We start from the raw sequence: 55,905 nt of genomic DNA, 5'->3' as shown, positions 1-55,905 counted from the left end.
ACGAGATCGAGGCCAGGACCGGCGTACGCGTCGCGACCATCTTCGATATCGAAGGCGAGTTGCGCTTCCGCGACCGGGAAACCTCGGTCATCGCCGACCTCGCCCGCCTGGACAACATCGTGCTGGCCACCGGCGGCGGCGCCATCATCCGTCCGCAAAACCGCGCCTGCCTGGCGGCGCACGGCACCGTCATCTATCTGCGCGCCACGATAGACGATTTGCTGGCCCGCACTCTGCACGACAAGAACCGTCCCCTGCTGCAGATCGCCGACCCCAGGGCCAAGCTGGAAAGCCTGTTCCAGGAGCGAGACCCCTTATATCGCGAGGTGGCCGACATCGTCGTCGACACCACGCAGCAGAATGTCAGCCTGCTGGTTGCCCGCCTGATGGAGCAATTGGCCGGCCTCCCCCCCAAACACCGTCCCGAACAAGGAAGCTGATTGTGATTACCCTCGACCTGATCCTGCCCGACACCCGTTACCCGATTCACATTGGCCGGGACTTGCTGGAACAGGTCGAGTTGCTGCTTCCCCATCTGCCCCTGCCCAAGGTCGCCATCGTCAGCAACGAGACCGTGGCGCCGCTGTATCTGGCCGGGCTGCAACAGGCGCTGGCCAAACACCGGATTGACTCCTTCAGCGTCGTCTTGCCGGATGGCGAGCGGCACAAGGACTGGAACACACTCAACCTGATTTTCGACGCGCTGCTGTCGCGCAACGCCGAACGCAAGACCACCTTGATCGCGCTGGGCGGCGGCGTCATCGGCGACATGACCGGCTTCGCCGCCGCCTGCTATCAACGCGGCGCGCCCTTCATCCAGATCCCCACCACCTTGCTGGCGCAGGTCGACTCCTCGGTCGGCGGCAAGACCGCGATCAACCATCCGCAGGGCAAGAACATGATAGGCGCGTTCTACCAGCCCAAGGCGGTGATCGCCGATATGTCGCTGCTGGATACGCTGCCGGAACGCGAGCTGTCCGCCGGCCTCGCCGAGGTGATCAAGTACGGCCTGCTGGGCGACGCCGCCTTCCTCGGCTGGCTGGAGGACAATATGCCGCGCCTGCGCGCGCGCGATCCCGACGCGCTGCAGCACGCGGTCAAGCGCAGCTGCGAGATGAAGGCGGACATCGTCGGCCAGGATGAAAAAGAGCACGGCGTGCGCGCGCTGCTCAACCTGGGCCACACCTTCGGCCACGCCATCGAGGCCGGCCTGGGCTACGGCGTCTGGTTGCATGGCGAAGCCATAGGCGCCGGCATGGTGCTGGCCGCCGCCGCGTCCGCCGAACTGGGCTGGCTGTCCGCCGCCGACGTCGAACGCGTGCGCAGCCTGGTGGCCGCCGCCGGCCTGCCGGTCAAGAGCCCGCAGATGCCGCTGGCGCGCTGGCTGGAGCTGATGAGCCACGACAAGAAGGTGGAAGCCGGCACCATCCGGTTCGTGCTATTGCAACAACTGGGCCAAGCCGCTATTCAGGCCGGCCTGCCCTCTGCGATACTCGAGAAAATACTGAACAATAATAGTTAGCGCTCAAACGGCATCGGTACAGATTCAATAAGGATTTCTACGGATTGCCGCTTGCGCCGCTTCATCAGAATAATGAATCTACTGGAGATGGAGAAGGCCGGCAGGGACACCCCGCGCAAAGCTTGAAGCCAGAGCGCACAATGTCGGGGAGCCGCCGGCGAGGCCAAGTCGTTGCAAAGCGGAAGGGGAGAAGCCACATGGTAGCGTTGAGCGCGTTTGCCGCCAGTTTTGGACTGATGGCGGGATATTACGCCCTGCGATTCTTATGGAAGAAAATACGTTACACCAAGCCGTGCCAACGCGGCATCGATCCGGTGGGCGAGGCGGAGGTTTTTCTCGCCTACGGCCGCACCCGCGACGCGGTGCGGGTGCTGAAAGATTCGCTGCGAGACAATCCGGACGATCTGCCGGCCAAGGTCACCTTGTTGCGGGCCTATTCCAGCGAATGCAATCGCGAAGCCTATTGCTCGCTGGCGCGCGACGTTCAATCCCAAGTGCAAGGCCAGCCGGTCTGGCACACCATTCAGGAAAACGGTCGTCGGCTGGCGCCGCAAGATCCGCTGTTCGAAATCAAACTCTGACGTCTTAGCTTGCGAGTCGTAAACGCGTTCTGAGTCCTCGATGCAGTCAAGCCGGCCATGGCTCCCGCCCTGGCCGGCTTGATTTCGTCGCAGCGCCCGTTCAATCCGCGGCGGCGTCCTCGTCCTTGAACTGCAGGCTGTGCAGCTTGGCGTAGAGCCCGTCACGCGCGAGCAACTGCGCGTGCGAGCCCTCTTCGGCGATCTCGCCCTGATGCATCACCACGATGCGGTCGGCGTTCTCTATCGTCGACAGCCGATGGGCGATCACAATGGTGGTGCGGTTCTTCATCAGGTTTTCCAGCGCGCTCTGCACCAGCCGTTCGGACTGGGTGTCCAGCGCCGAAGTCGCCTCGTCCAGAATCAGCAAGGGCGCGTTCTTCAACAAAGCGCGGGCAATCGCCAGCCGCTGACGCTGTCCGCCGGACAGACGCACGCCGTTTTCGCCGATCAGGGTGTCGAAACCTTCCGGCATCGCCTCGATGAACTCCAGCGCATTGGCCGCGCGCGCGGCCTCCTCCACCGCCTCGCGACTGAACGAGGCTTCGCCGTAAGCGATATTGGCCGCCACGCTGTCGTTGAACAGCACCACGTCCTGGCTGACCATGGCGATATGCCGGCGTAGATCGCTCAAGGGCATGTCCTGCAGGCGCACATCGTCCAGACGGATCTCGCCGCCGTCCGGATCATAAAACCGCGGAATCAAGCTGACCAAGGTGGTTTTGCCGCTGCCGGACGAGCCCACCAGGGCGACGGTCTCGCCGGGATGGACCTGCAAATTGATGTCGCGCAGCACCTGCCGCTCCGCCGTCGGATAGCGGAAGTTAACCCCTGAGAGCTGCAGCTTGCCGCGCGTGCGCGGCAAGGCGGTGCGGCCGTGATCGGGCTCTTCCGGCAGATCGAGAAAATCGAAGACCGATTCCGCCGCCGCCAAGCCACGTTGCATCGCCTGGGCAATGCCGGTGATGCGCTTGACCGGCGCGAACAACAACATCATCGCGGTCAGAAAGGACATGAAATCGCCGGCGGTGAAAGCGCCGCCTTGGGCACGCAGCGTGGCGAAATACAGGATGGCGGCCAGCGCGCAGGCAATCATCAACTGCGTGATGCCGGTGTTGGCGGACGTGGCCGCGCTCTGCTTAACCGCGTTGCGGCGGATGGCCGCCGCCGCCTGCTGAAAACGCTCGCTCTCGCGCGCTTCGCCGCCATAGACCTTGATCACGCGCTGGCAGCTGATGCCCTCGCCCAGCACCTGGGTCAACATGGCCATATTCTGCTGGTTCTCGCGCGATAGATTGCGCAGGCGCTTGCCCACCACCCGCATGCACAGGGAGACAATCGGCAGCACCAGCAAGCAGATCAAGGTCAGCTGCCAGTCTATATACAGCAGCCAGGCCAGCAGGCTGACCGCGGTGACGCCGTCCTTGACCGTGACCGTGATCACGCTGAAGCCGGCTTCGGTCACCTGGTTGACGTCGTAGGAAATCCGCGACACCAGACGGCCGGACTGGTTGTCGGCATAGTATTGCACCGGCAGACGCAGCATCTTGGCGAACATCTGTTCGCGCAGCGTTTGCACCAAGTGGCCGGTCAGCCAGCTGGAGGTGTATTCATTGATGAAGCTGGTGACGCCGCGCACCGCGAACACGCCGATGATGGCCAAGGGCACCCAGGCGATCGCATGCGGATCGCGGTTGACGAAACCGCTGTCGATCAAGGGCTTCATCAGGCGGGCGAAGGCCGGCTCGGTCAAGGCCGCCACCGTCATCGACACCAGCGAGATCAGGAAGACCTTCCAGTAACGGCCCAAATATCCCAGCAAACGGCGATAAATCGCCCAGTTGCTTTGCAAAGAATTCTTCATTCGTTCCTATCATCCAACGCCCGCGTCCGCGGGCGGTCATCAAGCCAGTCGTCAAATCCCCGGCGCATCCAGGCCGCTGAGTTCCAGGATCCGCCGCACGTTCCGCTCCGGCGCGAAGCGGGCGCGCACATCGACGCGCCCGGCTTGCGCCCAGGCTTTCATCATCTCCGGCCGGCTCAGCGCCTGGTCGATCGCCGCGGCCCAGGCGGCGCTATCCTCCGGCGGCGCCAACACGCCGGTTTCGCCATTGCGCATGGTCTCGGGAATGCCGCCGGTGTCGCTGGCGATCACCGGCACGCCCAGGCCCAGCGCCTCGATCTGCGACATGCCCAGCGGCTCGTAGCTGGACGGCATCAACACCAGGTCGGCGCGCGCCAACAAGGCGGCCACCGGGCTCACCACCCCGGCCAACAACACTCTATCCTGCAAACCCAACTGCCGCGCCAGCCCGGCGATCGCCTGCTGCTCCGGCCCTTCTCCGGCAATCAGATAACGCGCATCCGGCCACTTGTCTCTCAGCAAGTCCAAGGCCGCCAACACCGTCCTGTGCCCCTTCTCGCCGCGCAACATCGCCGCCTGCACCAGCAGAGGGCCGGAAGAACGGGACAGCCATTGCTCCAGCTCCGCCGGCAAGGGCTGCGCGGCGGCCTGATCCAAGGCGGAGAAATCAATGCCGGGATAGACCACATGCAGCTTTTCAGGGCGGATGGCCGGGTTCTCCAGCAAACAACGCTTCAGATAGGCGCTGGGCAACATGGTCGCGTCCATCAGCTGGTTATAGCTCCAGGCCGACGCCTGACCCGGCTGATAAGTGCGCGAGCGCAGCAGAAAGGGCCGGCCGCACCCCATTAGCCGCGCGGCAATGGCCAGATTATTGCTGTCGTGGCCGCTGTGGCAAATGGCCAGCCGCGGACGATGACGGCGCATCCAAGCGCTCAAGGCCAAGATGGACGGCATGTGGAGGCTGTTGCGAAAGCGCAGCGGCAGCACCTCCAGCCCGCGTTGACAAGCCACCTCCATCACTCGCGTCTGCGGCCGGCAGGCCAGCACCGTACGAAAACCGCGCTCTCCCAGCAGGCGCATCTGCTGCATCAACTGCAACTCCTGCCCGCCGACATTGGGGGAAGACTCGGTGAACAGCACCCAATCACGCATGCGCGGCGCCTTTCTCCCGCTGTCTCAACTCCGCCAGCAAGGCGGCGGCGGTGAACAAGAAGAGATGCAGCATATGATCCTTGTTCACGCTTTCCAGCAACATGCGTCCGAGAAAGCCGCAGGTCACCAACATCAAGACCAGACCCAAGGTGTCGCGGCGCAGACGGAAGGCCCGATAGCCGGTCCAGATCAGCACGCCGCAAAACGCCAGCCACAGCGCGACGCCGATCACGCCCAGGCCCACGCCAAGGTCGATGAAACCGCTGTGGCTGTGGCCCACCTGATTGGGGTGCCCCGTCGCCGTCAGCGCATTGGTGAAGGCGTTGCGGCTATAGCCATAACCCATGGGCTTGGCCGCGATGAGGTCCAGGCCGCTGTGAATCCAGGCCACTCGCTCATAAGCAGAATCATCTACCGGCATGCCATTTGACAACTTAGGATAGGGCTCCATCCGCAGCCAGGCCTTGGTGTCGGCATAGTGCCATCCGGCAGTCGCCGACTCCACAAACACCTGATTCCGGCTATCCTGCTTGATCGTATACGCGGCGATGCTGCCCGCCGCGGCCAGGACCACGCCGGCAATGAGCAAAGTCTTGCCCCAGCCTATCTTCAGCCCTTCAAACACGGAATACACCAGCAGCATGGACAGCATCAGGTAGACAAGACCGATCATGCCGTTGCGCGCGCCCGCCTTGAGGCTGACAAACAGAATCAAAGCCGCAGCCAAGCATAGCGACCAGCGGGGAAAGCGCGTGAGCGGATGGGTCCCGCGTTGTCCAAAGCAAAACGCGGCCACGACGAAGGCCAATACAAAGTTCATGAAGAAGGTGAATTCCAGCTTGGTGGCGGTGGTGTACACCTCGTTATACGGCCACAAGCCCGTAGTCAGATAGACATAAGCGCCATGGCTAAACTCGGTCAAGGCCAAGACGCAACCGGCGAGGATGACCAAGTCCGAAATCGTCCAGCGCCGAGGGGGGCGGAACAAAGCCAGGCCCGCCACAAACCACAAGCCTCCCATCAATAGCTGGCTGCGGAACTCGCCGGCGGAGGCTTCCGGCCACATCGAGAGCGACACGCTATGCAGCCAGGCGAACAACAGGAACGCGCCGATGGCCGCGACAGGCCCGCGCTGCTCGCGCCAGTGGCGTTTGAGTTCGGGATAGTCTTTCGCCACCAGAACCAGCATCAACAACAGGATCACATAACGCAGCGCAATCGTATGAGACACGCTGGCCAAGGTCAGAAACAACAAGGACAGGCCGATGGCCAAACGGCTATGCCAGCGCGGCTCTAAGCTCAGATGATCATTCATGCAGAAGTTTTTCCAAAGTTTCGGCCACCTGCCCGGCAGGCAGCGCCGCCATACACTGCGCCTGGCGGCATTCGCCGGCCTGATCGCCAAATTTTCTGAAACAACGCAAGGCCCAATCGACATCGCGATAATGCACGCTGCGCTGATTGCGGCAGGGAAACCATGCCGGGCCGACGCCGACGCAGGTGAAGCCGGAGAAAAACCGGCTCGCGCCGAACAAGGTCTCGCTGCCCGGCCCGAACAACATCAGCAAGGGCGCGCCCGCCACTTTGGCCAGATGCGCGATGCCGGTGTCCGGACACACGCAGGCGCGGGCGCGGCTCAAGACGGAGCGCAATTGCGCCAGGCTCAGCGTGCCGGCCATGACGATATCGTCCGGCCCCAGCTCGACGGCCGATAGCAGATGCTGCTCCCCCGGCCCGCACGACCACAACACCACGCAACGGCAAGCCCGAGCCGTGGCCGCGACCCGGTTCCAACTGGCCGCGGGCCAGAAGCGGGTCGCCGAACTCGCGCCCACGTGCAGTACGACGAAACGCGGCGGCAAGGGCGGCAGCCCTTCAGCCGCTACCGGCCAATCCCGCAAACGAAACGGCTGGGGCTCGGGTCCGTCGATCAAGCGCGCGGCGGTATCGGTCCAGGCTTCCGGCTGCCCGGCGTACGCCACCGCCTCGTCCAGCAGCCAGTTTTTATAGCGCGGCGTTTCGCCGGCAAAGCCCACGATCCAGCGGGCGCCTATCGCGCGGGCGAGAAAGCTGAGCCGGTTTTCGCCCATCAGGTAGGCGATATCGAAGCGCGCTTCGGCGAACAAGCGCCGAATCGAGGCAAAATCGCGCGGCTGCCAGGGCAGCGCCCGAATGCCGTACGGCCGCGACGCATACAACGGCGCTTGTCCCGGCGGACAGGCCAGCACGATCTCCGCCTTGGGAAAACGCTCGCGCGCCTTGGCCAACAGACTGGTCGCCATCAAGGCGTCGCCCAGCAGAAACTGATGCAGGATCAATACCCGGCGCGTGCGCTCGAGATCCGGCTTGCGGCGCAGCCATTGCCAGGGCAGCCTCAGCAACAGCGCCGTGAAAATCAGCAAACGCCCGGGAAAACGTCCCGGCCTCATTCTCCGGCCCCGCCTTCGCCGTCGCCAAGCGACAGCTCCCGGTACAAGGCCAGCATCTGCGCCACCATAGCGCCCTCGCTCAAACCCGCCACCCGCGCGCGCGCAAGCTCGCCGCTGCGCGGCCAGTCCGCGCGCGCGGCCAGCCAGGCCGCCACATTGTCTTGCCAGGCGGCGGCGTCTCCCGCCGCGGCCAACCAGCCGGTGACGCCCGGCTCCAGCAGCTCCGCGCCACCGCAACGCGTGCTGGTCAGCACCGGCAAACCGCAGGCCATCGCCTCGATCACCACCGACCCAAACGGCTCGTACAGCGTCGGCAGGATGAAGCCGTCCGCCAGCCCGTAATGGCTGCGCACATCGCGCTGCGGACCGGTGAAGTGTACGCGCTCGGACAAACCCAGCCGGGCCGCCAGCCGCTGATAGCGCGCCAGCTTCTTGTCTCCGCCCACCACCACCAGATGCACGGCGGCGTGCGGCGCGACGGCGCGCAGCGCCTGCTCCACGCCCTTGCGCTCGAAACCGGAGCCCACGTAGACCAGCGTCGGCGCCTCCGGCGGAATGCCGTAATGCTCGCGCAGCGCCACCCTCTGCTCGCGCGCCGCCGCCGGATTGAAAAACCCGCTGTCCACGCCGTTGTGGATCACCGCGCAGCGCTTCGGATCCACGCCGAAACGGCCGACCACGTCGTCGCGCACCAAGGCCGAATTGCAAATCACCGCACGCAAGGCCGGATGCCGGAACATCGCGCGCTCGGTGCGCAGCATGAAATGGTGGTAAGGATTGCAAAAGGTGCTCAGCCGCCGCCACCAGGGCCGGCCTTCCAGCCGCGCGTCCAACCAGGCCGCGTGCACGCCGTCGCCGGCGCGGAACACATGGCAGCCGGGAATGCGCTCGTGCGATTGCACCAGATCGGCGCCGGCCTGCGTCCACGCGGCGCGCGCGGCGCGGGCGAAGCTCCAGTCGCGCCAGACGCTGCCCAGATAAAATGGCTTGACCCGCAGCGTTTCCACGCCCGGCAGGCTCTCCCAATTGCGGCTGATCAATAGCGGGCTGAACTCGCCGCCGGTCTGCAATTGCTTGACGATGGCGCTGACGATGCGCTCCGCGCCGCCCGCCGGATTGTACTTCTGCCGGATAATCGCCAGCCGCTTCATGCGCTTTCCTTCAAGACCGCATCCACCGCCGCCAACACCGTGTCCACATCGATGCGTTGCAGGCATTCGCTTTGCCAGCCTCCGCCGCAACCGGCGTTGCCGCAGGGGCGACAGGGCATGGGCTCGGACACCACGCGGTGCGGCACCTGCCACGGCCCCCATTCGATATCGCCAGATGGCCCGAACAAGGCCACGCACGGCGTTTTCATCGCCGAGGCGATATGCATGGGCACCGAATCCACGCCGATGTACAAACGCGCCTGGTCTATCGCCGCCGCCAACTCCTTCAAGCTCAGCGCGCCGGCCAGGCTGGCCACCGGCCGTTCCAGCCGCGCTTCGATGTCGGCGATCATCGCCATTTCTTCCGCGCCCGGCGCGGCCGACAAGACCAGTTGTTCGCCGCGCGCGCTCAAGGCGTCGATCAAGGCGCTCATTTTCTCCGCCGGCCAGCTCTTGAACGACCAGCGCGAGGTCGGATGCACCAGGATGTAAGCGCCGGGCCGCAGACCGCGCTCGGCCAGCTTGGCCGCCAGCGTGGCCTCGGCGTTGTGCCCCGGCACCAAAACCAGCTCGCGCTGGCTTGCGTCCGGATACACGCCGATGCGCCGCAAGGCGTCCAGATGAATTTCAATCGTGTGGCGGCGATTGCCCGGCACCTGCAAATAACGGTGGGTGAAGCTCTTTTTGAAGAAGCGGCCGTAAGGGCCCTGCGGGCCCACAGACCAGCGCGGCGCAAGCAGACGCGCCAGCCAGGCGCCTCGATTATGCTCGGTCAGCGTGATCACCAGATCGTAGCCGCGGGCGCGCAACTGGCTCAGCAGGGCCAGTTCGGCCCGGGCCTGGCCCAGCGGCCCCCGTTTTTTCCAGCCGCGATCTATGGTGTGCAGTTGCGCGATAGCCGGATGCAGACTCAGCATTTCCCGGGTGTCGTGGTAAACCAGCGCGTCGATCTCCAGATGCGGCGCCTGCTGTTGCAGCGCGGAAAACAGCGGAGAAGTCAGCAGCACGTCGCCGTGGTGGCGCAGCTTGATGACCAACACCCGCCGCACGGCGTTCAGGTCGATGGGATCGTTCAGCATAAGAAAGGAAAAAGCCGGATCAGACACCCGGCTCGGCATTCAATTGTTGCAAAAGATCGGCGATTTTATCAGGGTCTTCGCTTCTAAGCATGCGCGCCGTAATCGGCGCGATCTGATCCAGGTGGGTATTGAGCACCTGTTGCTTGACCGCCAGCAAGTTGGCCGGATGCATGGAGAACTTGCGCAGGCCCATGCCCAGCAGCAAACGCGTCAGCCGGGCGTCGCCGGCCATCTCGCCGCACACCGACACCGGCACCCCGCCCTTGATGCCGGCCTTGATGGTGTGCAGGATCAGTTTCAGCACCGCCGGATGGATGGGGTCGTACAAATGGCTGACAGAGTCGTCGTTGCGGTCGATCGCCAGCGTGTACTGGATCAAATCGTTGGTGCCCACCGAGAGAAAATCGATATGCTTGAGAAAGCTGCCCACCACCAGCGCCGCCGACGGGATTTCAATCATCGCGCCCACTTCGATGTCCTCGGCGTAGGCGATGTTTTCCTCGCGCAGCTCCTGCTTCGCGTATTCGAACTGCGCCAGCGCCTGCTTCAGCTCCGGCAAGGAATTGACCATGGGGAACAGAACCTTGATCTTGCCGTGCACCGAGGCGCGCAGCAGCGCCCGCAGCTGCGCGCGGAACATCAGCGGCTCGGCCAGGCATAGACGGATGCCGGTCAGGCCCAGCGCCGGATTGTCCGCCACCGCGTGGTTCAGCCATTTCGGATTCTTGTCCGCGCCCAGATCCATGGTGCGTATGGTCACCGGCAAACCCTTCAGGGTTTCCGCCACGTGCCGGTAGGCCTCGTACTGCTCGTCCTCGTCCGGCAAGGTGTCGCGCCCCAGAAACAGGAATTCGCTGCGGAACAGGCCCACGCCCACCGCGCCGGACTTGCGCACGTCTTCCACGTCCTGCGGCAGCTCGATATTGGCCAGCAGTTCGATCGCGGTGCCGTCCTGGGTCTTGGCGTTGGATTTGCGGATGGACGACAGCTTGCGCCTTGCGTCGCGCCAGGCGCGCAGCCGGCGTCGATACTCCGCCAGCACCAAATCGTCCGGATTGATGATCACCACGCCTTGCAAGCCGTCGACGACGATCAGCTCGTCTTCGCGGATCAGTTCGCGCGAATGATGCAGGGCGATCACCGACGGCAGGTCCAGGCTGCGCCCCAAAATCGCGGTATGCGAGGTGGCGCCGCCCACGTCGGTGATGAAGGCGGCGAAGTTGGAATCCTTGAAATAGACCATGTCGGCCGGCGACAGATCGTGCGCCACCAGAATGTGGTCGTCGACCAGATCCTCCGGCGCCGGCAGCTGCGGTACGTCGCCGTCCAGGTTCTTGAAAATGCGCTCCACCACTTGCAGCACATCGTTCTTGCGTTCGCGCAGATAGTCTTCCTCGATCGCGTCGAATTGCTCGACCAAGGACTCGCATTGCAGCTTCAACGCCCACTCGGCGTTGCAGCGCTGTTTCTCTATGATTTCGCGCGGCTCGCGCGAGATGGTGACGTCGCCCAACAGCATGATGTGCAAAGACAGGAAGGCACCCAGCTCCGCCGGCGCGTTCTCAGGAATGCTGCCCCACAGCATTTCCAGCTCTTTGCGGGTGTCGCGAATCGCTTCGTCGAAACGCGCCAATTCCGCCGGGACTTCCTCGTCGTCCAGCAGATAATGCGCGACATCGTCCATGCTGCGCGAAATCAAATGGGCGCGGCCAATGGCAATGCCGCCGCCTATGGCCACCCCGTGCAGGATGATGCTCATCGTCCCATCCTCAGACTCCGGCTTATTCGGCCTCGTCGAACCGGTTGTTGATCAGGGCCACCAGGGCGTCCAGCGCCACTTGCTCATCCTCCCCGCTCACTTCCAGTTCCACGGTCGCGCCCTTGGCCGCCGCCAGCATCATCACGCCCATGATGCTCTTGCCGTTGACCCGGCGATTGTTGCGCGCGATGAAGATATCGCTTTTATAGCGGCTGGCCAATTGGGTGAACTTGCTGGAAGCGCGTGCATGCAGGCCGAGCTTGTTGATGATTTCGACTTCAATTCGCAGCATTGCCTTCCCCCGGAATAATATAAAGCACGCCCTCCAGGCCGCCCGTGATCGCCTTGCTGACGACGATCTCCAACGGCTGGCTGCTATAGCACAAGGCTCGGACCACCATGGGCAGGCTCGCCCCGGCCACCGCCTCCACCCGCCCCGGCCGGATCAGCCGGCTGGCGATATTGGACGGCGTGCCGCCATACATATCGGTCAGGATCACCACCCCGTCGCCCGCGTCCAGCCTGTCCACCAACAACTGGGCTTCGGCTTGCTTGCTTTCCGGGTCATCGGTCTTGTCGACCGCCATCACCGCCAGATTTTCCGGCTCTCGGCCCAGGATATGCCTGGCGCAATCCGCCAGACTGCGCCCCAGGTCGCCATGCGCGATTATCAATACACCTACCATGCCTGATTCTTCATGTTGGCAGCGTCGTCGGCGCAGAGCCGGGACGCTGAAGCAAAAAGGTTGATCAACACGTCAGTCCGCCATTGTATCAGCAGTATTCCGCCAGAGGCGGCCGGCGTCAGCTTTAAACCGCGGCCCTCCGCCTTGTATAGCGCGCTTTTCTCGGCCAGCGCAACGGCAAAAAAACGTCAGCACACCCGGCTCCGGTACCAGCCCAGCTTATCCGCCAAGCCCACCACCTCGCCGACGATGATCAGGGCGGGCGACGCGATATGATGTTTGGACATCAGTTCCGGCAGGTCTTCCAGCGTGCCCGCCACCGTGCGCTGACGCTCGGTGGTGGCCCACTCCACCGCGGCGGCCGGCGTCGTCGCCGGCTTGCCGTGTTCGATGAAGGCCCGGCACAACTCCTGGGCGGTGGAAACCCCCATGTAGACTACTACGGTCTGGGCCGGCCGAGTCAACGCCGGCCAGTCAAGGTGAATGCTGCCATCCTGCTTGTGGCCGGTGACGAAGGTCACCGACTGCGCGTAGTCGCGATGAGTCAGCGGGATGCCGGCGTACGCCGCCGCCCCGCTGGCGGAGGTGATGCCGGGCACCACTTCGAAGGCGACGCCGTGCGCCGCCAGCGTCTCGATCTCCTCGCCGCCGCGGCCGAAGGTGAACGGATCGCCGCCCTTGAGCCGCAGCACCCGCTTGCCTTGTTGCGCCAGTTCTACCATCAAAAGATTGATGTCGCCTTGCGGCAACGCATGGTTGGCCCTGGCCTTGCCCACGTAAATGCGCTCGGCGTCGCGCCGCACCAGTTCCAGCAGTTCCGGCGCCACCAGATTGTCGTGCAAGACCACGTCGGCCTGCTGCATCAAGCGCAACGCGCGGAAGGTCAGCAAATCCGGATTGCCCGGTCCCGCGCCCACCAGATAGACCGCGCCCTGCGCCGTCTGCGCGTCGGCGTTCTCCAAGCGGCGCTCCATCGCCTGCTCGGCGGCGGCTTCGTCGCCGTTGATCACCGCCTCGGCCAGCGGCCCCTCCAGCACCGACTCCCAAAACACCCGCCGCCGCTCGACGTCGGGAATGCCGGCCTTGACCCGGTCGCGAAACCCGGCGGCAAAGCGCGCCAGACGGCCGAAGCCGCTGGGAATCAGGCTTTCCAGCCGGCCGCGAATCAAGCGCGCCAACACTGGCACGCCGCCGCCGGAGGAGACGGCGATCAGCAGGGGGGAACGATCCACGATGGCCGGGGTGATGTAGCTGGACAATTCCGGGTCGTCCACCACATTGACCGGGATATTCAAGGCCTGGCAGGACATCGACACTTGGCGGTTGATCTCGCGGTCGTTGGTGGCGGCCACCACCAGGCGCCGGCCCCGTACTTGGGCCGGCTCGAAACAGGCGCTCAAATGCGTCAACTGCCCCTGCCGCGCCATCTCGGCCAGCTCCGGCGTCAACTCCGGCGCCGCCAACGTCAGCTCCGCGCCGGCGGACAGCAAAAGCCTCGCCTTGCGCAGCGCCACCTCGCCGCCGCCCACCAGCAAACAGGAAGCGCCTTGCAATTTAAGGAAGATCGGGAAGTAATCCATATGGCCAGCTCCGCAACAATGTTTGCAGCATACTGCATTTGTTGCATAAAAACGACGCTGGCGAATGCTATCAATATTACGAAAAGCGCCCTGTTTTGCGCCTGGTGCCATCATGGCAGCTTTGCGCGCCATCGCGCCTCCGGAGATCTGTTTGAACCCAGCCTTACGCCGCCGGGCCAGCCCGCGTCGCCGCCTGTTCGCCACCGCGGGCTCGCTATGCCTGTTCGGGGCCGACTACGCGCACGCCGCGGCCTCGGACTGGCTCGCCGGCTGGCCTTTGCTCATTCCCATGCTGGCATTGCTGGGCCTGCCGCTCTGGCGGCGCCGGCGGCAGCTGAGCGCGCTCCGCCGCCAGGTCAGCGACAGCCGGCAAGCGCTAGCGCTGTGCGACGCCGCCGGCCGCCTGCTCGCCGTCTCCGGCCATGCGCCCGCGCCCGCGCGCCAGGACGGCGGCCTGAGCGGCTACGGCTTCAGCCCGCACGATCTCGCTTTGCTGCTGGACCCGGCTCATCCCGGCCATCACGACGGCCTGCTGGCGGCCCACGCCGATTTGCTGGCTTTCCCGCTGCCCTGCCCGCTCCCCGGCCATCTCTTGCTGCGCCTGCAGCCGCCGCCCGCCATTCACGGCCCCGGCGGCGATTGGGGCGGCTGGCGGCTGGCGCTGCAGGACGCGCGGCTGGGCTTGCTGGAATTCGACCTGGCCGGCCAAGCGGTGCGCGGCGCGCCGCAAACCCTGCACGCCCTGCTGGGCCTGCCGGCCGACGCCGAACGCCTGGCGTTCTCGCGCTGGCTGGAACTGTTGCACCCGGAGGACCGTTCGCTGTTCACCGCCCTGCTCAGCCATCCGGAGCAAAGGCAGGAAAGCGCCAGCGGCATGGAGTTCCGCGTGCGTCACGCCCACGGCCACTGGGAATGGCTGGAGCAGCGCACCCAGTTCCACAAGGACGAGACGGGCCGCATCAGCCATATCCACGCGCTGTGCCAGATCGTCACCGCGCGCAAGCTGGCCGAGTCCGCGATGCTGCGACGCGAACAGGAATTCCGCACTTTGGTGGAGAACTCGGAAGACGTCATCGCCCGCTACGACCTGGAGCTGCGCTGCCAATTCATCAACCGCAGCGTCAGCCGCTATTCGACGCTGACGCGCGAGGAACACCTCGGCCGCAGCGTCCACGACAAAGCCTGGCCAGAAGCCGCGCGCGCGCGCTTCGCCGAGGAGTGCGAACAACTGATCGCCGGCGGCGAGGCGCGCCGCTTCGAGCTGGAGCTGAGCCTTGGCCCTCGGCGCTGCATTTTCGAAGTGAGGCTGTTTCCCGAATTCGGGCTGGGCGGCGAACTCCGCAGCATTTTGGCGGTGGAGCGGGAAATCACTCACAGCCGCCAGAGCGAACGTTTGCTGGCGGAGGAAAACGCGGTGATGGAGATGATCGCCGGCAATGCGCCGCTGCAAGACACCTTGAATCAGATCTGTCGGATGATGGAGTCGCAGCTGAATCGCGGCGTCTGCTCCATCATGCTGCTGGACCCCGCGGGGGAAACGCTGAGGCTGGCCGCCGGCCAAAGCCTGCCGGCCGGTTATCGCAAACTGCTGGAACAGGTGCCGGTGGGCCCGGAGGCCGGCTCCTGCGGCACCGCCGTCCACCGTAAAAGCCTGGTCATCGTCGAAGACATCGCCAGCAGCCCGCTGTGGGCCGGCTACCGCGAGCGGGTGGCGCCCTTCGGCCTCAGCGCCTGCTGGTCCACCCCCATCTTCTCCAGCGACCGCCGCCTGCTCGGCGCCTTCGCCATCTACCATCCTGAGCCGCGCCAGCCCGAGCCGGAAGAACTGCAGCTGGCGCAGCGCAGCACCCACCTGATCGCCATCGCGCTGCAACGCGACGCCCACGAGAAAAAGCTCTATCAGCTCGCCACCCTGGACGAGCTGACCGGCCTGTGCAACCGCCGCCAGTTCATTGCGCTGTCCAGCCGCGAGATCGAGCGCAACCGGCGTTACCAATTGTCCTTGACCGTGTTGATGATGGACCTGGACCACTTCAAGAACATCAACGACCGTTACGGCCACGCCAAGGGCGACGAGGTGATCGTCCACTTTGCCCAAAGCTGCCGCAATGTGTTGCGCAGCACCGACATCTGCGGCCGCCTGGGCGGCGAGGAGTTCGCCGCGGTGCTGCCTGACACGCGGATGGAAGACGCGCTGCTGGCGGCGGAACGCCTGCGCCGCGTCGTGGCGGAGGCCCGCCTGCCGGGCGGCGAGGCCGGCCCTCTGCAATACACGGTCAGCATCGGCGTCGCCGTGCTGCGCGCCGACGAGACCGACATCGACGAAGTATTGGGCCGCGCGGACAAACAGCTGTACCAGGCCAAACACAACGGCCGCAACTGCATCAGCGGCGAGGAATTGCTGCTATTGCGCTAAAATGCCGGCTTGAATCCCTATCCCAAGATGTCCACCGTGAGCGCCTGGCAAACCGATTACCTCTCCCATCCGCTGTATCTGCCCGTCCGCGACGCCGCCGCGCTGATCGCCCCCGCTTCCTGGCCGGAGCAGGCGGATTACGACCAGTTGCTGCGGCGCTATCGCCGGCAGCGCCCGGACGCGCTGCCGCCCGAGCTGCGCTTCGCCTGCGATCTGGAGCCGGAAGCCTATTACGAGATGCATATCGGCCATACCGGCGAGATTCCCACGCGCACCGGCAATTGGCACGACTGGTTCAACGCGCTGGCCTGGCTGGCCTGGCCGCTGAGCAAGCTGGCGCTGAACCGCCGCCACCTGCGCGCCATCGCCCGCGGCGAAACCAAGCGCGGGCCGCTGCGCGACGCCGCCACGCTATTGGACGAATGCGGCATCGTCGTCGCCATCTCCGATCCCGACTTCAGCCGGATGCTGGACGATATGGAGTGGCCGCGCCTGTTTCTGAAACACCGCCAGGACTGGGGCCGGCGCATCGGCGTCCACGCCATCGGCCACGCGCTGTTCGAAGTCGGCCTGCGGCCGCATATCGGCTGGTGCGGCAAGGCCTTGCCGCTGCAGGTGCCGGCGGAATTCTTTGCTTGGGAAGAGGCGCGCCGTCTGGCGCACTTGGACGAGGCGCTGGCGCGCCGGCTGGACGACGACGCCTTCATGCCGGCGCCGCGCGCGCTGTGGCCGCTGCCGCTGCTGGGCATTCCCGGCTGGTGGCCGGACAACGAAGACCCGGCCTTTTACGATAATCGCGATTATTTCCGGCCGACGCGGCGGGCGAAGTCCTCCAGCGTCACCGACTGAAGCTCGGCCGTCATCGGCCCCAGCAGGCTTTCCACCCCGGCACCGACATCGTCGTCGCGGTAGTTGTCGCTGCGATAGACGAATAGTTCGAACAGCTCCACCATGCAGATGGCCGACAACTTCTTGCCCAGCACCCAGCCGTCGCGCTGGCTTTTCTGCACAAAGCCGCGGGAGCTCAACATGTCCAGCACCCAGCCCAGCTCGTCGTAGCCCACCTTCACCTGGCTGCGCAATTTCACCGGGCTCAACAATTCGCCGCGGTTCTGCGCCTCGTCCAGCAACAGCAGCACTTCCACCGCATCGAGAAAGCGCCGCCTGGGCTCAAAGCGCCGCCGCCAGGCGTCGCCTTCCCAATAGGACAGCGAGGCGGTGAACACCGCGCCGCTGAGCACCACCATCCACAAGCAATACACCCACAGCAGGAAGATGGGGATGCTGGCGAAAGCGCCGTAGACCAGCTGATAATTAGCCACCTGGCCAATGTAGAAGCCGAACAAGGCGCGGGTGGCCTCCAGCAGGATCGCGGTCAGCAAGGCGCCGACGCTGGCGTGCTTGATCGGCACGAAGCGATTGGGCACGATGCGGTACAACAGCGACAGCACCAAAGCGGTCAGCAGGATGGAGCCGCCGGCCTCGACCACATTGGCCAGCACCGGCAGCGCGTGGTCGAACTTGCTGATCTTGAACAGGCTGCGCCAGGCCAGCAAGCTGCCGCCCAGCACCAGCGGCCCCAGGGTCAGCACCGTCCAGTACACCATGCTCTGCTGCAATAGCGGCCGCCCGCGGCGCACGCCCCAGATGGCGTTGAAAGTTCGGTCTATGGTGGACATCAGCATCAACGCGGTCACGCCCAGCATCACGATGCCGGCGGCGGTCAGCTTTTCCGCATTATCGGCGAACTGACGCATGTAGACGGTGATCACCTTGCCGGCGAACTCCGGCACCAGCGTAGACAGCAGCATGATCTTGAAACGGGTGCTCAGATCGGAGAACACCGGAAACGCGGAAATCACCGTCAAAGCGATGGTGAACAAGGGCACCAGCGCCAGCAGCGTGGTGAAGGTCAGGCTGCCGGACACTTGCGCGACGCGATGGCTGCCCATGCGCCGGGCCAGAAAGCGGGCGAAGCCCAGATACGGTTCGATTCGACTCATTTGCATCCCGGCAAAATAATGGCAAAGCGCGGATCAGGCAAGCCGCGAAGACTTGCTTTATCATGCACCGGCTCGCGCAACGGCGCGCGCCTTATCGTTTTTTGACCTCAGACGGAAGATTCCAAACCCATGCAAGACCTCCTGGTGCTCTATTACAGCCAGCACGGCGCCACCCGCGAACTGGCCCGCCTGATCGCCCGCGGCATAGAGAGCGTGCCCGGCTGCCAGGCCCGGCTGCGCACCGTGCCCAAGGTGTCCGCGGTCTGCGAGGCCACCGAGGCCGCCGTCCCCGAGTCCGGCGCGCCCTATGTCGAAGCCGCGGACCTCGCCGAGTGCATCGGTCTGGCGCTGGGCAGCCCCACCCGCTTCGGCAATATGGCGGCGGCGGTGAAATATTTCCTGGACGGCACCAGCCCGGAATGGATGCAGGGCGCGCTGGCCGGCAAGCCCGCCTGCGTGTTCACCAGCAGCGCCTCGCTGCACGGCGGCCAGGAATCCACGCTGCTGACCATGATGGTGCCCTTGCTGCACCACGGCATGGTGATGGTGGGTCTGCCCTATACCGAAACCGCGCTGAGCCAGACCCGCAGCGGCGGCACCCCCTACGGCGTCAGCCATGTCGCTGGCGTGCGCAATGAGCAGCCGATCAGCGACGATGAAAAACAACTGGCGCTGGCCCAGGGCCGCCGGCTGGCGGAGATGGCGCTGAAGCTGGCCGCTCCGATTTAAACCTCCGGCGCATCGAAGAAAGCGCTGGGCGACGCGCCCAGCTCGCGCTTGAACATCGTCGCGAAGGCGCTGGGGCTGGCGTAGCCCAGGTCCAGCGCCACCTCCAGCACGCTGGCGCCGCGCGCCAGACGTTCCAAGGCCGCGATCAGCCGCGCCTGCCGCCGCCACTGTCCGAAGCTGAGCCCGGTCTCGCGCTGAAAACGGCGCTGCAAAGTGCGCGGGTCCATCGCCGCCTGCGCCGCCCACTCGGCGACGCCGCGCGCGTCGCCGGGCTGACCGAGCAGTTGCCGGCACAGCTGGTCCAGCGCCGGCGACGCCGGCTGCGGCAGGGACAAAGCCAGGCTGGGCAGGCTGCGGATCTCATCCAGAATCAAGCCCATCACCCGCTCCGCGCGGCTATCCGGCGGATAAGGCACGGCAATGCTGGTCGCCGCCTGGATCAGCTCGCGCAACAAGGGCGACACCGCCAGCACGCAGCACGTCTCAGGCAAGCCGTTCAAGGCGTCGCCGCGCACGTACACCGTGCGCATCCGCACCCGGCTCAGCATGTTCACCTGATGCCAGGTGGCGATGGGCAGCCAGATGCCGCGCGTCGGCGGCACGATCCAGCGCCCCTGATCGGTGGTGACCATCATCACGCCCTCCACCGCATACAACAGTTGGGCGGTGGGATGGGCATGCCGCGGCGATACGCCGCCGGCCGCGTAATCGCGCGCCTTGCCCACCACCGGCGCCGCGCCGCCGTCGTAGTCATGCAAATGATCAAAATCCGTCATAACGCCTCTTTTGCAAAGATGCCTGCCCTATTTTCGCAGGACGGGCGTTGCTTTGCTCGCTAGTATGACTTCACCCACTAGCTGAATGATTCTCAAGCCCATGACTACCGCCGCCGCCTCCGCGCCAGATCAAGACAGCACCCGTTTCCGCGTGCTGGGCGCCATCAGTTTCTCCCATTTTCTCAACGACATGCTGCAATCGCTGCTGCTGGCGATCTACCCGCTGCTCAAGGGCAATTACCAGCTCAGCTTCGCCGAGATCGGCCTGATGACCTTGACCTATCAGTGCACCGCCTCGCTGCTGCAGCCGCTGGTCGGGCTCTATACCGACAAGAAGCCGATGCCGTATTCGCTGGTGCTGGGCATGGGCGCCACCCTGTGCGGCCTGCTGCTGCTGTCCAGCGCCGGCAGCTTCCCGCTATTGCTGCTGGCCGCGGCGCTGGTGGGCACCGGCTCCTCGGTGTTCCATCCGGAATCGTCGCGGGTGGCGCGCATGGCCTCCGGCGGCCGTCCCGGTCTGGCGCAATCCATCTTTCAGGTGGGCGGCAACGCCGGCAGCGCCAGCGGGCCGCTGCTGGCGGCCTTGATCGTCATTCCCCTGGGCCAGGGCAGCATCGCCTGGTTCGGTCTCGCCGCCTTGCTGGCGATGGCGGTCTTGTTCAAGATCGGCCAGTGGTACAGCCATCAACAGCGCAAGGCCAAAGCCGCCGCCGTTACGCCGCCGCCGCTGTCGCCGGCGCGCGTGAAGCTGACGCTGTTCGCCTTGCTGGTGCTGCTGTTCTCCAAATACTTCTACACCGCCAGCATCACCAGCTACTTCACCTTCTATCTGATTCAGCATTTCGGCCTGGGCGTGCAAGCCGCGCAGCTGCATTTATTCCTGTTCCTGCTCGCGGTCGCGCTGGGCACCATCTTCGGCGGGCCGATAGGCGACGCCATCGGCCGCAAGCGGGTGATCTGGTTCTCCATCCTCGGCATCGCGCCGCTGACCCTGATGCTGCCCTACGTCAATCTGTTCTGGACCAGCGTGCTGTCGCTGGGCATAGGCTTTGTGCTGGCCTCCGCCTTTCCCGCCATCATCATTTACGCGCAGGAATTGTTGCCGGGCCGGGTGGGCATGGTGTCCGGCATGTTCTACGGCTTCGCCTTCGGCATCGGCGGCATAGGGGCCGCGGTGCTGGGCCAGCTGGCCGACAGCCACGGCATCGAATTCGTCTATCGCTTGTGCGCCTTCTTGCCGCTGCTGGGCCTGGTGGCCGCCCTATTGCCGGATCTGCGCGGCGACAAGGTTTGACACTGGCGCCGCCCTGCCCGGATACTTCCGCCATTCAATTTTTCCAACGCGCCTGCGGCGCCGTCCGAGCGCTCGGCGGCTTACCGGGCGCGTTGCCCATTCGGACAGAAAATCATGTGTGGAATCGCCGGCTTCTTCTCTCAACGCCCCGCCGCCGCGGCCACCGCCCAGGCCATGTTGACGGAGCTGGGCCGGCGCGGACCCGACGCCGCCAATCAATTATTGCTGAACGCGGACTGGCAGCCTGCGGCGGACGGCGACATCCACAACGCGCTGCTGCACGCGCGGCTGTCCATCATCGACCCGCGGCCCATCGCCAATCAGCCCATGGCCAGCGACGACGGCCAGGTCTGGATCTGCTACAACGGCGAAGTCTACGACTGGGCCGCCGACAAGGCCGAACTGGAAGCCGGCGGCGCGCGCTTCGCCACCCACTCCGATACCGAATTCATTCTGCGCGGCTACCAGGCCTGGGGCATTGAGGCCCTGCTGCAACGGCTGCGCGGCATGTTCGCCTTCGCCATCCTGGATTTGAAACAGCGCAAAGTGCACCTGGCGCGCGACCGCATGGGCGAGAAGCCGCTGGTCTATTCGCTGCTGGACGGCGATTTCGCCTTCGGCTCGCTGGTGCGCTCGGTGCTGCCCTTCCTGCCGCCGCAGCGGCGAGGCTTCTCCGCCGACGCCATCGACGCCTATCTGGCTCACCGCTACATTCCGGCGCCCGCCACCTTGTTCAGCCATATCCAGCGTCTGGAGAACGGCCACCGGCTGGAGTTCGATCTGGATACCCGTTCCTTGCGCAAGCTGCGCTACTGGCAGCCGGCCAAGGACGGCGGCGACTGGCTTCAGGAACTGGACCGCGCGGTGGCGATGCGCACCGTCGCCGACCGCCCTCTGGGCGTGCTCTTGTCCGGCGGCATAGACTCCACCGTGATCGCCAGCCGGCTGGCCACGCAGCAACTGACGCAATTCAGCAGCTTCACCGCCGCCTTCCCCGGATCCAAGCTGGACGAGGCCGCCGACGCCGCCGATTCCGCGCAAAGAATGGGGCTGGCTAATCTGGCGGTGCAGATGCCGGACAATCTGGCGGCGGATTTCGAACGCATCGTCGCCGACCTCGACCAACCCTTCGCCGATCCGTCCAGCTTCCCCACCTGGTATCTGTCGCGCGAAGTCAGCCGCCACGTCAAAGTGGTGCTGGTGGGCGACGGCGGCGATGAACTGCTGGCCGGCTACAAGCGGATCAACAAGCATTTGCGCACCCGCTGGCGCAGCCTGATCAAGCTGCCGCTGGCGATCAAACCGTCGCTGGACGGCAAGGGCGCCGGCAAGCTGGCCACCGAGTTGGCGATGAGCTGGCAGGACGCTTATTCGCTGCGCTTCTCCGGTTTCACCCCCGGCCAGCGCCTGTTCCTGCAAGGCCAGCGGCCGCTGTCGCGGCTCTGCCACTGGCGCGCGCCGGACGACATCGGCCCGCCGCCGGCCAACGCGCCGGCCGGCCTGCACCATTTGCTGGCGATAGACTTCGCCAACTATCTGCCGGACTACATCCTGCAAAAGTCCGACCTGTGCACCATGGCCCATGGCCTGGAAGGCCGCGCCCCGCTGGTGGATCACCGCTTCTACCAGACTTTGCTGGCGGTGGACGGCAAGCAGCGCTTCACCCAGCCGGCCAAGCTGATCTTCCGCCGCGCCATCCACCCGGCTCTGCCGGCGGACTTCTTCCAGCGCAAGAAGCGCGGCTTCAATCCGCCGCTGTCCGGCTGGCTGAAAACCAGCCTGGCCCCGCGCATGGACGGCCTGGGCGAGCGCCTGGCCCGCTTGAGCGGCGGCCAGCTGGACGCCGCCGCGGTGGACGCCTTCGCCGCCGCCTACCGCGACGGCGCGGAGCACCTGGCCGAGCAGATGCTGCAATTGCTGATCCTGGACGAAAGCCTGGCGCAGCTCAGCCGGCTGGCGGCGCAGGACTGAGAGTCGCCCGGCATCCAAGCCGGCGGAGGAAGCCGAATGCTCAAGGAGTTGACGACGCTTTCAAGGCCGCCTCGTCAACGCGCGCCAACACTACGGACGGGTGCTGAGCGACGCCGCGACGCATGCCATACCTATGGCCAGCGCCGCCCGGCGTCGCATCTGCTACATTCGACAACACATTTTCGTTTGAAAACGATAATGATTAGCATTAGTATTTTTAGGCAAGCCAAGCAAACAAAAATAAAGCGCTTACCCGCCAGGCTGGCGCCTTCAAGCGCCAAGCGGCCCGCTCGGGCCAAGCAGTGCCCTACTCAATTGAAACCAAAAGGAAACACTATGCGTCGCTTTGTTCAACTGGCTATCGCCACCGCAGCACTGACCGCTTCCGCCGCCGCCATGGCCAAGGAATACCCGATCGGCAAGCCGGCCCTGAAAAACGGCATGGAGATCGGCGCGGTCTACCTGCAGCCGACCAAGATGGAACCGGAAGGCATGATGCGCAAGGCCGAGGAGTCCGACATCCACCTGGAGGCCGACATCCACGCCACCAAGAACAATCCGAACGGCTTCGAAGAAGGCGCATGGATGCCCTATCTGGTGGTCAAGTACGAGTTGAGCAAAGTCGGCGGCAAGGAAGTGCTCAAGGGCGATCTGATGCCGATGGTGGCCAACGACGGCCCGCACTACGGCGACAACATCAAGCTGCAAGGCCCGGGCAAATACAAGCTGAAATACACCATCCTGCCGCCGTCGGCCAATCAGCACGCCCACTTCGGCCGTCACATCGACAAGGAAACCGGCGTGGGCCCGTGGTTCAAGCCTTTCGAGCTGAACTATGAGTTCACTTATGCCGGCATCGGCAAAAAAGGCGGCTATTAATCCCGTTGTTCTTGTAAAAACAGGATTAATGCGAATGAGAATGTAAACGCCAGTCATTCTCATGCGTTAAAATAAGACAGCGCATGCCCTCGCCTGCGCTGTTTTCAATCCGGAGACCCTTTCCGATGAAGTTCGCGCGCATGCTCCTGGCCGCCCTCGCGGCCTGCCTAGTGTCAATGTCCGTCCTCGCCGACGAGATGCCGGTGTTCAAGCTGGTGATGAAGGACGGCGTGTTCACGCCCGCCCGCCTGGTGGTGCCGGCCGGCAAGAAGTTCAAGGTTGAAGTGATCAACGCCGGCAAGACGCCGGCCGAATTCGAAAGCACGCCGCTGCGCAAGGAAAAGGTGCTAGGCCCCGGCGCGGAATCCTTCCTGGTGTTCCAGCCGCTGTCCCCCGGCGAGTACAAGTTTTTTGACGAATTTCACATGAAGACCGGCCAAGGCGTCATCGTCGCCAAGTAAACGCGGCCCGTCCGCCGTTTAAGGCCGTATTCAGGAGTGCACCTCATGGGACAAGTCCTATTCATTGTTTGGCGTGAAAGCGTCGAAGCCTTGCTGGTCGTCGGCATCCTGAATGCCTGGATGAACCAGAACCCGGCCGGCGCCGCCGGCAAACGTTATCTGTGGGCCGGAGTGGCGCTGGGCCTGTTCGCCGCCGTCGGCCTGGCCGTGGCCCTGTTCGCCGCCAGCAGCCTGATGGCCGGCGCGCAAGACGTGTTCCAAACGGTGATGGTGTTCACCGCCGCCGCGCTGATCGTACATATGGTGCTGTGGATGCGCGAGCATGGCCGCACGCTGAAGAAAGAACTGGAGGCCGGCCTCCGCGAGAACGCCAGCAGCGCCAACTGGTGGGGCGTCACCTTGCTGGCCGCCATCGCCATCGCCCGAGAAGGCAGCGAAACCGTGGTCTTCCTCTACGGCATGCTGGCCGAGGCCGACGGCTCCACGCTGGCCAGCATGAGCTTCGCCGCCTTGATCGGCCTGGGCCTGGCCTTCCTGACCTTCTATCTCTTGCAGCTGGGCGGCAAATACCTGTCCTGGCGCTTGTTCTTCCGCATCACCGAAATCATGCTGCTGCTGCTCGGCGCCTCGCTCTTCCTCAGCGGTGTGGAAAAGCTGATCTCGATGGACATTCTGCCGGCGCTGATCGACCCGCTGTGGGACAGCTCCGCGCTGCTTGACGATATGAGCCCCGCCGGCGGCGTCGTCGCCTCGCTCACCGGCTATCGCGCCCACCCCGCCCTGATGAGCCTGATCGCCTACGCGCTGTTCTGGGCGACGATCTGGGCGCTGTTCCAGTGGCGCAACCGCAAACACGCGCTGGCCGTATGAAATCCGCCCGCCCGCCCCTTCCCCATTCCGCCGACGCTTGCGCCGGCGCTTCCTGTAGTCAGCCGACGGCCCCCGGTTTCATGGCCGCCGTCGGCTTGTGGCTGCGCGATCACGCCGGCCTGCTGCGCGCGCTGCAATGGGGGGTGGTGCTGGTCTACGCCGCGCTGCTGATCGTGCCGGCCTGCCTGGACCTGCCCGGAGACACCGCCCGGATCTGGAACAATCTGACCATCTTCGCCCAATTCGTGTTCTGGGGCATCTGGTGGCCCTTCGTGCTCTTGTCCATGGTGCTCTTCGGCCGGCTGTGGTGCGGCGTGTTGTGCCCGGAAGGCGCGCTGTCCGAATGGGCGGCCAAGAAAGGCCTGGGCCGGCCCATCCCGCGCTGGATGCGCTGGGGCGGCTGGCCCTTCGTCGCCTTCGCGCTGACCACCATCTACGGCCAACTGGTCAGCGTTTACCAATACCCCAAGGCCGCGTTGCTGGTGCTGGGCGGCTCCACCGTGGCTGCGGTGATCGTCGGCTTCATCTACACCCGCGGCAAGCGCGCCTGGTGCCGCCACCTGTGCCCGGTCAACGGCGTGTTCGGCCTGCTGTCCAAGCTGGCGCCGATGTATTACCGCGTGGACGAGGCCGCCTGGAAGGCCTCGCAGCAAGGCAAAACTATCCCGATACAGGCGGTGGACTGCGCGCCGCTGCAACCGCTGCGCCATATGCAAGGCGGCAGCGGCTGCCATATGTGCGGCCGCTGCAGCGGCCATCGCGACGCCATCGAACTGAGCCTGCGCTCGCCCACTGAAGAAGTGGTCAAAGTCGCCGCCAAGGAAGCCGACGGCTGGCAAACCGCGCTGATCGTCTACGGCCTTCTGGGCGTGGCGATGGGCGCCTTCCACTGGACCATGAGCCCCTGGTTCGTGGCCATGAAGCAGGCGGCGGCGGAATGGCTGGTGGACCGCGACATCCTGTGGCCGCTGGACACCGAGGCGCCGTGGTGGCTGCTGACCCACTACCCGCAGCATAACGACGTGTTCTCCTGGCTGGACGGCGCGGCGCTGATCAGCTATGTGCTGATCACCGCGCTGGCGCTGGGCAGCGGCCTGCTGCTGTGCCTGGCGGCCGGCGTGCGCATCGCCGGCCCCTGGCGGCTGCAACGCCTGCACCACCTGGCGCAGAGCCTGATCCCGCTGGCCGGCTGCGGCGTGTTCCTGGGTCTGTCCGCGCTGACGGTGACGCTGTTGAAAGCCGAAGGGGTGCCGATGTTCTGGGCCAACGACGCGCGGCTGGCCTTGCTGGCCGGCGCCAATCTGTGGTCGCTGTGGCTGGGACGCGCCATCCTCGCGCGTTGGAGTTCCGGCTGGCGTCAGGCGCTGGCCTTGCTTCCCTTGCTAGCGGCGCTGGCCCTGGTGGACGCCGCCTGGGGCTTCATGTTCTGGTGGTGGTAGCCGTCCCGCTGGCGACGGGGTGGGCGCTGTGCGATAACAAAGCATGCTCCCACCCTGATCCTGGAGTCGCGCCATGTGGCGTCCGCTGCTGCTTGCCCTCTATTGCCTGGCCGCGACCGCGCGCGCCGAAACGCCGGCGATAGACTTCGCCACCGGCGAGTGGCCGCCCTATGTGTCGCGCAGCTTCACCGCCGACGGCGTGTTCGCCGACATGGTGCGGCAAATCTGCCGACGCGCCGGCTATACCGCGCGTTTTCACTATATGAGCTGGCCCCGCGCGGAAGCCGAAGTCAAGGCGGGCCGCGCCGCGGCGGCCTTTCCCTACCGGCCGACGCCGGAACGCGCGCTCAGTTTCGATTTCTCCCCGCCGCTGATCCACAGCAGCAGCTACTTCTTCTACTACAAGCCCCGGCTCGCCAATCCCCCCTACGACTTTCACAGCCTGGCCGACTTGCGCGCCTACCGCATCGGCGTGCAGCTGGGCTATTGGTACCAGCCCTTGTTCAAGCAATACCGCCTGAACACGCTGAACACCAACGACAAGGAAAACGCGATCAGGCTGCTGCGCGCCGGCCACCTGGACCTGGCGCCGCTGACGCTGGAACGCGGCCTGTTCCTGATCCGCACCCAGGCCGCCGGTCAGGAGCGCGACTTCGCCTACATTCCCACGCCGCTGGACAAGGCCACTTCGCTGTCGCTGATGTACTCGCGCACTTATCCGAACATCGTCAAACTACGGCGCGCAATCGATCAGACCCTGCAAGCGATGCAGGCCGACGGCAGCCTGCAAGCCATTTACCAGCGCAACTTTCCCGAACTCAAGCCGCGGCGCTGACCAGAACCGGCTGCAGCACCCGCTGCGCGTCCTTGGGCGACATCCCGATCAGAAAACCGCGCTTGCCGCCGTTGATGTAGATGCGCTCCAGTTCGACGATGCTGGCCTCCATATACACCGGCATCGGATGGCGGGCGCCGAAAGGACTGGTGCCGCCCACCTGGTAGCCGCTGTGCTTGTCCGCGGTCTTGGGATCGCAGGGATGGACCTTCTTGACGCCGATCTGCTTGGCCAGCATGCCGGTGCCCACTTCGCGGTCCCCGTGCATCAGCACGATCAAGGGCCGCTTGTTCTCGTCCTCCATGATCAAGGTCTTGATCACGCAGTGCTCGTCCACGCCCAACTCCCGCGCCGACACCGTGGTGCCGCCCTTTTCCTCGTACTTGTACAGATGCTCGCTATAAGCGACCTGATGCTCGCGCAATACCCGGATCGCCTGAGTGACCGGGGCTTTCTCCTTGGACATGATCTTCACGGTGAAAAACAAAACGCCACTGTAGAAGTTTGAGCGCCGGCTGGCAAACCCCAAGCCGCCGCTTAGCCGCTCCAGTGCGGGGGGATTTGTCCCAACTCAAGCGCCGCCGGGCCGGCGCAGCCGCCACCACAGCCGCAGCCCCAGCAGCACAGCCAACACCGCCGCGTAGATCAAGGGCTGGCTCAGGTCCTTCTTCACCAACCACCAGTAATGGATGACCGCCAGCAAGGCCGTCGGATAGACCAACCGATGCAAGCGGCCCCAGTTGCGCTTGAGCCGGCGCATCCAACCCTGAGTTGAGGTCAGCGCCAACGGCGTCATCAGCAAGAGCGCGGCGAAACCGACGGTGATGAAGGGCCGCTTGTAGATGTCCCTGACGATGCCGGCCCAATCGAAAAACTGGTCCAGCCACAAATAGGTCAGGAAATGCAGGCTCAGGTAGAAAAAGGCGAACAAGCCCAGCATGCGCCGGCACTTGAGCGGCCAGCCGCCAGCCCCCAAACGCCGCAAGGGCGTCATCGCCAGCGTCGCCAGCAGCCACACCAAGGTCCAGGTGCCGGTGGAACGAGTGATGAACTCCACCGGGTTCACCGCCTCGCCGGACAGCACAATCCAGGCGGCGCGCGCCAGCGGCAACAGACAGACCACAAACAGCAGGCATTTGAACCAGGCCAAGGCGCGGTCTGCCGGACGAGCGGTAACGGATTTAAGGTGCAAAGTCGTCATCCCCGCTCCATCAATAATTCTTGCGCAGATCCAGGCCGCGGTACAAACCCGCCACCTGCTCGCCGTAGCCGTTGAACATCAGCGTCTTGCGCTTGAAGAACTCGCCGATGCGGCGCTCGCTGGCCTGGCTCCAGCGCGGATGGTCCACTTCCGGATTCACATTGGAATAGAAGCCGTACTCGCGCGCATTGGCCCTATTCCAACTGGTGGCCGGCATGGTTTCCTGCAGATGGATGCGCACGATGGACTTGATGCTCTTGAAGCCGTATTTCCACGGCACCACCAGGCGGATCGGCGCGCCGTTCTGATTGGGCAGCACATCGTTGTACAGGCCGACGGCCAAAATGGTCAGCGGGTGCATCGCTTCATCCATGCGCAGACCCTCGCGGTAGGGCCAGTCCAGCACCCGGCCGCGCTGGCCGGGCATTTCCGCCGGCCGCTGCAGAGTTTCGAAGGCCACGTACTTGGCGCGCGAGGTCGGGTTCATCTGTTTGAGCAGACTGGCCAGCGGAAAACCCACCCATGGAATCACCATGCTCCAGCCCTCGACGCAACGCAGCCGGTAGATGCGCTCCTCCAACGGCATTTTCAGCAATTGCTCGATGCCGAAGCTGCGCGGCTTGGCCACCTCGCCGTCCACCAGCACGTTCCAGGGACGGGTTTTCAGGCTGCCGGCATTCGCCGCCGGGTCCGACTTGTCGGTGCCGAACTCGTAGAAATTATTGTAGCCGGCAATCTCTTTCAGGCTATTGGCCTTGTCGTTGCCGGCCAGCGTCGACAAGGGGCTTTTCTTGGCGGCCAGCGCCGCCAGCGTCTCGGCGGACAACAGCAGGCCGGCGCTGCCCAGCATGAAGTGGCGGCGGTTCAGGTACACGCCTTCCGGCGTGATGTCCGACGAGGGAATATCAGCGGGTTTCTTGATCAGCATGGCGGTGTCTCCAGTCTTTACCCCCATGAGTCGGGAGCGGCTCCTGAATCTGACAATCGACCACGCCGATAATTTACGCAAGCGGCTCCGCATCCGCCCGCCAGGCCTGACCCAAGGCGCTGCCCTGGCCGCCGTCGCGCGCCAGGCGCCGGCCTATGGCCTGCAAGGCGGTCCAGCGCGGCCCACACCAGTCCGGCGCGATCAAGGTGGGCGCTTGCGCGGTGGCCGACACCCGATGGTAGACCACCTGCGGCGGCGTGCGGCGGATCAGGCTGGCCGCCAGCTCGGCGTAGTCGTCCAGGCTCCACGGCGTCACTTCGCCGCGCCGGTATTGCGCCGCCATCCGCGATCCGCGCACCACCATCAGCGGATGCAGCTTCAGCCCTTCCACGCCGATATCCAATACCGTGTCCAGCGAGGCGTGGACGGCGGCGGCGTCCTCGCCGGGCAGTCCGGCGATCAGATGGGTGCAAATCTTGAGCCCGTGCCGGCGCGCGCGTCGCACCGCGTCGCGATATTCGGCCAGGCCGTGGCCGCGCCGGATCAAGGCCTGGGTCTGGTCATGCGCGGTCTGCAAGCCCAGTTCCAGCCACACCTCGCCGCCTTGGTCCTGATATTCCGCCAGCAGGGCCAGCGCGGCGTCCGGCACGCAATCCGGCCGGGTGCCGACGCACAGCCCCACCACATCGGCGCCTGCCAGCGCCTCGTCGTACAGCCGGCGCAGCTGCTCGGTTTCGGCATAAGTGCTGGTATAAGCCTGGAAATAGGCGAGGTAGCGCCGCGCGCGGTCGGTCTTCTCCTTCTCCCGCGCCAACTGCTCGCTGATAGACAAGGCGGCCGGGTCGCGGCCGAAACTGCGCACATTGCAAAAGGTGCAGCCGCCGCGCCCCAGCGTGCCGTCGCGGTTGGGACAGGTGAAATCGCCGGCCAGCGACAATTTGTGCACCGGCTCGCCGAAGCGGCGTTTCAGATAATAGCCAAAGGTATGCAGATGCCGGGGCAGATCCATCGCCAAACAAAGCCCAAAGCCGGGCAGTCTAGCAAGCAGGCCGCCCGGAAGCGCTGAGCGGGATCAAGGATGGACGCGGCGGCACCGCTCTTAAAGACGATGCCAGCCCAATAGATACAGCAGCGAAAACAGCCCGGCGCTGAGCAGCAGCGCCAGCGCCAAGGTGCTGAACAGCTCGTGCAGGCTCTGCCGCTGGCGCCGGTTGAGCAGCCAGCGCGCCAGCATCAGCAAAACGCCGCACAATACGAAAAACTTGAAGAGACGACCGAACATGGCGGGCCAGCGGAAGAAAGTCGCCCAATTATCCGGCGCGCCGCCCTGGCTGGCAAGACGGCTGTCGCCGGCGGCGAAAGACATGCTAAAGTCCTGGCTGTAGCCTACAGGAGGCTCCGCGACAGAGAATGGCCGGCATAGACCGGCCGCCGGCGGAGCGACAGCATGCGCGCAGCCGACTCCGGCTCGCCGCGCATGCCGAAAATAGCAAAAGAGGCACTCAAGTCACCATGTCCGACCTCCACGACTCCGTCGGCATCGTCACGGCCCAAACCGCCGTATTCGATACCCCCTTGCCGCTGAACAGCGGCGCCGTCCTGCCCGGCTATCAGCTGCGCTTCGAAACCTACGGCGAGCTCAACGCCGCCAAAAGCAACGCCATCCTGATCTGTCACGCCTTGTCCGGCCATCATCACGTGGCCGGCCGGCACCAGGCGGACGACAAGGCCTCCGGCTGGTGGGACAATATGGTGGGCCCCGGCAAGCCCATAGACACCCGCCGCTTCTTCGTGGTGGGCGTCAACAATCTGGGCGGCTGCCACGGCAGCACCGGCCCGTCCAGCGTCAATCCGGCCACCGGCCGGCCCTGGGGTTCCGGCTTTCCCGTCGTCACCGTGTCAGACTGGGTCACCAGCCAGGCGCGGCTGGCGGACCGGCTGGGCGTGGAACGCTGGGCGGCGGTGATAGGCGGCAGCCTGGGCGGCATGCAGGCCATGCAGTGGAGCATCGACTACCCGGAGCGCATCGCCCACGCGCTGCTGATTGCCTCCGCGCCCAAATTATCGGCGCAGAACATCGCCTTCAACGATGTGGCGCGCCAGGCCATCCTCACCGATCCAGAATTCCACGGCGGCGATTTCTACGCCCACGACGCGCTGCCGCGGCGCGGCCTGCGGCTCGCGCGCATGCTCGGCCACATCACCTATCTGTCCGACGACGGCATGGGCGAGAAATTCGGCCGCATGCTGCGCTCCGGCGAGTACCGCTTCGGCTACGACGTGGAGTTCGAGATCGAATCCTATCTGCGCTATCAGGGCGACAAGTTCTCCGACGCCTTCGACGCCAACACCTATCTGCTGATGACCAAGGCGCTGGACTACTTCGATCCGGCCAAGGACTTCGGCGGCGATCTCGTCGCCGCGCTGAAAAAGGCCAGCGCCCGCTTTCTGGTGGCCAGCTTCACCAGCGACTGGCGCTTCTCCCCGGAGCGCTCGCGCGAAACCGTCAAGGCGCTGGTGGCCGCCAACCGGCCTGTGTCCTACGCCGAGATCGAATCCGTCCACGGCCACGACGCCTTCTTGATGACCGATGAGCCCTATGTCCAATTGATGCGCGCCTACCTCGACCGCGTGGCGCGGGAGGTGCAAGCATGAACGCTCCGCAAACCACGGTGCCCTTGCGCGCCGACCTGCGTCTGATCGCCGACTGGATCGCGCCCGACAGCCGCGTGCTGGATCTGGGCTGCGGCGACGGCGCGCTGCTGTCCTGGCTGGGCCGCAACAAACAGGTGGTCGGCTACGGCGTGGACCTGGATGTCGGCAATGTCGTCAAATGCGTAAACGCCGGCGTCAACGCGCTGCAAGGCGATCTGGAAACCGGCCTGGCCGAATTCGACAGCGACGCCTTCGACCACGTGGTGCTGTCGCAAACCATACAGGCGATGCGCGAGACCGAGCAGATCCTGAACGAGATGCTGCGCGTCGGCCGCGAAGCCATCGTCACGTTTCCCAACTTCGGCTACTGGGAAAACCGCTGGCAGATCCTGCAAGGCCACATGCCGGTCTCCGACACCATTCCCTACCAGTGGTACGATACGCCCAACATTCACTGGTGCATGCTCGGCGACTTCGAAGCGCTGTGCGCCAAGAATCGGCTGCGCGTGGTGGAACGCGTGGTGATGAACGGGGTCAAACGGGTGACTTTCATGCCCAATCTGCGCGGCAGCCTGGCCTTCTACCGGGTGGCGCGCCAATAACAACAAGCGGCGGGCTCGTCTCGCCGCGCGATCCGTAGAAACTGGCCTGCCCATGAGCAACACAACCATAGACTGGCGGCGCGACGTCTTTTCGCGCACGATGCTGATCTGCGTCTTCACCGGCTTCGCCTCCGGTCTTCCGCTGTACACCCTGATCAATCTGCTTCCCGCCTGGCTGCGCAGCGAAGGCGTCGACCTCAAGGCCATCGGTCTGTTCGCGCTGATCGGCCTGCCCTATACCTGGAAATTCCTGTGGTCCCCCTTGATGGACCGCTACGTGCCGCCGCTGCTGGGCCGCCGTCGCGGCTGGATGCTGCTGACCCAGCTGGCGCTGATCGTCACCATGGCCGGCTTCGGCCTGTTCAACCCGGCCCAGCACATCTGGAGCATCGCCGCGCTGGCGGTGGGCGTGGCCTTCTTCTCCGCCAGCCAGGACATCGTGCTGGACGCCTATCGCCGCGAGATCCTCAGCGACAACGAACTGGGCCTCGGCAATACCGTGCACATCAACGCCTACCGCTTGGCCGGCCTGGTTCCGGGTTCGCTGTCGCTGATCCTGGCCGATCACATCTCCTGGGACCGAGTCTTCCTGATCACCGCGCTGTTCATGATCCCCGGCCTGCTGATGACGCTGCGAGTCAGCGAGCCCAAGCTCGCCGGTCAAGCGCCCAAGACCTTGCGCGAAGCCGTGGTCGAACCCTTCCATGAATTCATCACCCGCCAGGGCTGGCAGGGCGCGGCCTGGATTCTGGGCTTCATCTTCCTGTACAAGCTGGGCGACAGCATGGCCACCTCGCTGGCCACCCCCTTCTACATGGACATGGGTTACGCCAAATCCCAGATCGGCCTGGTGGCCAAGCACGCGGCGCTGTGGCCGGCGGTGATAGGCGGCCTGCTCGGCGGCCTGTGGATGATCAAGCTGGGCATCAACCGGGCGCTGTGGGCCTTCGGCGTGGTGCAGGTGCTGTCCATCCTGGGCTTCGCCTGGCTGGCCAGCTACGGCCGCTTCGCCTCCATCGGCGCGCATGAACTGAGCATGCTGGCCGTGGTCATCGGCTTCGAGGCGCTGGGCGTGGGTCTTGGCACCGCGGCCTTCGTCGCCTTCATCGCCAAGAGCACTCACCCGGCCTACACCGCCACCCAGTTCGCCTTGTTCACCAGTCTGGCGGCGGTGCCGCGCACCCTGGCCAACGCCTCCACCGGCTACATCATCGACGCCATAGGCTGGACCAGTTTTTTCCTGTTGTGCACCGCGCTGGCGCTGCCCGGCATGGTGTTGTTGCTGAAAGTCGCCCCATGGAGGGAAAAGGAGGGAGCATGAAGGCATGGAAACCAGCGTTGCTCTGCGCAACGCTGCTGAGCGCGTCCTGCGCCGCGTCGGCCTCCGCCGACACGGCCATGCAAACCGTCAAATACCGCTGCAACGGCAGCAAAATGGTGGTGGTGGAGTATCCGCAGCAGCAAAGCGGCGCCGCCATCCAGCTGAACTGGAACCATCACCGCTACCGGCTGATGCCGGCCAAGGTCGCCCAGGGCGAGCGTTACGTCAGCCAACAACTGATCTGGTCGCTGCTGGACGAGCAAGCGCGCTTGACCACTCGCGGCGGCCGCGTGCTGGCGCAAGGCTGCCGCAAGATCCAGCTGCCGGCAACGGCCGACGGCGCTTAATCTCCCCAGGCCCGGCACGACTGCGGGCCGGACTCCTCCGGCCCGCATTGCGCCAGATTGCCGTCCTGATCCAGGCTCAGCTGCAAGCGGCCGGCCAAACGGTGGCCAGCCCTGGGCTTGGCCAGCAAACGGAAGCTGGCTTGTCCGGCGCTGTCCGAGCCCAGGCTGACGCTGCCCAGCCGAATGTCGAAATCGCGGGTGGCGGGTCGCGGCAGAGGCGGCCATGCCGTGGATCCCGAGCGGTTTTCCAGATGCCAGCGCTGGATGAAATGCAGATTCTCCAATAGCGCCGCGCGCGCCTCCGCCAACTGCCCGCGCAATATCTGCTGCTGATAGGCCGGCCAGGCCATCGCGGCCAGAATGGCCGCCACCGCCATCGCCGTCAGCAATTCCAGCAAGCTCATGCCCGCTTGCGTCCTCATTGCGCCTCCTCCGGCAAACGCCAATTCAAACGCCCGCCTCGGCCGGCCTGCGCGCCCGCCCCGGCCCAGAACCAACTCTGCACGGTCAGCATGTCGCGCTCGCTCTCGCCCCAGACCCTCACGCTGACTCGATACAAGCGGCCGTCCACGCCGGCGATCCGGAACGCCGGATTGAGCAATTCCAGCACATAACGCGGCGAACTCCAGCGCTGCCCTGCGCGCGGCCGCGCCGGCAAGCAGGACGCCGGCGGACGGCCCGGCGTCGCCTCCAAGCCGCGGCTGGGGCCGCAAGGATGCAAGAGCGGCCATCTCGCCCCGTTGATCTGGACGCTGCGCCGCCACACATCGGGCTCGGTCGCACACAAGCCGTATCCGACGCCGGCGACGGCGGACAGGCAATCCGGCATGAACCAGCCCAGGCCGCGGGCGTCTCCTTGCCAGGGAATGCCGGCTTCGCTCGCCAGAGCGTCCTCGAAACGGAGGTTCAAATCCAAGGTCCGCCGTTCCGCCGCCCGCAAAGCCTGCAAAGCCGCCAGCCTCAATGCGCGCTCCTCCGCCAGATTGCGCGTGGCGCGCTGCTCCACCGCCACCGAGCGCGCGCTGCCCATGGCCAACACCGTCAGCAGACTGAGCAGCGGCAGAATCAGCCACAACACCGCTCCGCGCCGCCGGGCCCTCATCCGCCAGGCTCCAGCGCGCACGGCAGGGCCGGCGTCAGCGCCACTACCGTGGTCCAGCTCCGCCGGCGGCCGCCCGCTTGCAACTCAAGCGCCAGTTCCACCCGCGACAGCCGCTTCCAATCCTCCGCGCCCAATTGCTCCGGCCCCTCCCTCCAGGCCAGCGCCAATGGTCGACACCCGCTGCGAACACCAAGGCGCTGCCTCAACGCCGCCACGCCCGTCGCCAGCAATTGCGGCGGCTCCGCCGCTCTGCCGGGCAGGCTTTCCTCCAACCACAGCGCGTCGCCATCGTCACCCTCGCGACGCAGAACGTAACGCTGCGAGGCGATGGCCAAGACCTCCAAGGAGGCGATGTCCGCGCCGCTCAAGAGCCCGGCCTTCGCCGCCCCCGGCCAGGTCAGCACATGCGCGCCGGCCTCCCGTCGCCATTCCAGCCCCGGCTCGCCCCGCTTCAACAGCCTCAGGCTGGAACAACTGGCCAGCGCCGCCTCTTCCCAATCCTCCTCGCCTTGCCAACTCAGCGTGGTCCGCGTCGCGTCCTCCGCCAGCAAGACCGCCGCCGCGCCAACCCCGTAGCGAAAGCGCATGCCTTCCGGCGCCTCGAACCCTCGCCCCGGCGACTCCATCGCCTGCGCGCAAGCGAAACGTCCATGCTTGCGCCAGCTTTCCGCCAATTGCGCCAGCGCGAACTGTCCATCCTGATGTTGACGCAAACCGTTCTCCAACACGCGCAAGCTGCCCTGCATCGTCAACGCCCCCTGCAAGGCCAGCGCCAACACCAGCAGCCCCATGCTCGTCGCCACCATCATTTCCACCAGGGAGAAGCCCTGGACGCGCGCGCGGGCCGCCACGGTCAAGGTTCGTCCAAGGCCAGCGCGTAACGACGCTCAAAACGACCGGCGCCGTCTCCTGCCGACATGCCGGTCCAAGTCAGCCTCACATAGGCAGCGGCGCCCCGCTGCTCGCAAAGCGCCGTCATCGCGTCCAGCGCGCCGCGGCATGAGCTCGCCTCAATCGCCCCTTCCAAGCCTTCCAGCCGCTGCCGCAAACGCGCCCAATCCGCCTGAGCTTGCGCCGACGCTTGCTCCGCCGCCGTCTCCGGCCACAACAGCGCCGCCTCCCCCAGTTCGAGCGCCGCCGCGATCGCCTCCGCCCGCAACAAGGCGTCGCGGCCATGCAGCAGAGCGCGCAATTGCACCGAGGACAGCGCCAGCATCGATACCATGACCAAGAACAAGGCCAGCATGGTTTCCAGCAAGGCGCCACCGCGCACGGCGGACTCAGGCCGGGCAGTCATGATCCGCCCTGCCGACTTCCGCTCGGCCATGAGCGCTGACCGTCAGCGTCAAGCACACGCCGGCGCGCGGGCTTTCCAACAACAGGCGCGCGCTCTGGCCGCGGGCCAGCCGTCCGTTCGGCATGAATTGCAGCTGATCCCGTTCCGCGCGCATCCTGACCTTGCCCACGGCGAACACCAGCAGATGCAAACGCTCCTGGCTGTCGTAGCCGGCCTGGGCGCCGCTCCCTTTATCCGCATACACCAACGCGCCGCGGTCCCACACCTGCCGCTGCTTGGCGCAGCCTTGCAATTGCAGATTGCGCTTCAGATTGGCCGCGCACACGTATACCGGCCGCTTGCTCCTCAGCGCCTCGCTACGGGCAAAGTGCAATAGATTGGCCATTGCCTGGGCATGGCTGCGCAATTGCTGCGTCGACAATAAACGGCCCAGTCCCGGCGCGGCGATCGCCAGACAGAGCAGCATGATCGCCAGAACCGTCATGGCCTCAATCAGGGTGAAACCGGACTGAGTTCGCATCGCAGGCTCCCCGTCTCATTGGGTACCTGGCTAATATATTAAGCAAAGCGAGGCGGACGGAACCGATCTTGTTCCCGCCGACGCCCGTCTGGCCAAGCATTTAGACCAGGACCAGGAAAACGACACAGGCATGAAAAAAGCCAGCCTGAGCGGCTGGCTTTCAGATGGCGACGCAAAGCTGGCTCAGTGCGCGCTTTCCCAGCTTTCCCCCGCGCCCACTTCCGCCAGCAAGGGCACCTTGAGCTTGGCCACGCCGGCCATGATCTCGGGCAAGCGGCGTTTGACCAACTCCAGCTCGGCGTCCGGCACTTCCAGCACCAGTTCGTCATGCACCTGCATGATCAGCTTGCTGCCCAGGCCCTCGCCTTGCAGCCAGTCCTGCGTCGCAATCATCGCCAGCTTGATCAGATCCGCCGCCGTGCCCTGCATCGGCGCGTTGATCGCCGCGCGCTCGGCGCCGGCGCGGCGCGCCGGATTGGACAACTTGATTTCCGGCAGATACAGGCGACGGCCGAACACGGTTTCGACATAGCCTTGCTCGCGCGCGGTCTCGCGCGTGGTCTGCATATACTCGGCCACGCCCGGGTAGCGCATGAAGTAACGGTCGATGTATTGCTGGGCGGCGCTGCGCTCGATGTCCAGCTGCGCGGCCAGACCGAAGGCGCTCATGCCGTAGATCAGGCCGAAGTTGATCGCCTTGGCGGCGCGGCGCTGATCGGCGCTGACCTGGGACAGCTCAACGCCGAACACCTCGGCGGCGGTGGCGCGATGGATGTCCTCGCCGCTGGCGAAGGCCCGCAGCATGCCGGCGTCGTCGGACAGATGCGCCATGATGCGCAGCTCGATCTGCGAATAATCGGCGCTGACGATCACATGCCCCGGCGGCGCGATGAAGGCCTCGCGCACGCGACGCCCTTCCGAGGTGCGCACCGGAATGTTCTGCAGATTGGGATCCGAGCTGGCCAAGCGTCCGGTGATCGCCACCGCCTGCGCGTAATTGGTGTGCACGCGGCCGGTGGCCGCATTGATCAGCTGCGGCAATTTGTCGGTGTAGGTGGACTTGAGCTTGGCCAGGCCGCGGTACGCCAGAATGCATTTGGGCAGCGGGTGCTCCAGCGCCAGCGTCTCCAGCACCGATTCATCGGTGGAGTAGCCGCCGGACGGGGTCTTCTTCACCCCCTTGGTGGGAATGCCCAGCTTGCCGAACAGGATTTCCTGCAACTGCTTGGGCGAATTCAGATTGAAAGGCTGGCGGGCCAGATCGTAGGCCTGGTTTTCCAGCTTCAGCATTTCGGTGCCCAACTGATGGCTCTGCGTCGCCAGACGTTCGCGGTCTATCAGCACCCCGTGGCGCTCCATCGCGAACAGCACCTCGGCCACCGGCAGCTCGATGTCCCGGTAGACCTCGCGCAAGCGGCCGTTCAGCAGGCCGGAGAAATATTGATTCAAGCGCAGCGTGATATCGGCGTCCTCCGCCGCGTAATTGGCGGCGGTGTCGATGTCCACCTCGCCGAAGCCGATCTGCTTGGCGCCCTTGCCGCAGATCTCCTCGTAGCTGACCGTGGATTCGCCCAGATGGCGGCGCGCCAGATCGTCCATATTGTGGCGTTCATGGCTTTCCACCACATAGGACGCCAGCAGGGAATCGTCGACCACGCCGGCCAAGCGGATGCCGTGGTTGGCGAACACATGGCGGTCGTACTTCAGGTTCTGACCGCACTTTTTCTTGCCGGCGTCTTCCAGCCAAGGCTTGAGTTTGGCCAGGCTACGCTCCAGGTCCAACTGCTCGGGCGCGCCGGCGTAATGATGGCCCAGCGGCAGATAGGCGGCTTCGCCGGAGCGCACCGAGAAGCTGACGCCGATGATGCGCGCCTGCATCTGGTCCAGGCTGGTGGTTTCCGTGTCCAGCGACACCACATCCGCCGCGGCCAGCTTGGCCAGCCAGGCGTCCAGCTGCGCGGCCTCCAGAATGGTTTCATAGCGCCGCTCCGCCGCCGTTTCCGGCAGAGCCGGGCTGTCCTGCGCGGCCTCGATGGCGAACAGATCGTCGCCCTGGGTTCCGCCCGCGGTCTGCGCCACCGCCGGCATCTCCTCGCCCTCGGTCACCTCGCGGTAAAAGGTGCGGAAGCCCAGGCCCTGATACAGCTCGGCCAGACGCGGCTTGTCCTTGAGGCCGTGCTGCAGACTGTCTAGGCCATAGGGCATGTCCGCGTTCAGATCCACATCGCACTTGATGGTGATCAGCTCGCGGCCCTTGGGCAGCCAATCCAGCGCCGCGCGCAGGTTCTCGCCCACCTTGCCGCCCACTTCCGCCGCCTGGGCGATGACGGCGTCCAGGCTGCCGTACTGCTCCAGCCACTTGACCGCGGTCTTGGGCCCGCACTTGTCCACGCCCGGCACATTGTCCACCTTGTCGCCGATCAGGGTCAGATAGTCGACGATCAATTCCGGCGGCACGCCGAACTTGTCCTTGACCCCGTCGCGGTCGAAGGTTTCATTGGTCATGGTGTTGACGATGGACACCTGTCCGTCCACCAACTGCGCCATATCCTTGTCGCCGGTGGAGATGACCACCCGCATGCCGGCGGCCGCGCCGGCGCGCGCCAGCGTGCCGATCACATCGTCAGCCTCCACGCCCGGCACCACCAGCATCGGCCAGCCCGAGGCTTGCACCACCTCATGGACCGCCGTAATCTGGGAGGCGAGTTCCTCCGGCATCGACGGGCGATTGGCCTTGTACTCGGGGTAAAGGTCGTCGCGAAATGTCTTGCCTTTGGCGTCGAAAACGCAGGCGCTATAATCGAACTGCACTTCCTTCTCCAGCCGCCTGAGCATGTTCACCATGCCATAGACAGCCCCCACCGGGCGGCCATCCGGAGAACGCAAATCGGGCATCGCGTGAAAGGCGCGGTACAAATAAGAAGAGCCGTCGATCAATAACAGTGTTTTCATAAAAAGAGGCAGAATATGAGCTTGTCCGATAAATTACCGCAAACCAGCGATCGTCACGCGATGATGCAGCGTTTCCGTTCCCGCGAAGCCTGGCATGTGATGAAGATCATGTCGGAGTTTGTCGATTCGGCGGAAGCCTTGCAAGGCATCATGCCGGCGGTGAGCATCTTTGGCAGCGCGCGCACGCCGCGCGACCACAAGTATTACAAATTGACCGAAGAAGTCGCGCGTCTGCTGTCGGACTCCGGCTTCTCCGTTGTTTCCGGGGGCGGCCCCGGCATCATGGAGGCCGCCAATAAAGGGGCATTCTACGGCAGAAGCCCGTCGGTGGCGCTGAATATCGTGCTGCCGCACGAACAAAAACCCAATGAATACCAAGACCTGAGCATCAAGTTCAACCACTTCTTCAGCCGCAAGGTCATGTTCGTCAAACACGCTATCGCCTACGTGGTGATGCCGGGCGGCTTCGGCACCCTGGACGAAATGTTCGAGGCCCTGACGCTGATACAGACCGGCAAGAGCCGCAAGATCCCCATCATCCTGTGCTGCCGCGAGTTCTGGGAGGGCCTGCTGGACTGGGTCAAGGACAGGCTGATCAGCGAAGGCATGATCAATCCCGAAGACATGAATCTGATCCAACTGATCGACGATCCGCGGCAAATCGTCGAAACTATCTTCAAACATTACGAAACCCGCGGGTTTGAAGCGCTGCCGGAAGAGCGCGAACAACTGCTGCACCTTTAAAACTGATGACAATCAAGGACCACGCCATGCGCCGCCTGCTCGCCGCCCTCGCCCTGCTGCCATTGACAGCCGCCTGGGCCGATACGCCCCCTCCCGCCAAGACCCCGGTGCCGCCGCCGCCGACGATCAGCGAACAAAACGCCGCCACAGCGGAACCGGAGGTGCGCATCATCCAGAAGGGCGAGGAGAAGATCGAAGAATACCGGCTCAACGGCCACCTCTATATGGTCAAGGTGACGCCGTCGCACGGCGTGCCCTATTACCTGATGGACGACAACGGCTCCGGCACCATGAAGCAGATCGACCCCGCCAACCGCATCATCATCCCGCGCTGGGTACTGATCCGGTTCTGAGAGGGCCACTATGTCGGTTTACACCACGGTCAGCCATGACCAGATGCAGGAATGGCTCAAGCGCTACACCTTGGGCCAGTTGCTGGACTTGAAGGGCATTGCCTCCGGCATCACCAATACCAATTACTTCCTCACCACCACGCACGGCCGCTATGTGCTGACGCTGTTCGAAGCGCTGAAGCTGCAGGAACTGCCTTATTACCTGACGCTGATGAGCCACCTGGCGCGCCACGGCGTGGCCTGCCCGGCGCCGGTGGCCGACAACACCGACCAGTTCGCCTCGATGCTGGCCGGCAAGCCGGCCTGCCTGGTCAGTTGCCTGGACGGCGCCGACGTCGCGCAGCCCACCCCGGCGCAATGTCGCGCCGTAGGAGAAATGCTGGCGCAAATGCATATCGCCGGCGCCACCTTCCCCGGCAAGATGGCCAATCCGCGCGGTCCGCGCTGGTGGAGCGAAACCGCGCGCCAGGTCTACCCCCGCATGGACGAAGACGCCGCCGCCTTGCTGCGCGAAGAAGTGCAACTCCAGGACAGCCACCGCTTCGATCACCTGCCCTCCGGCGTGATCCATGCGGATCTATTCCGCGACAATGTGCTGCTGGACGGCGACCGCATCGCCGGCTTTATCGACTTTTACTACGCCTGCAACGACGTGCTGCTCTACGACCTGGCCATCGCCGTCAACGACTGGGCCCGCAGGGCGGACCACGGCATAGACGACGAGCGCGCCGCCGCGCTGCTCTCCGGTTATCAATCGGAACGCGAACTCACCACGGAAGAGAAAAAAGCCTGGCCGCTGATGCTGCGCGCCGCCGCGCTGCGCTTCTGGGTGTCGCGGTTGCAGGATCTGCATTTCCCGACAGCGGGCGAGATGACCTACACCAAGGATCCCAAAGTCTTCCAAACCGTGCTGGAGGCGCATCGCTCGCGCAGCGACTGCTGGCTGCGACATTAATGGCACACTCATTCCCGTCGCGTTGACAAAACCCCAGTTGTCACTTTGCAGACTTACAGTCTTGCACTATGCTGATGGCAAGTAGTATTGATTTTATGAAGTTGATAGTTTTCCTGTTTTAAATGTTGCACTTAGATTAACTTCGAAGCACAAATACACAAGGGCACACTATCATGTTGAAGAAAGTCTTTATTCTTGCCTTGGCTGGCCTGCTCTCTGCTCCGGTGTTCGCCGCAGAGGAAGCCGCAGCGACCTCGGCCGCGGGCAGCAGCGCCGCCGGCACCACCTCCGCGGCAGCCGCTGGCGCCGCCGGCACCACCGCCGGCATTGCCGGCCTGAGCGTAGGCACCATCGCCGCCATCGGCGCAGCGGTTGCCGCAGCGGTTGCGGTTTCCAGCAACAGCGACTCCTCTACCTCCCACTCCGCCACCACCCACCATTAAGCCGCCGTGCCTATGCACTGCGGCTTGACCGGACACTGGCCTTCGTCCCAAACAGGCAGCCTGCCTGCTCCCGCAACAGGCTGCCTGTGTTTCTGCCTGCGTCTGACACAGGCGCTGCGTAAGCTTGACGTTCTTTATTGATATTCATTTGTTGTTTGCAAGACCAAATCAATAACTCTAAATAAAGCAATCCATGCGTGGCATTCTGATAAAAGGGATCGTTTTCGGGGGTAGTTGCGGCCTGCTGTTGCCGGTTTACGCGCAACCGTCGCTCAATGGCCAATCCGGCTACATCAATATGCCATCGGCGGATCCTGGCCGCGATGGCTCCTTAAGCTTTGGATTCAGCTTCGACAAGCCATACAACACCTTATGGGTCTCGGCGACGGCGCTTCCCTTTCTGCAGATTTCGGGGCGTTATATCTCTATTTCCGGCATTGCCGGCTTTGACGATCAGCAATACGGCGGCGGCTACGGCAGTTATAAAGACAAAGCCATCGACACCAAATGGCGTCTGCTCGAAGAATCCGACTTTTGGCCCGCGCTCTCCTATGGCCGAACGGATATTTTCGGCACCGCCCTGTGGCGCGGCAATTATCTGGTGGCCAGCAAACAGCTCCGGCCGAATCTGGAAGTTTCGGCGGGCGTCGGCTCCGGCCGGATCGAGGGCCCTTTCGGCGGCCTGCGCTGGACGCCGGAACGCTTCCCCCGCTGGTCGCTGGTCGCGGAATACGACGCCAATCACTACACATCGGATTTCCGCGCCAAAGACACTTCCGCCGCGCAAAGGGAAAAAGGGCCTGCGGCCGGCCTTGAATATCGATGGGGCTGGCTGGGCCTGCAATTGGCCAAGCAAAAAAACCATGCCAGCCTGAACGCCTCTATCGAAATCCCCTTGAATGAGCGCGAATTCGTTCCCAAAATCAGCGAGCCCGCTTATTTCAGCGGCGGCCCCGAAGTACCGCTCCGTCCCACCTTGCGACAATGGCATGCCGATAGCGCCTATGGCCACGGCCTGGTCAGCGCACTGAGCAAACAGGATTTCAAAAACATCCGCATCAGCATGCGTGGCGACGAGTTCGTGCTAGAACTGAGCAATAGCCGCATTTCCAATGTAGGCCGCGCGGTGGGCCGCGCGATTCGCACCGCGTTGTACTTTACCCCGATTGAAACGCGCAGCATCCGCGTGGTCTACACCAAGCTGGAACAGCCGATCGCGACCTATAGCTTTTTCAAGCTACCCACCTTGAACGACTACCTGCTGGGCAAGATCGATCGCCAACGCTTTCTGGAAAGCGTCAGCATCACGCCGGGCAAGAATTTGGAGTTGGAGGAAGTCGACGCGCAGCAGCTTAGCGCCAGCATCAAAGACAGCGTCAACCTGGAGATTTTGGCGGGCAAGGACGGCGACATCGTCCAGCTTAACGCCGAGGACAACGAGGCCAATCGTTTCCGGCTGGTGCCCAAGACCGGGGTTTACTTCAATGACCCCAGCGGCGCCTTCCGCTATGAAATCGCCGCCGCCGCCACCTATACGCGGCGAGTGGGAACCGGCTTGTTTCTGAATAGCGCGCTCAGCGCCAATCTCTACAACACGGTCTCCGGTGTCAAACAGACGTCCAACAGCCTGCTGCCTCATGTTCGCTCCGACGTGGCCGAATACAAGAAAACCAATTCTCCCAAGCTGGACCGCCTGCTGCTGAACCAGTATCTGACCCTGGGGCCGAATACCTATGCCCGCGCCTCCGCCGGCATTTACGAGGAAATGTTCCGCGGCGCCGGCGGCCAGGTCATCTATTACCCCGAAACCCGCCACTGGGCGATAGACCTCGCCGTGGACGCCTTGCAGCAGCGCGACTTCAAGGGCTGGCTCGGCAAGCGCGATTACCAGACCGTCACCGCGCTGGCCTCGCTGCACTATAAATTGCCGATGAACGTCACCGCCACGGTGCGGGCGGGCCGCTTTCTCGCCAAAGACAGCGGCGCCCGTCTGGAGCTGAAACGCCGCTTTCGTTCCGGCATCGAGATCGGCGCCTGGTACACCAGCACCAACGGCAACGACATCACCTCGCCCGGCACGCCCAGCTCGCCCTATAAGGACAAGGGTCTGTTCATTTCCATCCCGCTGAACAGCATGTTGACGCTGGACACCCAGGCGGTGGGCAATTTCGCCCTGTCCCCATGGACGCGAGATGTCGGCCAAATGGTGTTGTCGCCCGGAGATCTCTACGACCAGCTCAACGACCCGCGCAGCGATGTGAACGCCTACGACGGCCTAGGCAATTTCGCCGAACGGCCGGATGAGCAAGACCTGCCTCAAGTCAACCCGCCCACTCCGTCTTTCCATCCCTGGCCATCGGTGCGGCTGCGGCTGAGCGACTCCTCCAAGCAATTCGCATCCACGGAGGACAAGCCAGGCGCCGTGGCCATTGCCGCCGGCATGACCCTGGCGGCGATAGCCCTGGACAAGCCGGTGAACCAGGCGGTGGGCCGGCATCAGGACAACCGCCTGCTCAAGGGCTGGAAGCAAATTGGCAAGACCCTCCCTGTTGCCGCACTAGGTCTGGCGGGCGGCGCTTTCGCGCTGGGCGACGACAGGCTGAGCAACACCGGCTTGATCGCGCTGGAATCCTCGGCGCTGTCCGCCGCCGGCAGCATCGCGCTGAAAGGCTTGGGCAACCGAGCACGGCCAAACGCCAGCGATAACCCTTGGCAACAGCAGCCGGCGGGCAGCTCCCGCTTCCAAAGCAGCTTCACCTCCAATCACGCCGCAGTGCTGTTCGGCGCGCTGACGCCGTTTGCCAAGGAGTACGATCAGCCCTGGCTGTATGGTCTGGCCGCTGTCGGCGCGCTCGGCCGCGTCGCCGGCAAGGATCACTGGTTGTCCGACATCGCCGCCGGCAGCCTGCTCGGCTACGCCTCCGGCTCCTGGCTCTGGCATGCCCAGCGGGACGAGTCCCGTTACCGCACCTCGCTGATGCTGGGCCCCAAGCAGGCCGGCATCCAAGTTTCGAAATCACTGGATTGAGACGACCGCCCATGACCCATTCGCTCGCGACCATGACTGCTTATCCAAGCCTCCGCCGCCAGATGATCCCGCTGCTTATCACCCTGTGCGTCGCCAGTCCCGTCTACGCGGCCGCAAACGCCGCCGGCAATTTCTCCAGCACCATGATGCCCAGCTATGAGCCGGACCCCATGATGTACGGACAACCCAGTATCAACAATCAGGCCCCGCTTGCCCAACCGCAAGCGTGGCCGCCGCAAACACCGCAACCGCAATGGCAGCAGCAGCGCAGATTGCCGACGCCTACCAGCACGAAACCAGGCAAACGCGACCCGTTGCAGAATGAGTTGCAGGAAGAAAAGTTGCCGCCCTTCGTCGAATACGTGAAAGTCGCCACCGGCAACATCCTGCCAGTCTTTGGCGCGGACCTGTTCGACAACCCTCCGTCAACCTTTGCCCCCAGCGGCGCCGCCCAGGTCAATCCGGATTATGTGATCGGCGCCGGCGACCAGATCCAGGTCAAGGGCTGGGGCATGGTCGATATCGACCTGACCCTGACCGTGGAACGCAACGGCACGGTCTATCTGCCCAGAGTCGGCACCATCGCAGTGGCCGGCGTGAAATTCAGGGATTTGCAAGACACGCTGAAAAAAAGCGTCTCGCGCGTATTCCACAACTTCGATCTGAGCGCCAGCCTGCTGCAAACCCGCGCCGTGCAGGTATACGTCGTCGGCAATGCGCGCGCGCCCGGCAGCTATACCCTGGGCGGGATGAGCACCTTGCTGAACGCGCTGTTTGCCGCCGGCGGCCCCAACGACAATGGATCGATGCGTCATATCCAATTGATGCGCGACGGCAAGGCTGTCGGTCAGCTGGATCTCTACAAGATTCTGGTGGATGGGGACAAATCCAGCGATCTGACCCTGCGCGACGGCGATGTGATTCAAATCCGACCGACGGGCAAACGAGTCGCCCTGCAGGGCGATGTCAAACATCCCGCCATCTATGAGTTTACCGACGGCGACAGCGTCGCTGACCTATTGCACTGGGCCGGCGGACTGGAGTCGGCGGCGGAAGGCAAGGCCTGGCAATTGGAGAAAAGCGTAGACAATCGCTTCGAACCGCAATGGCAAACGCCAAACGAAAAAAACGGTCTTGATAACGTCGCCCTAAGACAACTCAAACTGGCGGCTAGCGATATTTTCCGGGTGTTCGCGCCCAATGCCCTACCGGTAAATATCCAGCAAGACGCCGAATACGTCCGCGTCAGCGGAGAAGTCAAGCAAACCGGCACCTTCCTGCTGCAAAAAGGCGAGACCTTGCGCGATTTGGTCATGCGCCTGGGCGGCTCCACGGAAAATGGCTATGTCTTCGCCACCAATTTACAGCGCGAGAACATCAAGAAAGAACAGCAGGCCAAGCTGGATGAGGTGGCCAATCGCTTTGAAAAGGAACTGGAGCAAGCCTCCGCCGCGCGCCTGTCCAAACAGACCGATAAAGACAATGTCGCGGCCATTACCGCGGAAGTCGAGCGTCAGCGCAAACTGGCGGAAAAAATGCGCACCATCAAAGCGGAAGGGCGCGTCGTGCTGGAACTGAGCGGCAGCGGCGCCCAGGTCAAGGACCTGCCCGATCTGCCCCTGCAGAACGGCGACTCCATCACCATCCCGCGCCGGCCCGGCACCGTCAATGTCCTGGGATCGGTTTACCAAAGCAATGCCTTCATCTACAGGCCGCAACGCTCGGTGAAAGACTATCTGGACCTGGCCGGCGGCATCAGCCAGACCGGCGACAAGTCCGCGACCTACGTGATCCGCGCCGATGGCACTGTGGCCAGCAATAATAATGCAGGCTGGTTCAACAGCCTGGGCGGCAAACGCATCAATCCGGGCGACACCATCGTCGTTCCCGACGAGCTCGTCGTCAGCAGCTGGACCCAGTCGCTGAAGGAATGGACCTCGATTCTCTATCAATTCGGGCTGGGCGCCGCCGGCTTGAAGGTCTTGAAATAAGACAAGGCTTCATCACTTAACTCGGGATTCAGACATGTCCACACACGACAGGGCAGAAGCTCAAACCGTACCTTCCGATGATATCGATCTCATCGCCGTGCTGAAAACCTTGCTGAAACACCGGCGCTGGGTCATAGGCAGCGTTATCACGCTGGGCTGCGGCGCCTTGATCCTGAGCCTGACGCTGCCGCCGTTGTATACCTCCACCGCCAAGATCCTACCGCCCCAGCAACAAAGTTCGAGCATGAATATGCTGCTGGGCCAACTGGGCGGACTGGCCGGCGCGGCCGGAGGCATCGCCGGCCTGAAAAATCCGGGCGAACTCTATATCGGCCTGCTGCAAAGCCGCACGGTGGCGGACAATTTAATTCAACAGTTCAAATTGAAACAGCGCTACGCCACGGAAACGATGGACGAAACCAGAAAGGCATTACAGAGCGCCAGCGCCTTCAACAGCGGCAAGGACGGCTTGATCAGCATCAACGTGGAAGACAAGGATCCCCAATTCGCCGCGGCTCTGGCCAACGGCTATATCGCCCAATTGATCCGGCTCAATCAATCCCTAGCGGTCACCGACGCGGCCAAACGCCGGCTGTTTTTCGAGACCCAGCTAAAACAGACCAAGGAGCAATTGGCCTCCGCGGAAACCGCGCTGCGCCAGACCCAGGAGCGCACCGGCATGATCCAGCCGGATGGTCAGGTCCAGGCCATTATGAACACCGTTACCCAGCTGAAAGCCAACATCGCCGCCAAGGAAGTGCAACTAGAGGCCCTGCGCAGCTACGCCACCGAGCAGAACCCGCTCTATCAACGCAGCCGGCAAGAACTGGCCGGTTTGAAAACGCAATTGGCCAAACTGGAAAACGGCGCTGAAATCGCCGGCGACGTGATGGTGCCCACCGGCAAAATGCCACAATCCGGCTTGGAATACCTGAGACGGCTGCGCGAGGTAAAGTACCAAGAGACGATTTTCGAGCTGCTGGCCAAACAATATGAACTGGCCAGAATCGATGAAGCCAAGGATTCGTCCCAAATCCAGATACTGGACAGCGCGGCAATACCCGAGCTCAAGAGCAAGCCCGTCCGTTCTTTGATCACCGCCGCAGGACTATTCAGCGGCTTGGTGCTCGGCATTGCGCTGGCCCTGCTGCGCGAACGTTTCCAGATCGCGCAACAGTCCGGCCGCTTGCATGAGTTGAACTGGGCGCTGAAAGAGCGCTAGCGCGTCACCCGCCGCCTATACCCCATCCGGAACACGAAGCCCAGGACCAGCATCACCATCATGCTGGCCGCCAGACTCAGCGGGCTGGACCAGACCAGCGGCGCGATCAGGCCGGCCACCACGCTAGACATCATGGTCTGGAAGAAGCCCTGCAGCGAGGAAGCGGTGCCGCGCAGCGATGGAAACTGGTCCATCAGGTTTAGGGTGATGGACGGCGCGGCGATCGACATGCCGGTGGTGTACAGCGCCAACGGCAATACCGCCCACGGCATCGCGGCTTCCGATGCCAGCAGGTTGTACAGCAGATTCCAGCCTGCGGCGACGAACATCACCGCGTAGCCGCGCGACACGATGTCCTTCTGCGCCACCCGTCCGGCCATCTTGCCGGACAGATAGGCGCCCAGCATGATGCCGGACACGGCCGGGCCGAACATCCATAGAAACTGTTCCGGCCCCAGGTGCAGATGCTGCATCAGGAAGACCGGCGCCGACGGTATGTAAAGGAAGAAGCCGGCGAAATTGAAGGACACCGCCGCGGTCAGCAACTGGAACTCGCGCTTGCGCCCCACCTGCCAGTAATTGGCCAACAGGTATTTGACCTTCAAGGGCTGCCGCGCGGACTCGTGATGGGTTTCCGGCAAGGCGAACCAGCTCATCAGGAACAGCGCCAGGCCGATCAGCGCCATGAAGACGAAGATGGAATGCCAGCCGAAGGCGCCGAACAGCCAGCCGCCCACCACCGGCGCAATCGCCGGCGACAGCGAGAACAACATGGTCACCTGCGACATCAGCCGCTGAGCGTCGGCGCCGTCCAGCTTGTCGCGGATGATGGCCCGCCCCACCACCAGGCCGGCGCCGCCGCAAAAGCCCTGCAGCGCGCGGAACAACAGCAATTGCCCCAGGCTGTCCGACAGCGCGCAGCCTATCGACGCCAGGCTGAACAGCAAGGTGGTGACCAGCACCACCGGACGGCGGCCCACCGCGTCCGAGATGGAACCGTGCCACAACATCATCACCGCGTAAGACAATAGATATACCGTCAACGCCTGCTGCATCTGCAAGGGCGAGACCGCCAGGCTTTGCCCGATCGCGCTCATCGCCGGCAAGAAGGTGTCGATCGAAAACGGCCCCAGCGTGGACAGGGCCGCCAACAGGATTGCCAGCCCGAAGTGGCTGCGTGTGGTGGGATGCATGGCGGATAAATAACAATGAGAGTCAATGCATGGTAACGGTTGGGCCGGAACTTGCCAAACCGGACTGATGTAAATAAAACGTCATAGCCGGATATCGCTACGCTCAGGCGCGCGCCGCTGGCGCCGGCTTCGATTTCGTGCCACGATCAATCCACTCCACGCCGGCCATAACAAGGAGAGACCAGCATGATTCGCCTGTACCACAACCCGCGCTGTTCCAAATCCAGGGAGGCGCTGAGCCTGCTGGAGAACGCCGGCGCGGAAATCGAAATCGTCGAGTATTTGAAGCACCCGCCCAGCTATGAAGAGCTGGAGCGCCTGTTGACGCTGCTGAATATGGAACCGCGCGATCTGATCCGCCAGAAAGAGGAGGAGTACGCCGAACTCTATCTGGACGACATCACGCTGGAACCCAAGCACCTGATTACCGCCATGATAGACAATCCCAAGCTGATTGAACGTCCTATCGCCGTTTGCGGCGATCGCGCCGTGGTGGGACGTCCGCCGGAGCGGGTGCTGCAGCTGCTGGGCTAGCCTTAGCCGGCATCGCCCATCAGCGCCCAGGGCTTTGGCCTTGGGCGTTTTTGCATGCGCCCGCCCCTGTCCAGCCCATTGCCTTCAAAATTATCACTTGCGGAATAGTAACTTCCGTTACTAAAATAACGGCTATGAATCCAACCAAGTCATTTCAAACGCTTGAGCAGGCCGTCAACCGGATCGAAGCGCGTTTTCCCGGCGTGCCGCGCCAGGAAGTCATTCTGGCGCGCTTGCTGTACCACATCCTGCCGCGGCTGTCCGCCCACCTGTGCGACAAGCTGAAGCATCACGGTCTCAACGAGACGGTGTGGATGGCCTTGCTGGCGCTGTACGCCTGTCCGCAACAGGCGCTCTACCCGTCTGAAATCAGCGACACGCTGGATTCATCGCGCACCAACGCCACGCGCATCGCCGACGAACTGGTCAAAAACGGCTGGGCGGCCCGCTCGCCCAGCGCGGAAGACCGACGCAAGATCCTGCTGGAGTTGACGCCGGGGGGCGTGCAACTCGTCGAATCGCTGCTACCCGTCTCCCGCGAATGTCACCGGGAGCTGTGGTCGGATTTCGACGCCGCGGAAAAGCAGGAGTTCGAACGCTTATTGCGCAAACTGCTCTGCAGCCTGGGCGGCTGAAGCTGGGGAACCGGCTTTTTTTCGTCCTTATAATAACTTGCGTGACTATCACATCATTAATCACTTCATCAATTGCTAATACAGCAAGTGAACACGGGGAGTCCCACAAGGTGAAAAAGACTCAATGGCAGCACGGCGTCAGCGCCCTGCTGCTCAGCGCCCTGTTGGGCGGCTGCGCGAGCTTCGGCCCGGACAGCGCGCCGGCCACGCAGCTCGATGCCGGGCAATTGCGGCTGAGCGACGGCCAGGGCGGGCAGATCGCCAGCGACTGGTGGACCCAGCTGAACGACGCGACGCTGAACCAGTTGGTGGCGCGCGCCCTGCAAGAAGCGCCGTCCTTGAAGCTGGCCGAAGCCCGGCTGCGCCAGGCGCGCGCCGCCGTCGGCATCGTCGAAGGCAATAGCGGCCCCAAACTCGATTTCAGCGCCAATATGACCCAGCTGAACTACGAGTTTCCGGCGCCGATCTCGCGCGACTACGTCAACGCCTACACCGCCATGCTGATGGGCAGCTGGGAGTTCGACTTCTGGGGCAAGCACCGCGGCCAGATCGACGAAGCCGTCGGCCAACAGCAAGCCATCGCCTTCGAAGGCGCTCAGACCCGGCTGACGCTGACTCAGGCCGTCATCGCCCAATACACCCAGTTGCAGCGGCTGCAGGCGCAAAGCGCGGTGCTGGCCAAGCGCATCCAGCTGGCGGAAAGCCGTCAAACGCTGACTCAGGCCCGCATCAACGCCGGCCTGCTGCCGGGCGACAACCAGCGCGGCAACGAAGTCTCGCTGCACCGCCTGCGCCAACAACAAAGCGCCTTGGCCCAGGACAGCGACCGCGCCCGCCACGCGCTGGCGGCGCTGACCGGCCAGGGACCGGACGCCTTGAACGCGCTGCAAGCCGCCAAGAGCGCGGCGCTGCCGCCGCTGGACGCGGACAGCCTGCACGCGGAACTGCTGGGCAAACGCCCGGACATCGCCGCCCAACGCGCGCGGGTGGAAGCCATGGCCGGCGCGGTCAAAGCCGCGCGCGCCGAGTTCTACCCCAATATCAAGCTGACCGCCTTCGCCGGCCAAACCTCGCTGGAACTGAACAAGCTGATGAACGGCAACTCCACCTTCTGGGGCTTCATGCCGGCGATCAGCCTGCCCATTTTCCACTCCGGCGCGATCCAGGCCAATCTGGGCAAGCAAAAGGCCGGCTACGACCTGGCTGTGCACAGCTACAACCAGACCGTGTTGGACGCGATGCGCGACGCCGCCGACGCCGTCAGCGGCTGGCAGCAAAGCGGCAAGCAACTGGAACAGGCGCGCCAGGCGCAGGACAGCAGCGGCCGCGCCGCCGACTCCGCCGCCGCCCGCTTCAAGGCCGGCATCATCAACAAGCTGAACCTGCTGGATGCCCAGGACAGCGCGCTGGCGCAACAGTCGGCGCGCATCGACGCCGAAGCCGGCCGCAAACTGGCTTGGGTCTCCCTGAACACCGCATTGGGCGGCGGCTTCAACGCTGCGCCCGCCACCCACTGAGAACGCATCCATGGACAAGAAAACCAAAACCGCGCAAGGGCGCAAACGCAATCTGATCGTCGCCACCACCCTGTTCGCCGCCATCGCCATCGGCTACGGCGCCTACTGGGCGCTGGTGCTCAGTCATCAGGAAAGCACCGACGACGCCTATGTCAGCGGCCACCTGGTGCAAGTCACCCCGGAAGTGGGCGGCACCGTCGCCAAGGTGCTGGTGGACGACACCCAGCACGTCAAGGCCGGTCAATTGCTGGTCAGCCTGGACAAGAACGACGCGCAGCTGAACTTCGACCGCGCCCGCAATGAATTCGCCCAAGCCGTGCGTCAGACCCGCCAATTGATGAGCAACACCCAGCAGCTGGCGGCCCAGGTCACCCTGCGCGAAACCGAGCTGGCCCGCGCCGACGCCGACCTGAAACGCCGCAAACAGTTGGCCGGCACCGACGCGCTGTCGGCGGAAGAACTGGGCCACGCCAACGACGCCGTCGCCGCCGCCAAGGCCGCGCTGGACGCCGCGCGCGAACAGCAAAAAGCCAGCGCCGCGCTGCTGGGCAAGGACGCGCTGGCGCAGCAGCCTGCGGTCAAGGCCGCCGCCAGCCGGCTGAAGGAAGCCTGGCTCGCGCTGCAGCGCACCGAGATCAAGGCCCCGCTGGACGGCGCCGTCGCCCGCCGCAATGTGCAGGTTGGCCAGCGCCTGGCCGCCGGCACCCCGCTGATGTCGGTGATCCCGCTGCAAAACCTGTGGGTGGACGCCAACTTCAAGGAAGGTCAGTTGGCCAAGATCCGCATCGGCCAGCCGGTGGAACTGAAGTCCGATCTCTACGGCGGCAAGATCGTCTATCACGGCAAAGTGGTCGGCCTGTCCGCCGGCACCGGCAGCGCCTTCTCGCTGCTGCCGGCGCAGAACGCCACCGGCAACTGGATCAAGGTGGTGCAACGCGTGCCGGTGCGCATCCAGCTGGATCCGAAAGACCTGCAATCGCACCCGCTGCGCGTCGGCCTGTCCATGGACGCCGTGGTGGACACCTCCAGCACGGACGGCAAGGCCGTGGCCGAAGCCCAGCCCTTCGTCGCCCACCAGGACGTCTCCGGCCAGCTGCCGGACCTGAAACAGGCCGACGAACTGGTGCGGACGCTGCTGGCGGCCAACGCGGGTGAAGGCAAGGCCGAATAAGGGGTCCGGACCATGAATCATCCACCACTGACCGGCTCCAAGCTGGTCTGGATCACGCTGGCGCTGTCGATGTCGGTGTTCATGCAAGTGCTGGACACCACCATCGCCAACGTGGCCTTGCCCACCATCTCGGGCAACCTCGGCGCGGCCACCAGCCAGGGCACCTGGGTGATCACCTCCTTCGGGGTGGCCAACGCCATCGCGGTGCCGCTGACCGGCTGGCTGGCCAAGCGCCTGGGCGAAGTGAAGCTGTTCACCGCCTCCACCCTGCTCTTCGTGCTCACCTCCTGGCTGTGCGGCATGTCCAGCAGCCTGGAAATGCTGATTTTCTTCCGCGTGCTGCAAGGCGCGGTGGCCGGCCCGATGATTCCGCTGTCGCAGAGCCTGCTCTTGTCCTGCTACCCGCCGGAGAAGAAAGGCATGGCGCTGGCGCTATGGGCGATGACGGTGATCGTCGCGCCGGTGTTCGGCCCGATTCTGGGCGGCGTGATCAGCGACAACTGGCACTGGGGCTGGATCTTCTTCATCAACGTGCCGGTGGGACTGGCGGCGGCCTTCATTTCCTGGCGCATCCTCAAGCCGCGTGAAACCGAAACCGTCGATCTGCCTATCGACCGCATCGGCCTCGCCTTGCTGGTGATCGGCGTAGGCGCGCTGCAAATGGTGCTGGACCGCGGCAAAGAGCTGGACTGGTTCAACTCCACCGAGGTGGTCACCCTGGCGGTGATCGCGGTGCTGGCGCTGGTCTATCTGGTGATCTGGGAGCTGGGCGAGAAACATCCCATCGTCGACCTGAGCCTGTTCAAGCAGCGCAACTTCACCGTCGGCACCGTCGCCATCAGCCTGGGCTTCATGCTCTACTTCGGCACCGTGGTGCTGCTGCCCCTGATGCTGCAGACCCAGATGGGCTACACCGCCACCTGGGCCGGCCTGGCCGCGGCCCCCATCGGGCTGATCCCGGTGGTGCTGTCGCCCATCATCGGCAAGTACGCGCAGCGGCTGGACATGCGCTGGGTGGTGACGGTGAGCTTCAGCGTGTACGCGATCTGCTTCTTCTGGCGCAGCACTTTCAACCCGCAGATGGACTTCGCCTACGTGGTGTGGCCGCAGGTGGTGCAGGGCATAGGCGTGGCCTGCTTCTTCATGCCGCTGACCACGATCACCCTGTCCGGCCTGCATCCCAGCCAGATCGCCAGCGCGTCCAGCCTGTCCAACTTCCTGCGGATTCTGGCCGGCAGCATCGGCACCTCGATCACCACCACGATGTGGGACCGTCGCGAGGCGATGCACCACGCGCGCCTGACCGAGCATGTCAGCCTCTACGATCAGGCGTCCAACGCCTGGTTCCGGCTGCTGGACATGGCCGGCCTGTCCTCCGGACAGCAGGCGGCGCTGACCTCGCTGCAAATCACCAAGCAGGGCTACATCATGGCGGCCAATGAGATTTTCTGGCTGTCCGGCGTGCTGTTCGTGCTGTTGATCGGCCTGGTGTGGTTCGCCAAGCCGCCGTTCACCGCTGCTGGCGGCGACAGCGGCGCGCATTGAGAACCTGTTTACGATCTGCATCGTAAACAGGGTCTAAGCAAGTCCAGTGGACCGGGCGGCGATGGTATCGTCGCCCGGTTTTTCTATTCTCCCCGAAACACCGCCGCGCGCTTGTCCAGGAAAGCCCGCATGCCCTCCTTCTGATCCCGCGACGCGAACAAGAGCTGGTACGC

The 55,905-nt window shown here is 64.3% G+C and carries 54 protein-coding genes (2 of these 54 only partly in view); 29 read left to right on the top strand and 25 right to left on the bottom strand.

Features of this window, described 5'->3' with window-relative positions; genetic code table 11:
* The 3 genes from aroK to ACODRW_RS15755 form a co-directional block, all read left to right on the top strand.
* Positions 1-440: the 3' portion of a shikimate kinase AroK gene (gene aroK / locus ACODRW_RS15765; RefSeq protein WP_227105266.1), read on the top strand. 121 nt of this gene lie to the left of the window's left edge; 440 of the gene's 561 nt are visible here — the last part of the coding sequence; the start codon falls outside the window, past its left edge; it ends in the stop codon at positions 438-440.
* A 2-nt stretch (positions 441-442) separates the two neighbouring features.
* Entirely contained in the window at positions 443-1,522 is a 1,080-nt protein-coding gene (gene aroB, locus ACODRW_RS15760; RefSeq protein WP_488906138.1) for a 3-dehydroquinate synthase, read from the top strand.
* A gap of 197 nt (positions 1,523-1,719) precedes the next feature.
* On the top strand, positions 1,720-2,103 hold the full coding sequence (locus tag ACODRW_RS15755; protein ID WP_488906137.1) for a type IV pilus assembly protein FimV: 384 nt from the start codon (positions 1,720-1,722) through the stop codon (positions 2,101-2,103).
* Positions 2,104-2,203: 100 nt separating this feature from the next.
* Here the strand turns inward: ACODRW_RS15755 and msbA are convergent, their stop codons facing one another.
* The 10 genes from msbA to cysG form a co-directional block, all read right to left on the bottom strand.
* Positions 2,204-3,964: a lipid A export permease/ATP-binding protein MsbA gene (gene msbA, locus ACODRW_RS15750; protein WP_488906136.1), complete on the bottom strand. Its 1,761-nt coding sequence runs from the start codon at positions 3,962-3,964 to the stop codon at positions 2,204-2,206.
* Between the two features lie 51 nt (positions 3,965-4,015).
* On the bottom strand, positions 4,016-5,119 hold the full coding sequence (locus ACODRW_RS15745) for a glycosyltransferase family 4 protein (protein WP_235086242.1): 1,104 nt from the start codon (positions 5,117-5,119) through the stop codon (positions 4,016-4,018).
* Positions 5,112-6,524, bottom strand: coding sequence for an O-antigen ligase family protein (locus tag ACODRW_RS15740; protein WP_488906135.1), 1,413 nt, complete (start codon positions 6,522-6,524; stop codon positions 5,112-5,114). The genes ACODRW_RS15745 and ACODRW_RS15740 overlap by 8 nt, the downstream gene beginning before the upstream one ends.
* Positions 6,427-7,548 carry a glycosyltransferase family 9 protein gene (locus ACODRW_RS15735; RefSeq protein WP_488906134.1) on the bottom strand — a complete coding sequence of 374 codons (1,122 nt, stop codon included), beginning with the start codon at positions 7,546-7,548 and terminating at the stop codon, positions 6,427-6,429. Before ACODRW_RS15735 ends, ACODRW_RS15740 begins: the two co-directional genes overlap by 98 nt.
* Entirely contained in the window at positions 7,545-8,699 is a 1,155-nt protein-coding gene (locus tag ACODRW_RS15730) for a glycosyltransferase family 4 protein (RefSeq protein WP_488906133.1), read from the bottom strand. The genes ACODRW_RS15735 and ACODRW_RS15730 overlap by 4 nt, the downstream gene beginning before the upstream one ends.
* Positions 8,696-9,778: a putative lipopolysaccharide heptosyltransferase III gene (gene rfaQ, locus ACODRW_RS15725; protein WP_107801982.1), complete on the bottom strand. Its 1,083-nt coding sequence runs from the start codon at positions 9,776-9,778 to the stop codon at positions 8,696-8,698. The genes ACODRW_RS15730 and rfaQ overlap by 4 nt, the downstream gene beginning before the upstream one ends.
* Positions 9,779-9,797: 19 nt before the next feature.
* Positions 9,798-11,537 carry a phosphoenolpyruvate--protein phosphotransferase gene (gene ptsP / locus ACODRW_RS15720; protein ID WP_107800734.1) on the bottom strand — a complete coding sequence of 580 codons (1,740 nt, stop codon included), beginning with the start codon at positions 11,535-11,537 and terminating at the stop codon, positions 9,798-9,800.
* 22 nt (positions 11,538-11,559) lie between these two features.
* Positions 11,560-11,829, bottom strand: coding sequence for an HPr family phosphocarrier protein (locus ACODRW_RS15715; RefSeq protein ID WP_019100446.1), 270 nt, complete (start codon positions 11,827-11,829; stop codon positions 11,560-11,562).
* Positions 11,816-12,211, bottom strand: coding sequence for a PTS sugar transporter subunit IIA (locus ACODRW_RS15710; RefSeq protein ID WP_253314210.1), 396 nt, complete (start codon positions 12,209-12,211; stop codon positions 11,816-11,818). The genes ACODRW_RS15715 and ACODRW_RS15710 overlap by 14 nt, the downstream gene beginning before the upstream one ends.
* A gap of 200 nt (positions 12,212-12,411) precedes the next feature.
* The gene (cysG, locus tag ACODRW_RS15705; protein ID WP_488906132.1) at positions 12,412-13,803 is read right to left on the bottom strand and encodes a siroheme synthase CysG; all 1,392 of its coding nucleotides are present in this window, start codon (positions 13,801-13,803) and stop codon (positions 12,412-12,414) included.
* A gap of 151 nt (positions 13,804-13,954) precedes the next feature.
* Between cysG and ACODRW_RS15700 the strand changes: the two genes are divergently transcribed.
* Positions 13,955-16,219: a sensor domain-containing diguanylate cyclase gene (locus ACODRW_RS15700; protein ID WP_488906131.1), complete on the top strand. Its 2,265-nt coding sequence runs from the start codon at positions 13,955-13,957 to the stop codon at positions 16,217-16,219.
* A gap of 27 nt (positions 16,220-16,246) precedes the next feature.
* Positions 16,247-17,068 (top strand): DUF3025 domain-containing protein, encoded by an 822-nt coding sequence (locus ACODRW_RS15695; protein ID WP_370646570.1) that lies wholly within the window; start codon positions 16,247-16,249, stop codon positions 17,066-17,068.
* Here the strand turns inward: ACODRW_RS15695 and ACODRW_RS15690 are convergent.
* A complete protein-coding gene (locus tag ACODRW_RS15690) occupies positions 17,020-18,222 on the bottom strand; it encodes a YihY family inner membrane protein (protein WP_082158910.1) in 1,203 nt (400 codons plus the stop codon). The two genes, ACODRW_RS15695 and ACODRW_RS15690, sit on opposite strands and share 49 nt — an antisense overlap.
* Positions 18,223-18,351: 129 nt before the next feature.
* Between ACODRW_RS15690 and wrbA the strand changes: the two genes are divergently transcribed.
* Positions 18,352-18,951, top strand: coding sequence for an NAD(P)H:quinone oxidoreductase (wrbA, locus tag ACODRW_RS15685; protein WP_107800738.1), 600 nt, complete (start codon positions 18,352-18,354; stop codon positions 18,949-18,951).
* Here the strand turns inward: wrbA and ACODRW_RS15680 are convergent.
* Positions 18,948-19,727 carry an AraC family transcriptional regulator gene (locus ACODRW_RS15680; protein WP_488906130.1) on the bottom strand — a complete coding sequence of 260 codons (780 nt, stop codon included), beginning with the start codon at positions 19,725-19,727 and terminating at the stop codon, positions 18,948-18,950. The two genes, wrbA and ACODRW_RS15680, sit on opposite strands and share 4 nt — an antisense overlap.
* 100 nt (positions 19,728-19,827) lie before the next feature.
* On the opposite strand from ACODRW_RS15680, the gene ACODRW_RS15675 reads away from it, so the two are divergent.
* From ACODRW_RS15675 to ACODRW_RS15645, 7 genes are all read left to right on the top strand, one after another.
* Positions 19,828-21,021, top strand: coding sequence for an MFS transporter (locus ACODRW_RS15675; RefSeq protein ID WP_488906129.1), 1,194 nt, complete (start codon positions 19,828-19,830; stop codon positions 21,019-21,021).
* A 114-nt stretch (positions 21,022-21,135) separates the two neighbouring features.
* Complete coding sequence (asnB, locus tag ACODRW_RS15670) at positions 21,136-22,992, top strand: asparagine synthase (glutamine-hydrolyzing) (RefSeq protein ID WP_488906128.1); 1,857 nt, start codon at positions 21,136-21,138, stop codon at positions 22,990-22,992.
* Positions 22,993-23,328: 336 nt separating this feature from the next.
* Positions 23,329-23,871, top strand: a complete 543-nt coding sequence (locus ACODRW_RS15665; RefSeq protein ID WP_019100457.1) for an iron transporter — start codon at positions 23,329-23,331, stop codon at positions 23,869-23,871.
* Between the two features lie 83 nt (positions 23,872-23,954).
* The gene (locus tag ACODRW_RS15660) at positions 23,955-24,332 is read left to right on the top strand and encodes a cupredoxin domain-containing protein (RefSeq protein ID WP_488876654.1); all 378 of its coding nucleotides are present in this window, start codon (positions 23,955-23,957) and stop codon (positions 24,330-24,332) included.
* A 45-nt stretch (positions 24,333-24,377) separates the two neighbouring features.
* On the top strand, positions 24,378-25,202 hold the full coding sequence (locus ACODRW_RS15655) for an FTR1 family iron permease (RefSeq protein ID WP_227105290.1): 825 nt from the start codon (positions 24,378-24,380) through the stop codon (positions 25,200-25,202).
* Positions 25,199-26,641, top strand: a complete 1,443-nt coding sequence (locus ACODRW_RS15650) for a 4Fe-4S binding protein (RefSeq protein ID WP_488906127.1) — start codon at positions 25,199-25,201, stop codon at positions 26,639-26,641. Before ACODRW_RS15655 ends, ACODRW_RS15650 begins: the two co-directional genes overlap by 4 nt.
* A 73-nt stretch (positions 26,642-26,714) precedes the next feature.
* Positions 26,715-27,476: a substrate-binding periplasmic protein gene (locus ACODRW_RS15645; RefSeq protein WP_488906126.1), complete on the top strand. Its 762-nt coding sequence runs from the start codon at positions 26,715-26,717 to the stop codon at positions 27,474-27,476.
* On the opposite strand, the gene ybaK is transcribed toward ACODRW_RS15645, so the two are convergent.
* The 5 genes from ybaK to ACODRW_RS15620 all read right to left on the bottom strand — a co-directional run bounded on the left by ybaK (position 27,460) and on the right by ACODRW_RS15620 (position 30,887).
* Positions 27,460-27,942: a Cys-tRNA(Pro) deacylase gene (gene ybaK, locus ACODRW_RS15640; RefSeq protein ID WP_107801986.1), complete on the bottom strand. Its 483-nt coding sequence runs from the start codon at positions 27,940-27,942 to the stop codon at positions 27,460-27,462. The genes ACODRW_RS15645 and ybaK overlap by 17 nt on opposite strands.
* 105 nt (positions 27,943-28,047) lie before the next feature.
* Entirely contained in the window at positions 28,048-28,677 is a 630-nt protein-coding gene (gene msrQ / locus ACODRW_RS15635) for a protein-methionine-sulfoxide reductase heme-binding subunit MsrQ (protein ID WP_488906125.1), read from the bottom strand.
* 10 nt (positions 28,678-28,687) lie between these two features.
* The gene (gene msrP, locus ACODRW_RS15630; protein ID WP_488906124.1) at positions 28,688-29,605 is read right to left on the bottom strand and encodes a protein-methionine-sulfoxide reductase catalytic subunit MsrP; all 918 of its coding nucleotides are present in this window, start codon (positions 29,603-29,605) and stop codon (positions 28,688-28,690) included.
* 73 nt (positions 29,606-29,678) lie between these two features.
* Positions 29,679-30,614 carry a tRNA modification radical SAM protein MnmL/YtqA gene (gene mnmL / locus ACODRW_RS15625; RefSeq protein WP_488906123.1) on the bottom strand — a complete coding sequence of 312 codons (936 nt, stop codon included), beginning with the start codon at positions 30,612-30,614 and terminating at the stop codon, positions 29,679-29,681.
* Between the two features lie 90 nt (positions 30,615-30,704).
* Positions 30,705-30,887, bottom strand: coding sequence for a protein MIGRI (locus tag ACODRW_RS15620; protein WP_048413183.1), 183 nt, complete (start codon positions 30,885-30,887; stop codon positions 30,705-30,707).
* 230 nt (positions 30,888-31,117) lie between these two features.
* Here ACODRW_RS15620 and metX point away from each other — a divergent pair, with 230 nt between their 5' ends.
* Genes metX through ACODRW_RS15600 form a run of 4 tightly spaced genes read left to right on the top strand, consistent with a single transcriptional unit; the run spans position 31,118 to position 34,530 of the window.
* Positions 31,118-32,260 carry a homoserine O-succinyltransferase MetX gene (metX, locus tag ACODRW_RS15615; RefSeq protein ID WP_488906122.1) on the top strand — a complete coding sequence of 381 codons (1,143 nt, stop codon included), beginning with the start codon at positions 31,118-31,120 and terminating at the stop codon, positions 32,258-32,260.
* Positions 32,257-32,862 (top strand): methionine biosynthesis protein MetW, encoded by a 606-nt coding sequence (gene metW, locus ACODRW_RS15610; RefSeq protein WP_488906121.1) that lies wholly within the window; start codon positions 32,257-32,259, stop codon positions 32,860-32,862. The genes metX and metW overlap by 4 nt, the downstream gene beginning before the upstream one ends.
* Positions 32,863-32,914: 52 nt before the next feature.
* Complete coding sequence (locus ACODRW_RS15605) at positions 32,915-34,183, top strand: AmpG family muropeptide MFS transporter (protein ID WP_486635972.1); 1,269 nt, start codon at positions 32,915-32,917, stop codon at positions 34,181-34,183.
* Positions 34,180-34,530: an MliC family protein gene (locus tag ACODRW_RS15600; protein WP_488906120.1), complete on the top strand. Its 351-nt coding sequence runs from the start codon at positions 34,180-34,182 to the stop codon at positions 34,528-34,530. The genes ACODRW_RS15605 and ACODRW_RS15600 overlap by 4 nt, the downstream gene beginning before the upstream one ends.
* On the opposite strand, the gene ACODRW_RS15595 is transcribed toward ACODRW_RS15600, so the two are convergent.
* The 6 genes from ACODRW_RS15595 to polA all read right to left on the bottom strand — a co-directional run bounded on the left by ACODRW_RS15595 (position 34,527) and on the right by polA (position 40,401).
* Entirely contained in the window at positions 34,527-34,952 is a 426-nt protein-coding gene (locus ACODRW_RS15595) for a type IV pilin protein (protein ID WP_158274413.1), read from the bottom strand. The genes ACODRW_RS15600 and ACODRW_RS15595 overlap by 4 nt on opposite strands.
* Complete coding sequence (locus ACODRW_RS15590; RefSeq protein WP_488906119.1) at positions 34,949-35,632, bottom strand: hypothetical protein; 684 nt, start codon at positions 35,630-35,632, stop codon at positions 34,949-34,951. The genes ACODRW_RS15595 and ACODRW_RS15590 overlap by 4 nt, the downstream gene beginning before the upstream one ends.
* Positions 35,629-36,483, bottom strand: coding sequence for a PilW family protein (locus tag ACODRW_RS15585; protein ID WP_235089887.1), 855 nt, complete (start codon positions 36,481-36,483; stop codon positions 35,629-35,631). Before ACODRW_RS15585 ends, ACODRW_RS15590 begins: the two co-directional genes overlap by 4 nt.
* A 2-nt stretch (positions 36,484-36,485) precedes the next feature.
* Positions 36,486-36,929, bottom strand: coding sequence for a hypothetical protein (locus tag ACODRW_RS15580; RefSeq protein ID WP_488906118.1), 444 nt, complete (start codon positions 36,927-36,929; stop codon positions 36,486-36,488).
* Positions 36,913-37,449: a GspH/FimT family pseudopilin gene (locus ACODRW_RS15575; protein WP_235086154.1), complete on the bottom strand. Its 537-nt coding sequence runs from the start codon at positions 37,447-37,449 to the stop codon at positions 36,913-36,915. Before ACODRW_RS15575 ends, ACODRW_RS15580 begins: the two co-directional genes overlap by 17 nt.
* Positions 37,450-37,632: 183 nt before the next feature.
* On the bottom strand, positions 37,633-40,401 hold the full coding sequence (polA, locus tag ACODRW_RS15570; RefSeq protein WP_235086152.1) for a DNA polymerase I: 2,769 nt from the start codon (positions 40,399-40,401) through the stop codon (positions 37,633-37,635).
* A 15-nt stretch (positions 40,402-40,416) separates the two neighbouring features.
* Here polA and ACODRW_RS15565 point away from each other — a divergent pair, with 15 nt between their 5' ends.
* The 7 genes from ACODRW_RS15565 (at position 40,417) to ACODRW_RS15535 (ending at position 49,137) form a co-directional block, all read left to right on the top strand.
* A complete protein-coding gene (locus tag ACODRW_RS15565) occupies positions 40,417-41,145 on the top strand; it encodes an LOG family protein (protein WP_048413174.1) in 729 nt (242 codons plus the stop codon).
* Positions 41,146-41,171: 26 nt separating this feature from the next.
* Complete coding sequence (locus ACODRW_RS15560; RefSeq protein ID WP_235086150.1) at positions 41,172-41,498, top strand: DUF2782 domain-containing protein; 327 nt, start codon at positions 41,172-41,174, stop codon at positions 41,496-41,498.
* A gap of 10 nt (positions 41,499-41,508) precedes the next feature.
* Positions 41,509-42,453, top strand: a complete 945-nt coding sequence (gene thrB, locus ACODRW_RS15555) for a homoserine kinase (protein WP_488906117.1) — start codon at positions 41,509-41,511, stop codon at positions 42,451-42,453.
* Between the two features lie 173 nt (positions 42,454-42,626).
* Positions 42,627-42,896, top strand: coding sequence for a hypothetical protein (locus ACODRW_RS15550; RefSeq protein WP_019101144.1), 270 nt, complete (start codon positions 42,627-42,629; stop codon positions 42,894-42,896).
* 193 nt (positions 42,897-43,089) lie between these two features.
* Positions 43,090-45,924 carry a YjbH domain-containing protein gene (locus tag ACODRW_RS15545; RefSeq protein WP_488906116.1) on the top strand — a complete coding sequence of 945 codons (2,835 nt, stop codon included), beginning with the start codon at positions 43,090-43,092 and terminating at the stop codon, positions 45,922-45,924.
* 62 nt (positions 45,925-45,986) lie between these two features.
* A complete protein-coding gene (locus tag ACODRW_RS15540) occupies positions 45,987-47,915 on the top strand; it encodes an SLBB domain-containing protein (RefSeq protein ID WP_235086143.1) in 1,929 nt (642 codons plus the stop codon).
* Positions 47,916-47,949: 34 nt separating this feature from the next.
* The gene (locus ACODRW_RS15535) at positions 47,950-49,137 is read left to right on the top strand and encodes a GumC family protein (protein WP_488906115.1); all 1,188 of its coding nucleotides are present in this window, start codon (positions 47,950-47,952) and stop codon (positions 49,135-49,137) included.
* On the opposite strand, the gene ACODRW_RS15530 is transcribed toward ACODRW_RS15535, so the two are convergent.
* Complete coding sequence (locus tag ACODRW_RS15530) at positions 49,134-50,330, bottom strand: multidrug effflux MFS transporter (protein ID WP_235086138.1); 1,197 nt, start codon at positions 50,328-50,330, stop codon at positions 49,134-49,136. The two genes, ACODRW_RS15535 and ACODRW_RS15530, sit on opposite strands and share 4 nt — an antisense overlap.
* 186 nt (positions 50,331-50,516) lie before the next feature.
* Between ACODRW_RS15530 and arsC the strand changes: the two genes are divergently transcribed.
* The 5 genes from arsC to ACODRW_RS15505 all read left to right on the top strand — a co-directional run bounded on the left by arsC (position 50,517) and on the right by ACODRW_RS15505 (position 55,732).
* The gene (arsC, locus tag ACODRW_RS15525) at positions 50,517-50,864 is read left to right on the top strand and encodes an arsenate reductase (glutaredoxin) (protein WP_235086136.1); all 348 of its coding nucleotides are present in this window, start codon (positions 50,517-50,519) and stop codon (positions 50,862-50,864) included.
* A gap of 134 nt (positions 50,865-50,998) precedes the next feature.
* On the top strand, positions 50,999-51,499 hold the full coding sequence (locus ACODRW_RS15520) for a MarR family transcriptional regulator (protein WP_043635397.1): 501 nt from the start codon (positions 50,999-51,001) through the stop codon (positions 51,497-51,499).
* Between the two features lie 110 nt (positions 51,500-51,609).
* On the top strand, positions 51,610-53,016 hold the full coding sequence (locus ACODRW_RS15515) for an efflux transporter outer membrane subunit (RefSeq protein WP_227105313.1): 1,407 nt from the start codon (positions 51,610-51,612) through the stop codon (positions 53,014-53,016).
* A gap of 10 nt (positions 53,017-53,026) precedes the next feature.
* On the top strand, positions 53,027-54,187 hold the full coding sequence (locus ACODRW_RS15510) for an EmrA/EmrK family multidrug efflux transporter periplasmic adaptor subunit (protein ID WP_107800764.1): 1,161 nt from the start codon (positions 53,027-53,029) through the stop codon (positions 54,185-54,187).
* A 12-nt stretch (positions 54,188-54,199) separates the two neighbouring features.
* Positions 54,200-55,732, top strand: a complete 1,533-nt coding sequence (locus tag ACODRW_RS15505; RefSeq protein ID WP_107800765.1) for a DHA2 family efflux MFS transporter permease subunit — start codon at positions 54,200-54,202, stop codon at positions 55,730-55,732.
* 83 nt (positions 55,733-55,815) lie between these two features.
* Here the strand turns inward: ACODRW_RS15505 and ACODRW_RS15500 are convergent, their stop codons facing one another.
* Positions 55,816-55,905: the 3' portion of an enoyl-CoA hydratase-related protein gene (locus ACODRW_RS15500; RefSeq protein WP_488906114.1), read on the bottom strand. 684 nt of this gene lie beyond the right edge of the window; 90 of the gene's 774 nt are visible here — the last part of the coding sequence; its start codon lies beyond the right edge, outside the window; the stop codon is at positions 55,816-55,818.

This window comes from Chromobacterium sp. FG89 (assembly GCF_057808735.1).
Note: the sequence above shows the minus strand (reverse complement) of the source record. Positions and strands in the feature narration are given on the sequence as shown.

What these genes read in the sequence shown, in the direction of transcription:
- ACODRW_RS15735 (WP_488906134.1), bottom strand. Translation starts at nt 7,548, where the DNA reads ATGAGGCCGGGACGTTTTCCCGGGCGTTTGCTGATTTTCACGGCGCTG.
- ACODRW_RS15530 (WP_235086138.1), bottom strand. Translation starts at nt 50,330, where the DNA reads ATGCATCCCACCACACGCAGCCACTTCGGGCTGGCAATCCTGTTGGCG.
- ACODRW_RS15645 (WP_488906126.1), top strand. Translation starts at nt 26,715, where the DNA reads ATGTGGCGTCCGCTGCTGCTTGCCCTCTATTGCCTGGCCGCGACCGCG.
- ACODRW_RS15505 (WP_107800765.1), top strand. Translation starts at nt 54,200, where the DNA reads ATGAATCATCCACCACTGACCGGCTCCAAGCTGGTCTGGATCACGCTG.
- ACODRW_RS15510 (WP_107800764.1), top strand. Translation starts at nt 53,027, where the DNA reads ATGGACAAGAAAACCAAAACCGCGCAAGGGCGCAAACGCAATCTGATC.
- ACODRW_RS15675 (WP_488906129.1), top strand. Translation starts at nt 19,828, where the DNA reads ATGACTACCGCCGCCGCCTCCGCGCCAGATCAAGACAGCACCCGTTTC.
- msbA (WP_488906136.1), bottom strand. Translation starts at nt 3,964, where the DNA reads ATGAAGAATTCTTTGCAAAGCAACTGGGCGATTTATCGCCGTTTGCTG.
- ACODRW_RS15580 (WP_488906118.1), bottom strand. Translation starts at nt 36,929, where the DNA reads ATGACTGCCCGGCCTGAGTCCGCCGTGCGCGGTGGCGCCTTGCTGGAA.
- ACODRW_RS15620 (WP_048413183.1), bottom strand. Translation starts at nt 30,887, where the DNA reads ATGTTCGGTCGTCTCTTCAAGTTTTTCGTATTGTGCGGCGTTTTGCTG.
- ACODRW_RS15520 (WP_043635397.1), top strand. Translation starts at nt 50,999, where the DNA reads ATGAATCCAACCAAGTCATTTCAAACGCTTGAGCAGGCCGTCAACCGG.
- mnmL (WP_488906123.1), bottom strand. Translation starts at nt 30,614, where the DNA reads ATGGATCTGCCCCGGCATCTGCATACCTTTGGCTATTATCTGAAACGC.
- ACODRW_RS15665 (WP_019100457.1), top strand. Translation starts at nt 23,329, where the DNA reads ATGCGTCGCTTTGTTCAACTGGCTATCGCCACCGCAGCACTGACCGCT.
- msrQ (WP_488906125.1), bottom strand. Translation starts at nt 28,677, where the DNA reads ATGACGACTTTGCACCTTAAATCCGTTACCGCTCGTCCGGCAGACCGC.
- ACODRW_RS15535 (WP_488906115.1), top strand. Translation starts at nt 47,950, where the DNA reads ATGTCCACACACGACAGGGCAGAAGCTCAAACCGTACCTTCCGATGAT.
- wrbA (WP_107800738.1), top strand. Translation starts at nt 18,352, where the DNA reads ATGCAAGACCTCCTGGTGCTCTATTACAGCCAGCACGGCGCCACCCGC.
- ACODRW_RS15655 (WP_227105290.1), top strand. Translation starts at nt 24,378, where the DNA reads ATGGGACAAGTCCTATTCATTGTTTGGCGTGAAAGCGTCGAAGCCTTG.
- ACODRW_RS15605 (WP_486635972.1), top strand. Translation starts at nt 32,915, where the DNA reads ATGAGCAACACAACCATAGACTGGCGGCGCGACGTCTTTTCGCGCACG.
- ACODRW_RS15650 (WP_488906127.1), top strand. Translation starts at nt 25,199, where the DNA reads ATGAAATCCGCCCGCCCGCCCCTTCCCCATTCCGCCGACGCTTGCGCC.
- ptsP (WP_107800734.1), bottom strand. Translation starts at nt 11,537, where the DNA reads ATGAGCATCATCCTGCACGGGGTGGCCATAGGCGGCGGCATTGCCATT.
- ACODRW_RS15590 (WP_488906119.1), bottom strand. Translation starts at nt 35,632, where the DNA reads ATGAGGGCCCGGCGGCGCGGAGCGGTGTTGTGGCTGATTCTGCCGCTG.
- ACODRW_RS15660 (WP_488876654.1), top strand. Translation starts at nt 23,955, where the DNA reads ATGCCCTCGCCTGCGCTGTTTTCAATCCGGAGACCCTTTCCGATGAAG.
- ACODRW_RS15595 (WP_158274413.1), bottom strand. Translation starts at nt 34,952, where the DNA reads ATGAGGACGCAAGCGGGCATGAGCTTGCTGGAATTGCTGACGGCGATG.
- ACODRW_RS15565 (WP_048413174.1), top strand. Translation starts at nt 40,417, where the DNA reads ATGAGCTTGTCCGATAAATTACCGCAAACCAGCGATCGTCACGCGATG.
- ACODRW_RS15745 (WP_235086242.1), bottom strand. Translation starts at nt 5,119, where the DNA reads ATGCGTGATTGGGTGCTGTTCACCGAGTCTTCCCCCAATGTCGGCGGG.
- ACODRW_RS15755 (WP_488906137.1), top strand. Translation starts at nt 1,720, where the DNA reads ATGGTAGCGTTGAGCGCGTTTGCCGCCAGTTTTGGACTGATGGCGGGA.
- ACODRW_RS15560 (WP_235086150.1), top strand. Translation starts at nt 41,172, where the DNA reads ATGCGCCGCCTGCTCGCCGCCCTCGCCCTGCTGCCATTGACAGCCGCC.
- ACODRW_RS15690 (WP_082158910.1), bottom strand. Translation starts at nt 18,222, where the DNA reads ATGAGTCGAATCGAACCGTATCTGGGCTTCGCCCGCTTTCTGGCCCGG.
- metX (WP_488906122.1), top strand. Translation starts at nt 31,118, where the DNA reads ATGTCCGACCTCCACGACTCCGTCGGCATCGTCACGGCCCAAACCGCC.
- asnB (WP_488906128.1), top strand. Translation starts at nt 21,136, where the DNA reads ATGTGTGGAATCGCCGGCTTCTTCTCTCAACGCCCCGCCGCCGCGGCC.
- ACODRW_RS15575 (WP_235086154.1), bottom strand. Translation starts at nt 37,449, where the DNA reads ATGCGAACTCAGTCCGGTTTCACCCTGATTGAGGCCATGACGGTTCTG.
- ACODRW_RS15695 (WP_370646570.1), top strand. Translation starts at nt 16,247, where the DNA reads ATGTCCACCGTGAGCGCCTGGCAAACCGATTACCTCTCCCATCCGCTG.
- cysG (WP_488906132.1), bottom strand. Translation starts at nt 13,803, where the DNA reads ATGGATTACTTCCCGATCTTCCTTAAATTGCAAGGCGCTTCCTGTTTG.
- msrP (WP_488906124.1), bottom strand. Translation starts at nt 29,605, where the DNA reads ATGCTGATCAAGAAACCCGCTGATATTCCCTCGTCGGACATCACGCCG.
- ACODRW_RS15600 (WP_488906120.1), top strand. Translation starts at nt 34,180, where the DNA reads ATGAAGGCATGGAAACCAGCGTTGCTCTGCGCAACGCTGCTGAGCGCG.
- rfaQ (WP_107801982.1), bottom strand. Translation starts at nt 9,778, where the DNA reads ATGCTGAACGATCCCATCGACCTGAACGCCGTGCGGCGGGTGTTGGTC.
- thrB (WP_488906117.1), top strand. Translation starts at nt 41,509, where the DNA reads ATGTCGGTTTACACCACGGTCAGCCATGACCAGATGCAGGAATGGCTC.
- polA (WP_235086152.1), bottom strand. Translation starts at nt 40,401, where the DNA reads ATGAAAACACTGTTATTGATCGACGGCTCTTCTTATTTGTACCGCGCC.
- ACODRW_RS15680 (WP_488906130.1), bottom strand. Translation starts at nt 19,727, where the DNA reads ATGACGGATTTTGATCATTTGCATGACTACGACGGCGGCGCGGCGCCG.
- ybaK (WP_107801986.1), bottom strand. Translation starts at nt 27,942, where the DNA reads ATGTCCAAGGAGAAAGCCCCGGTCACTCAGGCGATCCGGGTATTGCGC.
- ACODRW_RS15730 (WP_488906133.1), bottom strand. Translation starts at nt 8,699, where the DNA reads ATGAAGCGGCTGGCGATTATCCGGCAGAAGTACAATCCGGCGGGCGGC.
- metW (WP_488906121.1), top strand. Translation starts at nt 32,257, where the DNA reads ATGAACGCTCCGCAAACCACGGTGCCCTTGCGCGCCGACCTGCGTCTG.
- ACODRW_RS15550 (WP_019101144.1), top strand. Translation starts at nt 42,627, where the DNA reads ATGTTGAAGAAAGTCTTTATTCTTGCCTTGGCTGGCCTGCTCTCTGCT.
- ACODRW_RS15540 (WP_235086143.1), top strand. Translation starts at nt 45,987, where the DNA reads ATGATCCCGCTGCTTATCACCCTGTGCGTCGCCAGTCCCGTCTACGCG.
- ACODRW_RS15715 (WP_019100446.1), bottom strand. Translation starts at nt 11,829, where the DNA reads ATGCTGCGAATTGAAGTCGAAATCATCAACAAGCTCGGCCTGCATGCA.
- arsC (WP_235086136.1), top strand. Translation starts at nt 50,517, where the DNA reads ATGATTCGCCTGTACCACAACCCGCGCTGTTCCAAATCCAGGGAGGCG.
- ACODRW_RS15545 (WP_488906116.1), top strand. Translation starts at nt 43,090, where the DNA reads ATGCGTGGCATTCTGATAAAAGGGATCGTTTTCGGGGGTAGTTGCGGC.